The organism is Acidocella sp. C78 (assembly GCF_907164655.1).
This window is the reverse complement of the sequence record NZ_CAJQZK010000072.1, coordinates 55,006-96,816: the sequence shown is the minus strand read 5'-3', so window position 1 is coordinate 96,816 and position 41,811 is coordinate 55,006. Positions and strand designations below refer to the sequence as shown.

Genomic DNA, 41,811 nt, shown 5'->3' with positions numbered 1-41,811 from the left:
CGCGCCATTCCGCCGGGGAGAAGACCGGCCAGGTCTCGGGGACGAACAGCCCGCCATCCTCGGCGAGTCCGGCGAGCAGGACGCCGTCGAAATCGCGGGACGGGCCGCACCGCGGGTGGAGACGTAGCGCATCGGCAGGTCGTTCCTGGAAAAGCGTCAGCGTGCGGCGCCGCGCGGGCGGCGCCGCTGCGGATCAGGCGTTGGCGGCCGGCTGGCCCTCGGCCTCGGCGCGGCGGGCCTGCCAGAGGCCGACGAAATCGACCGGGCCGAGCATCACCGGCGGGAAGCCGCCATCGCGCGTGACATCGGCGAGGATGTTGCGGGCGAAGGGGAAGAGCAGGCGCGGGCATTCGACCAGCAGCACCGGCTCGATCTGGTTTTCCGGGATGCCGGTGAGGGTGAACACGCCGGCATAGGAGAGGTCGGCGATGAAGACGGTCATTTCCTTGCCGGCCTCGGCGCCGTTGCCGGATTCGGCGGGGGCGGGATGGGTCGCCTCGGCGCGGGTGGTCAGGGTGACCTCGAAGACGTCGGCATCGTCCTGCAGGCGCTGGACCTGGACGTCGAGGTTGATGTTCACGTTCGGGGCCTGGCGGAGAAGCGTGTAGATCGAGGGCGCACCGGGCACCTCGAAGGACAGATCCTTGGTGTACTGGATGTTGAGGGTAAGCGGTGCGATCTGCGATTCAGACATGGGGGATGGCTCCGTTTGAATTGTGGCCCGCCTAGCACAGGGGCGCGTTTGGTGCCAGCATGCCCGGACGAGGAGTATGGACCATGGACAGGAGCGTGTTCATCGATGGCGAGGCCGGCACCACCGGCCTGCAGATCGTGGAGCGGTTGCGGCATCTGCCGGGGGTGACGCTGCGCAGCATCGACCCCGCGCGGCGCCGCGACCCGGCGGCGCGGCGGGCGATGATGGAAGCGGTCGATCTCGTGGTGCTGTGCCTGCCGGACGAGGCGGCGCGCGAGGCGGCTTCGCTGGTCGAGGGCATGGGCAGCGCGGCGCCGCGGCTGCTCGACGCCAGCACCGCGCACCGGGTCGCGCCCGGCTGGACCTATGGCTTCGCCGAACTGGCCCCCGGGCAGGCGGCGGCGATCGCGGCGGCGCCGCGCGTCGCCAATCCCGGCTGCTACGCCACCGGCGCGATCGCGCTGCTGCGCCCGCTGGTCGATGCCGGGATCGTGCCGGAGGATCATCCGGTCGCGATCAACGCGGTGTCGGGCTATTCGGGGGGCGGCAAGGCGATGATCGCCGATCATGAACGTGAGGGCGGGCCGGCTTTCGAGCTGTATGCGCTGTCGCTCAACCACAAGCACCTGCCGGAGATCGCGGCCCATGCCGGGCTCGCGCGGCGGCCGATCTTCGTGCCCTCGGTCGGGCATTTCCGCCAGGGGATGCTGGTGTCGATCCCGCTGCATCTCGACGCCCTGCCCGGCCGGCCGACGGCGCGGGAGATCGGCTCGGCGCTGATGGAGCGCTATGACGGCGGCGGGCAGGTGGTGGTGCGCCGCACCCCGTGCGAGCAGCGCGTGCAGGCGGCGGTGGCCGAGGGATCGGACCTGATGGAGGTGTTCGTGTTCGAGAACGAGGCGGAGAGCCAGGCGGTGCTGGTGGCGCGGCTCGACAATCTCGGCAAGGGCGCCGCGGGGGCGGCGGTGCAGAATATCGGCCTGATGCTCGGGCTGGAGGCGCGGCAGGCGGCGGCACACGCCCGGGCCTGAGCGGCGATGGCCGCGCTTGACCCGTCGCGGCGATAGCCGCGCTTGAGCCGTCGCGGCGATGGCCGCGCTTGACCCGTCACGGCGGGCCGCCCACCATGGGCGCCGAGAGGAGGGCATTCCCATGCGACTGTTCATCGCCCTCGACCTGCCCTGGGAGATCAGGCAGACGCTGGCCGGCTTCGCCTTCAACCTGCCGGGGGCGCGCTGGGTGCCGGCGCAGAACATGCACATCACGCTGCGCTTCATCGGCGAGACCGGGCGGATCGAGGCGGAGGAGATCGACCATGCGCTCGCGGCGATCCGCGCGCCGGGATTTCCGCTCACCCTGGCCGGCGCCGGCTGGTTCGAGAAGGGGGGACGGGCGACGTCGCTCTGGATCGGGGTGGAGCGCAGCGCCGCGTTGCTGCATTTGCAGACCAAGATCGAGACCGCGCTGCGGCGGATCGGGCTGGCGCCGGAGCGGCGGCGCTACGCCCCGCACGTGACGCTGGCGCGGATGGACCTGCCGGTGGGGCCGCGCTTCGCCGAATTCGTCCAGAGCCACAATCTCTATCGCTCGCCGCCGATCGGGGTGGAGCACATGACGCTGTTCAGCTCGCAGCTCAGCGACGACCACCCGGCCTATACGGCGGAGGTGGAATATCCGCTCGGCGCCGTGGCGGCGGGGGCGGAGCCGGTTTGGGACGAGAGGGAGCCCGACGGGCGGGACGAGGACGCGCGGTAGAGCACGCGATATCGACAAAGACGCTCTCGGGCGCGGCGTTGCCCCGCACGGCCCGGATCGGGCGATCCGGACCGTTCGGGGTTGGGCGGGTGCCCGGTTACTTCATCGTGGGCATCACGAATTCGGCGCCGGCGCGGATGCCGGTGGCCAGCGGGTCGTGATGGTCTTGAGCTTGGTGTAGAAGCGCACGCCTTCCGGCCCGTGCATGTGGTGGTCGCCGAACAGCGAGGCCTTCCAGCCGCCGAAGGAGTGGAACGCCATCGGCACCGGGATGGGCACGTTGATGCCGACCATGCCGACCTGGATGCGGTGGGCGAATTCGCGGGCCGAATCACCGTCGCGGGTGAAGATCGAGGTGCCGTTGCCGAATTCATGGGCGTTGATCATGCCCGCCGCCTCGTCGAAGCTGCCGGCGCGGACCACCGAGAGGACCGGACCGAAGATTTCCTCGCGGTAGATCTTCATCTCCGGGGTGACGCGGTCGAACAGGGTGCCGCCGATGAAGAAGCCGTTCTCGTAGCCCTGGCGGCGGAAATCGCGCCCATCGACGACGAGTTCGGCGCCGGCGGCGACACCCTCGTCGATATAGCCGCGCACCTTGTCGAGATGCTGGCGGGTGACGAGCGGGCCCATTTCGGCCTCGGGATCGGTGCCCGGGCCGATGCGCAGGTCGCGCACGCGGGGGCGAGGCGCTCGACCAGCGCGTTGGCGGTGGCCTCGCCGACCGGGACGGCGACCGAAATCGCCATGCAGCGCTCGCCGGCGGAGCCATAGGCGGCACCCATCAGCGCATCGACCGCCTGGTCCATGTCGGCGTCCGGCATGATGATCATGTGGTTCTTTGCCCCGCCCAGCGCCTGCGCGCGCTTGCCGTGGCGGGCGGCGGTCTCGTAGATGTAGCGGGCGATCGGGGTGGAGCCGACGAAGCTGACGGCGGCGATGTCGGGGTGGGTCAGCAGCGCGTCAACCGCGGTCTTGTCGCCATGCACGACGCTGAACACGCCATCCGGCAGGCCGGCTTCCTTCAGCCATTGCGCGAGCAGCAGGGCGGCCGAGGGGTCGCGCTCGGAGGGCTTGAGGATGAAGCAGTTGCCGCAGGCCAGCGCGACGGGGAACATCCACATCGGCACCATCGCGGGGAAATTGAACGGGGTGATGCCGGCGACGACGCCGAGCGGCTGGCGGATGGAGTGGCTGTCGATCCGGGTGCCGACATTCTCGGTGACCTCGCCCTTGAGCAGCATCGGGGCGGCGGTGGCGAACTCGACCACCTCGATGCCGCGCTGCACCTCGCCCTTCGCATCCGAGATCACCTTGCCGTGCTCGGCGGAGATGACCGCGGCGAGATCGTCGATGCGCTCCTCAAGGATGTGCAGGAAGCGGTTGAGGATGCGCGCGCGGCGCAGCGGGGTGGTTTTGGACCAGCCGGGAAACGCCCTGGCGGCGGCGGCGATGGCGGACGCGATCTCGGCCTCGGAGGCGAGCGGAACCTGGGCGGCGACCTCGCCGGTGGCGGGGTTGTAGACCGGCGCGGTGCGGCCGCTCTGGCCCGGCACGAGGCGGCCCTCGATGAAATGCTGGATCTCGGTCGGCATGGGATGGTCCTCCGGTTGATTTGATGGCGAGGGTGTTTTCGCGCTTCGAATTCCGCATATCAACGCGCAGGATTGCGGCATCGATGTGCATGAAATAACGTCCGGCGCCATGAACTGGGACCGGATCAGGATTTTCCTCGCGATCGCGCGGCAGGGCCAGATTCTCGGCGCGGCGCGGCAGCTCAGGCTCAACCACGCGACGGTGGGGCGGCAGCTTTCGGCGCTGGAGGCGGAGCTGGGGGCGACGCTGTTCGAGCGGCATACCGGCGGCTGCACGCTGACCGGGGCGGGCGAGGCGCTGCTGGTCGCCGCCGAGCGGGCGGAGTCGGAGTTCCTGCGCGTCGGCACCGCGCTGGCGGGAACAGCGGAGACGGTTTCGGGCGTGGTGCGCGTCGGCGCGCCGGACGGGCTCGGCAATTATTTCCTCGCCCGCGAGCTGGGCGCGCTGGCGGCGCTGCACCCGGAACTGACGATCCAGCTGGTGCCGCTGCCGCGCACCTTTTCGCTGTCGCGGCGGGAGGCGGACCTGGTGATCACGCTGGAGCGGCCGGTTCAGGGGCGGCTCGTGGTGCGCAAGCTCGCGGACTATACGCTCAGCGTCTATGCCGCCGCATCCTATCTCGCGCGCTGCGCGCCGATCCTGCGGCAGGAGGACCTCGCCGGGCATCTGTTCGTCACCCATGTCGAGGAGCTGGCCTACAGCCCGGCGCTCGACTACGCGGCGACGCTGGGGCGGATCATGCAGCGGCATTTCGAGTGCGGCAGCGTGGTCGGCCAGATGGAGGCGGTGCGGGCGGGGCATGGCATCGGCATCCTGCACGACTACGCCGCCGCCGGGTTTCCCGAGCTGCGACGGCTGGTGCCGGAGCTGCGCTTCACCCGCAGCTACTGGCTGATCGCCCATCCCGATACCTACCGGACGCGGCGGGTGAGCGAGGTGGCGCGGCATATCGGCGCGCGGCTCGCGGCGGCGCGCGCGGAACTGGTGTCGCCCTGATCCGGCGCAAGAGCGCGGACCGATACAGTTCGCGCATGAATGTTATGGACAACCAGCATGTTCATCGAAGCGTCACAAAGGCCCATCTGCATCTCCGTAAGCCGGCTGCTCCCTGCCGGCGGAAACCGACGGAACGGCCGATGAGCCGTCCGCGACATGGAGAAGAGCAATGACAAAGACGATGAAGATCATGGCGGCGGTTGCAGGTTTGACGCTGATGACGGCGGGCAGCGCGATGGCTGGCCAGATGCAGGTGAACGGGCAGCCGATCGCCTCCGAGGCCTCGCACAACAGCACCGTGACGTTCGGCACCAGCGCGACCGCCGGCACCCCGGCCGGCACCCAGACGCCGGTGACGACCTCGCCGGGCTTCACCCCGTTCGCGGGTAACTGACGCCCCGTCCCGGCCCGTCCAGGGCCGGGAGACCGACGAAAGGCGGACGTGGCCGGGGCCACGCCCGCCTTTTTCGTGTGTGGGGCGCGCGCGTTGATCGGGATCAATGCGGGCGTGCTGCGGGGCTCGCAGGATCGGCGTCACGACATGCCACCCTGAAGGAGCCGCAAGGTGCCGAAACCGCCGCCGCGAACCGCCCGCCTCGCTTTTGCGGCGGTGCTGCTGGCTGCCGCCCTTGCCACCCTGCTGCTCCGCCTCGACCGGCGGCGGCGCGACACCGCGCTGGTGTTTTACGGCAATGTCGATATCCGCGAGACGATGCCGGCCTTCGAGGTGAGCGGGCGGGTGAGCCGGCTGCTGGTGCAGGAGGGCGACCGGGTGCGGCGGGGCGAGGCGCTCGCCACGCTCGACGGCCGGAGCTACGCGGCGGCGCTGGCGCAGGCCGAAGCGGCGATGGCCAGCCGGGCGGCGACGCTGGCGCGGCTGCTCGCCGGCTCCCGCAAGGAGGAGATCGCCCAGGCCAGGGCGACGATGGACGCGCTGAAGGCGCAGGCGGACAACGATGACAGGGTGTATCGCCGGCTGGCGGCGCTGAGCCGCAAGCGCGCCGCGAGCGTGCAGGACCGCGACAATGCGCTGGCCGCGTTCCGTACGGCGCGGGACCAGTATCGGGCCGCGGTGCAGACCTATATTCTCGCGGTGAAGGGGCCGCGCGCCGAGGACATCGCCGCCGCCCGCGCCGGGCTGCGGGAGGCGCGCGCCGCCGTCGTTCTCGCGCGGCGCAACCTTGACGAGACCAGGCTGCATGCGCCGGCGGACGGCGTGATCGAGGATCGTATCCTGGAGCCGGGCGACATGGCCTCGCCGGCCACGCCCGTCTTCACCATCGCCCTGCCCTCCCCGCTCTGGGTGCGCGCCTATGTGCCCGAAACGGCACTCGGGCGGCTGCGCCCCGGCATGGCGGCCACCGTGAGCACCGACAGTTTTCCGGGCACGCGCTATCGCGGCTGGGTCGGGTTCATCTCGCCCACCGCCGAGTTCACGCCGCGGACGATCGAAAGCCCGGACCTGCGGACGGCGCTGGTCTATCGCATCCGGGTGTTCGTCTGCGATCCGCGCGGGCAGTTGCGGCTGGGCATGCCGGCGACGGTGCGGATCGGGCCGGCGGCGCCCGATGCCGGCGCGGCCGGCTGCGGGGGCGGGGATGACGGCGGAGACTGACGGGGCGGCGCTGCGCCTCGACCGGGTCTGCCGGCGGTTCAGCGCCGGCGGGCGGGAAATCGCGGCGGTGGAGGAGGTCAGCGCCGTGGTCGCGCAAGGCGGGATCACCGGGCTGATCGGCGCCGATGGCGCGGGCAAGACCACGCTGATGCGGCTGATCGCCGGGCTGCTGCGGCCGGATCGCGGCGCGATCGAGGTGCTCGGCATCGATGTGCGGCGCGATCCGCTCGCGGTGCAGGGGCGCATCGGCTACATGCCGCAGCGCTTCGGGCTGTACGAGGAGCTGACGGTTCGGGAGAATCTCGACCTCTACGCCGATCTGCACGGGGTTGCGCCGGCGGCGCGGGCGGCGCGCTATGCCGGGCTGATGGCGATGACCGGGCTCGAACCCTTCACCGCGCGGCGGGCGGGGCGGCTTTCGGGCGGGATGAAGCAGAAGCTCGGCCTGGCCTGCACGCTGGTGCAGCCGCCGCGCCTGCTGCTGCTCGACGAGCCGACCGTGGGCGTCGATCCGGTCTCGCGGCGGGAATTGTGGGAGATCATCGACCGGCTGACCACGGACGAGGGGGTGACGGTGCTGTTCAGCACCGCCTATCTCGACGAGGCGGCGCGCTGCCGCGACGTGTTGCTGCTGCATGAGGGGCGGCTGCTGGCGCAGGGGAAGCCGGCGCGCTTCACCGCGCCGATGGCGGGGCGGACCTTTCGCGTCGCCGCGCCCGAGAGCGGGCGGCGGCGGCTGCAGGCGCGGCTCGCCGCGGCACCGGGGGTGATCGACACCGTGATCGAGGGGCGGTTCGTGCGGGTGGTGAGCGAAGCCGCCCCCTGGACGCCGCCGCCGGGGATCGAGGCGGTGGCGGTGGCGCCGCGCTTCGAGGACGGGTTCGTCGACGAACTGCTTCGCCTGCGCGGGGGGGCGGCAACGCCTTCGGCCACCTCCCCTGCCCCGCCGACGCCGCCCCCAGAGCCAGCGAAGACCGTCATCGCAGTGGAGCGGCTGACGCGGCGGTTCGGCGATTTCACCGCGGTCGATGCCGTGAGTTTCGAGGTGCGGCGGGGCGAGATTTTCGGCCTGCTTGGGGCCAACGGGGCGGGAAAATCGACCACGTTCCGCATGTTGTGCGGCCTGCTGCCGGCGAGCGGCGGGCGGCTCGACGTCGCCGGCTACGATCTGCGGCGCGCGCGGGCGGCGGCGCGCGGGCGGATTGGCTACATGGCGCAGAAATTCTCGCTCTATGGCGACCTCACCGTGGCGCAGAACCTGGCGTTCTTCGCCAGCGCCTATGGGCTGCGCGGCGGGCGGCGGGCGGCGCGGATCGGCTGGGCGCTGGCGGAATTCGGGCTTGGCGGGATGCGCGAGGCCGCCGCGCGCGACCTCGCGCTCGGCTATCGCCAGCGCCTCGCTCTTGCCGCGGCGCTGATGCACGCGCCGGACATCCTGTTTCTCGACGAGCCGACCTCGGGCGTCGATCCGCTGGCGCGGCGGGAGTTCTGGCGGCGGATCGGCGCGCTGGCGGAGGACGGGGTGACGGTGCTGGTCACCACCCATTTCATGGAAGAGGCCGAGTATTGCGACCGGCTGGTGATCATGGCGCAGGGGCGGATTCTGGCCGAAGGCGCGCCGGGCGAGATCCGCGCCGGGGCGGCGGATGCGGCGCGGCCCGACCCGACGATGGAGGACGCGTTTGTCGCCGTGATCGGGGCCGCGAGTGGGGCCGTAGCCGCGGAGACGGTCGCATGAACGGCGCGGCGTGGCGGCGGGTGCGCGGGCTGATGCACAAGGAGGCGGTGCAAATTTGGCGCGATCCGTCGGCGCTGGCCATCGCCTTCCTGCTGCCGGCGATCCTGCTCTGGCTGTTCGGCTATGGCGTGACGCTGGATGCGCGGCGGGTGCCGCTCGGCATTGTGGTGGAGCGGCCGGGCGCGCTGGCGGCGAGCTTCACCGCCGGGTTCGACCGCTCGCGCTATTTCGCGCCGCATCGCTACCTGAGCGGGCGGGACGCGGAGCAGGCGATGGCGGCGGGCAAGGCGAGCGGCATCGTCTGGCTGCGCGCCGATTTCGGGCGGCAGGCGCGCACGGCGCGGGGCGCGCCGGTCGGCGTCGTCATTGACGGGGTCGATGCCAACACCGCGCGGCTGGTCGAGGGCTATGTCCAGCAGGTGTGGGCCGGATGGGTCGCGGCGGCGGCGGCGCGGCAGGGCGAGCGCGACGCCTTGCCGCTCGACATCCGCCCGCGCGTGCGGTTCAACCCCTCGGTCAACAGCCGGCATTATCTGATCCCCGGCCTGATCGCGCTGATCATGACGCTGACCGGCGCGCTGCTGACCGCCCTCGTCATCGCCCGCGAATGGGAGCGCGGGACGATGGAGGCGCTGATGGTCACACCGGTGACGCTGCGCGACATCCTGATCGCCAAGCTGGTGCCGTATTTCGCGCTCGGCATGGGCGGGATGTTCGGCTCGGTCGGCATCGCGGTGTTCCTGTTCGGCGTCCCGCTGCGCGGCTCGATGCTGGTGCTCAGCTTCTGCGCCGCGCTGTTCATGCTCGCCGCCCTCGGCATGGGGCTGCTGATCTCGACGGTGGCGCGCAACCAGTTCGTCGCCGGGCAGCTCGCGCTGATCACCACCTTCCTGCCGGCCTTCATCCTGTCCGGCTTCGTGTTCGACCTGCACAGCACGCCGGGCTTCGTGCAGGCGATTTCGCATGTGGTGGCGGCGCGATATTTCATTGCGATATTGCAATCTGTTTTTCTCGCCGGCGATGTCTGGGCGGTGATCCTGCCGAACGCGGCGGCACTCGCACTGCTCGCGGCGATCTTTCTCGCGCTCGCGCGGGCGCTGTCGCGCAAGCGGCTGGACTAGCCACGCATGGCGCGCATCATCGCCCTCATCGTCAAGGAGTTGCAGGCGATCCTGCGCGACCGCAGGGGACGGGTGGTGCTGTTCGCCGCCCCGCTGATCCAGCTGATGGTGTTCGGCTATGCCGCGACCTTCGACCTCAACCGCGTGCCGGTCGCGATCTATGACCAGGATGGCAGCGAGGCCTCGCGGCAACTGGTGGCGCGGTTTCTCGGCGCGCCCGCCTTCGCGCTGGCGGACACGCTGCGCTCCGACCGCCGGATCGACGCGCTGATCGATTCCCGCGCGGTGCAGATGGTGCTGGTGATCGGCCGGCATTTCACCCGCGATCTGCTGCGCGGGCGGGCGGCGCCGGTGCAGGTGATCGTGGATGGGCGGAATTCCAACACCGCGCTGATCATCGTGGGATATGCGAACACGATTCTCACCCGCTTCGGCGATGACTGGCGGGCGGCGCGCGGCGGGCGGGGGCCGCCGGCGCATCTGGTGATGCGGGCGCGCTACAATCCGGCGCTGCGCTCGCAATGGTTCGTCGTGCCGGGGATCGTGGCGCTGCTCACCCAGGTGGTGACACTCGTGGTGATCGGGCTGTCGGTCGCGCGCGAGCGCGAGGCGGGGACGTTCGACCAGTTGCTGGTGACACCGCTCACACCGCTCGACATCCTGATCGGCAAGAGCGTGCCGGGGCTGCTGATCGGCATGGTGGAGGCGAGCGTGATCGTGCTGGCCGCGGTGTTCTGGTTCCATGTGCCGCTGCGCGGGAGCATCGGCGCGCTTTATGCCGGGCTGCTGCTGTTCGTCACCGCCGTCACCGGGGTGGGGCTGGCGATTTCGGCGGTGTCGGCAACCCAGCAGCAGGCGCTGCTCGGCGCGTTCCTGTTCATGGTGCCCTCGGTCATTCTCTCGGGCTTCGCGACACCGATCGCCAACATGCCGCTCTGGGTCGAGCGGATCACGCTGGTCAATCCGCTGCGCTACATGCTGGTGATCGTGCGCGCCACCTTTCTCGAAGGCGCCGGATTCGCGACGCTCGCCGGCCAGTTCTGGCCGATGGCGGCGATCGGCGCGGTCAATCTCGGCCTCGCCGCCTGGCTGTTCCGCAAGCGGAGCACATGATTTTCCGCCCGCATGATCCAGATCAAGGCGGCCCGGAATTCTAACATGCATTTGAAATACACCTTTTGACGCCGGCCCGACGGCCCCGCGCGGGAGGACCACCAGCGAAGGGATTTCAGATTCATGTTTTGCTTTCAGTGCGAACAGACGATGCGCTCCGAGACGGGGGCTGCCGGTTGCGGCGGGCCGAAAGGCGTGTGCGGCAAGGACGAGGCGACGGCCGATCTGCAGGATGTGCTGATCCATCAGCTCAAGGGCATCGGCCAGTACGCCGTGCGGTTGCAGGCGCTGGGGCGGCGGGATGCCGAGGCGGACAGTTTCGTTCTGTATGCCCTGTTCACCACGCTCACCAACGTGAATTTCAACCGGACCCGCTTCGTCGAGATGATCGCCACGGCGGCGCGGCTGCGCGATCGGCTGCGCGACGCCTATGCCGAGGCGGCGCGCGAGGCCGGGCGGACGCCGGAGGCGCTGGGCGGGCCGGCTTCGTTCGTCCCCGCCGACTCGCTGGTGGGGCTGCTGGCGCAGGCGAATCTCGCCGGCGTGCGCGCCGGGGCGGAGGCGGTGGGCGAGGACGTGATCGGCATGCGCGCGCTGCTGCTCTATGGGCTCAAGGGGGTTGCCGCCTATGCCCATCATGCCGAGGTGCTGGGCGAGACCCGCGCGGCGATCGCCGACGGGGTGGCGAGGGTGCTCGACCTGCTGGCCGGCGAGCCGGTCGATCTCGAGGCGATGCTGGAGGAGGCGCTGGCGCTCGGCCGCGTCAATTTCACCGTGATGGAAGCGCTCGATGCGGCGAATACCGGCGCCTATGGCACGCCGGCGCCGACGCCGGTGCGGATCACGCCGGTCGAGGGCAAGGCGATCCTGGTGTCGGGGCACGATCTGCGCGACCTGCACGCGATTCTGGAGACGACGAGGGATACCGGCATCAACGTCTATACCCATGGCGAGATGCTGCCGGCGCACGGCTATCCGAAGCTGCGCGCCTATCCGCATCTCGCCGGCAATTACGGCACCGCCTGGCAGAACCAGCAGATCGAGTTCGCCGCCTTCCCCGGCCCGATCGTGATGACCTCGAACTGCCTGATCGAGCCGCAGCCGCTGTATCGCAACCGCATCTTCACCGCAGGGCCGGTGGGCTGGCCGGGGCTGCGGCATATCGCCGATGGCGATTTCGCGCCGGTGGTGCAGGCGGCGAAGGCGCTGCCGGGCTTCACCCGCAGCGAGCCGGAGCGGACGGTGACCACCGGCTTCGGGCGCGCGGCCGTGCTGGGGGCGGCGGAGCAGGTGATCGGGGCGGTGAAATCCGGCGCGATCCGGCATTTTTTCCTGATCGGCGGCTGCGACGGCGCGGCGCCGGGGCGCAATTATTACACCGAGTTCGCCGAGCAGGCGCCGGCGGATACGGTGGTGATGACGCTGGGCTGCGGCAAGTACCGGTTCAACACGCATGAGTTCGGCACGATCGGCGGGCTGCCGCGGCTGCTCGATATCGGCCAGTGCAACGACGCCTATTCGGCGCTGGTGATCGCCCAGGCGCTGGCCGGCGCGTTTGGCTGCGGGGTGAACGAGCTGCCGCTGTCGCTGGTGGTTTCGTGGTTCGAGCAGAAGGCGGCGGCGGTATTCCTGACGCTGCTCGCCCTCGGGGTGCGGAATGTGCGGCTCGGGCCGACGCTGCCGGGCTTTCTGACGCCGGCGCTGCTCGACATTCTGGTGACCCGCTTCGGGGTGCGGCCGATCACCTCGGCTTCGGCCGACCTTGCCGACGCGCTGGCGCCGAAGGCGGCGGCCTGAGCTTATCCATGCCGGGGCGCGCACCCGCCGCCCCGGCTCCCGCATCCGAACCTGGACCCGAGCGATGAACGATATCACCCTGCTTACCCGCGACGGCGCGAGTCTCGATGTTGGCTGCCCGCCGGGCGAGACCGTGCTCGCCGCCGCCGAAGCCGCCGGGCTGTTCCTGCCCTCGATGTGCCATGAGGGCAGTTGCGGCCTGTGCCGGGCCGAAATCACGGCGGGCGAATACGATGCGGGCGGGCGGACGGGCGAGACGATCACGCGCGACGTGCTGCTCTGCCAGTGCCGGCCGACCTCGGACATGACGGTGGCGCTGCCTTATGCCGAGGCGGCGATCCTGCGGCACCGCGCGCCGACGCGCGAGGCGGTGATCGAGCGGATCGCGCCGGCGGGGGCGAGCGCGGTTTCGCTCGGCCTGCGCCTGCGCCCCGACGCGGAACGCGGCGAGGCCGCCGATTTCGTGCCCGGGCAATATATGGAGGTGGCGATTCCGGGCACCGATATCCGCCGCGCCTATTCGCTGGCCAACCTGCCGAACTGGGACGGGCGGCTGGAGTTCCTGATCCGGCTCGTGCCGGGCGGGGCGTTCTCGACCTGGCTCGGCACCGTGGCGAAGCCTGGCGACGCGCTCTCGCTGCGCGGCCCGCTCGGGCGGTTCACCCTCGATGAGACGAGTCCGCGGCCGCGCTGCCTCGTCGGCGGGGGCTGCGGCCTCGCGCCCCTGCTCGCGATGCTGCGGCACCTCGCCGAATTTCAGGACATGCAGGAGACGCACCTGATTTTCGGCGCCAATCGCGAGGACGAGTTGTTCGCGACCGCGGAGATCGAGGCGCTTGCCGCGCAACTGCCCGGCCTTACGGTGACCACCGCGATCTGGCATCCGCAGGCGGCGTGGCGCGGGTTTGCCGGCACCGCGGCGGAGGCGCTCGACCGGCTTCTGGCCAGCGCCGCCGGCGCGCCGGACATTTATGTGTGCGGCCCGCCCCGGCTGGTGGAGGCGGTGATCGCGACGGCGCGGCGGCATGGCGTGCCGGAGGCGCAGATTCTCGCCGAGCATGTGCAATTGCGTTGATCCGGCGCGGCGGCAGCGTTAGGGATGGTGAATGCATCTCACAATGTTCACCGATTACGGCCTGCGGACGCTGATCCTGCTGGCGCTGCGGCCGGACGGCCAGGCGTCGATCCCGGAAGTGGCGGCGGCCTACGGCATTTCGGAGAACCATCTGACCAAGGTGGCGCACGCGCTCGGCCAGAGCGGGCTGGTCGAGACCATTCGCGGCCGCAAGGGCGGCATGCGCCTCGGCCGGCCGGCGGCGAAGATCGGGCTCGGCGAGGTGGTGCGGGCGATGGAGCCGAGCCTGGCGCTGGTGACCTGCCAGGAGGGCGGCGCCTGCGCGATCGGCGGATGCTGCGGGTTGCAGGGGGTGATGAACGAGGCGCAGGCGGCGCTGCTGGCGGTGTTCGACCGCTACACGCTGGCGGATGTCGTAACACCCGGGGATGCGAGGCTGCTGGCGCGGCTGGGGCTTGGCGAGCCCGCGCGGTGACGCGCGGAAAGCCATACACGCGGTGACGCGCGGAAAGCCATACGCGCGGTGACGCGCGGAAAGCCATACGCGCGGTGACGCGCGGGAAGCCATACGCGCGGTGACGCGCGGGAAGCCATACGCGCGGTGACGCGCGGAAGGTCATACACGCGGTGTGGCGCATTTCACCCCGCGCGGCGGCGGCGATTGTGAAGCGGGAGCCTCTCCTGTTACGCTAGACGTGACGCCGGCGCGCCGCGCCGGGCGGGGTTTTTGACGGAGCCGGGACAGCAAGATGCCGCAGACAGACCGAGTTTTGACATCACGACGCCAGATGATGGCGGGCGCCGCAGCCCTGGCCGCGGCGGCCGGGGCGCGCGGCCGGCGCTGGCGGCGGGGACGACGGCGCTGCGGGTCGCTTATATTCCGATCCTGCCGATGGCGCAGCTCTTCGTCATCGAGGCGGAGGGCTGGGCGCGGCAGGCGGGGCTGGCGCTGCACGGCACCAGTTTTTCCTCGGGCCCGGCGATGGTGCAGGCGCTGGCCTCCGGGCGGTTCGACGTCGCCTATATCGGGATCGGCCCGGCGATGGTGGCGCAGGCGCATGGCGTCGATCTGCGGATCGTCGCGGCGAATGGCGAGGGGCAGATCGCCCTGCTCGGGCGCGGCAAGCTCGCCGGGATGTGGCCGCACGCCGCCTCCCCCGCCGCCGCCTTCGCCGCCTTCCGCAAGGCGACCGGGCGCAAGGCGCGGATCGGCAGCCTGCCCCGCGGCTCGGTGCCTGATACGGTGCTGCGCTACTGGCTCAACGAGGTCGCGCATGTGCCGCGGGATGCGGTCGAGGTGATGGGGTTCGGCGCCAGCGCGTTGCAGCAGGCGCTGCTCTCGGGGTCGCTCGACGCCGCATCGACGCTGGAGCCGACCCTGACGATCGTGCAGGAGCGCGAGCCCGATGCGCGGATTCTGGCGCGCGGCGATGCGATGTTCCCCGGCCAGCCAGGGGCGGTGCTGGCGGTGACGCAGCGCCTCGCGCATGAAAACCCGGCCGCGGTGCAGGCCATGGTCGATCTGCATGTGCGGGCGACGCGCTTCCTGCGCACGCATCCGCACCGCGCCGCCGCCGATCTGGCCAAGACGCTCGGCAAGGGGCTGATTCCGGAGGCGACGCTGCTGCGGGCGGTGCAATCGCCCTCGCTCAACCCGATCGCCGATCCGCGCCGGATCATCGCGGCGACGGAAAAGCTCAACGCCTATCAGGCGAAGATCGACCATATCGGGAAGGTCGCGGATGTGGGGGCGATGTTCGACGCCTCGTTCTACATGCACGCGGTGAAATCGGCCGGATGAGGCCGGTCACGCCACGCCGGCCGGCGCTGCTCTCGGCGGCAGGACTCGCGGTTTTCCTCGGCGCCTGGGAGGCGGCGGTGCGCGGCGGGGTGCTGCCGGCGAATTTCGTGCCGGCGCCGAGTGCCATTCCGCAGGCGCTGATCGGCGAGATTCGCAATGGCAACTGGTTCACCGCGATCGGCGAAAGCCTCGGGCATTACCTGATCGGTGTCGGCCTTGGCAGCCTGCTCGGCATCGTCACCGGGGCGGCGGTGGCGCTGCTGCCGCGCTTCGCCGCGGCGCAAGCCTGGGTCGCCCGGCTGCTGCGGCCGATTCCGCCGCTGGCGTGGATACCCTTCACGCTGATCTGGTTCGGCCCCAGCCAGGCGGCGGCGGCGTTCATCATCGGCGTCGGCGTGTTCTGGCTGAACTATTTCGCGACGTGGTCCGCCGTCGAGGCGGTCGATGAGGGGCTGGTGGAACTCGCGGCGGCGTTCGGCCAGGGTGGGTTCGCCCGCCGGCTCGTCAAGGTGATCCTGCCGGCGGCGCTGCCGGGGATGCTTTCGGGCGTGCGCTCGGGGCTCGGCCAGGGCTGGATGGCGGTGGTGGCGGCGGAGCTGTTCGGGATTCCGGGGATCGGCCAGCGGATGAACGAGGCGGCCGGGGTGCTCGCGACCAATGTTCTGGTGCTGTACATGCTGACGATCGCGCTGCTCTACGGCATGACCGACCTGGCGTTCGAGCGGGTGACGCGGCGGTTTCTGGCGTGGACGCGGGCATGAGCGGCGCGAGGGAGCCGATCGTCGAGCTGAGCGGCCTTGCCTTCGGCCATCCGGGCGATGCGAGCGGACGCAACGTGCTGGAGGGGCTCGATCTGAGCCTGAAGCGGGGCGGGTTCACCGCGATTGTCGGGCCGTCCGGCGTGGGCAAGTCCACCCTGTTGCGGGTGGTGGCGGGGCTGGTCGCGGCAAGGCGCGGCGAGGTGCGGCTGCTGGCCCGCCCGGCGCCCGACCGCAGGACGGCGGCGCTGGTGTTTCAGGACGCGCGGCTGATGCCGTGGCGGCGGGTGCTCGGCAATGTCGAGTTCGGGCTGGAGGGGCTGGCGCTGGACGCGGCGGCGCGGCGGCGGCGGGCCGAGGCGGCGCTCGCGCTCGTTGGCCTCGCGGATGCGGCGGGGCGCTGGCCGGGGCAGCTTTCCGGCGGCCAGCGGCAGCGCGTGGGCATTGCCCGCGCCCTCGCCGTTTCGGCCGACCTGCTGCTGATGGACGAGCCGTTCAGCGCGCTCGACGCGATCACAAGGCAGGCGTTGCAGGACGAGCTGCTGCGGATCTGGCGGGAGACCGGGACCACGATCCTGTTCGTGACGCATGACCTGGACGAGGCGACCTATCTGGCCGAGCGGGTGGTGCTGCTGGCCGGCAGCCCGGCGCGGATCGCGCGGGATGTGGCGATCCGCACGCCGCATCCGCGCGCGCGCAACGGGCTCGATGGCTATGTGAGCGATCTGCGCCGGGCCCTCGGGGAGACGTTCATCGGGGGCGCGGGCATCTGAGCGGTATCCGGCCGGATGGCATCATCCGGCCGGGAATTAGCGTGGTTCAGAAGGGGATTTCGTCGTCGAGATCGCTGGCGCGGCCGGAATCCCAGCCGCCGCCGCGCGCGGGGCTGGAGGCGGGCGAAGCGACCGGGGCGCGCGGCGCGGGGCGGGGCATGTCATCGCCGCCGCTGGCGCCGGCACCGGCGCGGTCGAGCAGGACCAGCTCGGCGCCGATCCGGCCGAGCATCACCTCGGTCGTGTATTTCTCCTGGCCCGACTGGTCGGTCCATTTGCGGGTTTGCAGCTTGCCTTCGAGATAGATCTTGGAGCCCTTGCGCAGATAACGCTCCGCCACATCGGCCAACCGGTCGTTCATGATGACGACGCGGTGCCACTCGGTGCGCTCCTGGCGCTCGCCGCTCGCCTTGTCGTTCCAGGTTTCCGAGGTGGCCACGGCGAGATTGACGATCTTCATGCCGGATTGCGTCGTCCGCGTTTCGGGATCGCGCCCGAGATTGCCGACCAGGATTACCTTGTTCACACTACCCGCCATTGTCCAACCTTTCCGCTCCGAGACCGCGCCACGGCGTTCTGCCGCGGCGGACCATCGTATCAACACGGCTTGGCGATGCTGTCCAGCCATCCGCCCGGACCCGCAATGCGGGCCGGGCGCCGGGCTCAGTGATCGAAGGCCGCGTGATCCACCTTGCCATGGAAGACGCGGTAGGCGAAGGCGTTGTAGGCGATGATGACGGGGATCATCACCACCGCGCCGGCCAGCAGGAATTCCTGCGAGCCGACGGGGGAAGCGGCCTGCCAGATGGTCACGCCAGGCGGGATGATGTTCGGGAACAGCGAGAAGCCGAGGCCGAGAAAGCTGACCAGGAACAGGCCGAGCGCGCAGAGGAAGGCGGTGCTGTCATGCACCGCGGCGCCGCGGCGCAGGGCGCGGAACAGGAAGAAGGCGAGTGCTGCCACCGCGAGCGGGGCGAGGCCGGTGACGGCGAGGCCGGGCCAGGTGAACCAGCGCACGGCGTAGGCGTGGTCGAGCAGCGGGGTCCAGACGCTGACGGCGAGGATGCAGGCGAGCATGCCGAGGGCGAGCCGGGCGGTTTCGTGACGCATCCGCAGTTGCAGCCCGCCTTCGGTGCGCCAGACCAGCCAGGCGGCGCCGAGCAGCGCGTAGCCGCAGACCACGGCGAGGCCGGTGAACAGCGAGAAGGCGGAGACCCAGGCGAAGGGCCCGCCGGCGAACTGGCCGCCGGCGACCTTCGTGCCGTGCAGCACGGCGCCGAGGATCGCGCCCTGGCAGAAGGCGGCGATGACCGAGCCGAACCAGAACCCGTAATCCCAGTTGAGCCGGTGCCGCTCGGTATGCGCGCGGAAGCGGAACTCGAAGGCGACGCCGCGCAGGATCAGGCCGATCAGCATGGTGATCACCAGCGGATAGACCGCCGGCAGGATCACGCTGTAGGCCTCGGGGAAGGCGCCGTAGAGGCCGGAGCCGCCGAGCACGAGCCAGGTTTCGTTGCCATCCCAGACCGGGGCGATGGAGTTCACCATCACGTCGCGCTCGGTGCGGCCGCGCTCGGCCGCGAACAGGATGCCGACGCCGAGATCGAACCCGTCGAGCACGACATAGGCGAAGATCACGAAGGCCATGATGCAGCCCCAGATGATCGGCAATGTGTGGGCGTTGAGCATGGCGCCTACTCCGCCGGGCTGGGGGTTGCGGCGGGATCGTGCAGGCGGTGCGGGCCGTGGCTGCGCAGCGGCTTGTCGTCGCGCAGCGGCGGTTCGCCGATACTCGGCTCCTGCGCCATCAGGCCGAGCACGTAGCGGATGCCGACGCCGAAGACGAGCGTGTAGAGCACGATGATGACGCCGAAGGACCAGACGATCTCGCCCAGGGTGAGCGGCGAGACGCTCTGCACGGTGCGCAGCACGCCATAGACCGTCCAGGGCTGGCGGCCGGTTTCGGTGACCACCCAGCCGGCGATGATGGTGAGGAAGCCGGCCGGACCCATCGCCACCGCGAAGCGCTTGAACCAGGCGTTTTCATAGAGCCGTCCGCCGCGGCGCAGGGCCAGCGCGCCGAGGGCGAGGACCAGCATCAGCGACCACAGCCCGACCATGACCCGGAAGCCCCAGAAGGTGGGGATCAGCACCGGCCAGTCGGATTTCGGGAAGGCATCCAGCCCCTGCACCACGCCGTGCAGGTCGTGGGTGATGATGAGCGAGCCGAGATCGGGGATTTTGACGTCATACAGCAGACGGCCGAGGCTGCGGCTGGGCCAGCCGAAGAGGTGCAGCGCCTGGCCGGCGCGGGTGTGGAAGTCGCCCTCCATCGCGGCGAGTTTCAGCGGCTGGTCGGTCATCGTGGCGCGGCCGGCTTCATCGCCGACGAAGCCCTGCACCGGCACGGCGATGGTCAGCAGCCACATCGCCATCGAGAACATCAGCCGGCTGACCGGGTTCTTCGGGTTGCGCAGCAGGTGGAACGCGCCGACCGCGCCGACGGCGAGCGCCGTCGCGATGAAGGCGGCGAGCACCATGTGCAGCCACATATAGGGGAAGGTCGGGTTGAAGATGATGGCGAGCCAGTTCTTCGGCACGAAATCGCCGTTCGGGGCGATGGCGTAGCCGCGGGGCGTCTGCATCCAGGAATTCGCGGCGAGAATCCACGAGGCCGAGATCAGCGTGCCGATCGAGACCAGGGCGGTCGCCGCGAAATGCAGTTTCGGGCCGACGCGCGACATGCCGAACAGCATGATGCCGAGGAAGCCGGCCTCGAGGAAGAAGGCCGTCATCGTCTCCCAGGCGAGGAGCGGCCCGAGGATCGGCCCGACCTTTTCCGAGTAGCCCGCCCAGTTGGCGCCGACCTCGTAGGCCATCACCAGGCCGGAGACGACGCCGATCGCGAAGATGACGGCGAAAATCTTCAGCCAGTAGCGGTAGGCATCGAGATAGACCGGGCGGCCGCTGACCAGCCACATCAGTTCGAGCACCGTCAGATAGGCGGCGAGCCCGATCGAGAAGGCCGGGAACATGATGTGAAACGCGATGGTGAAACCGAACTGGGCGCGTGCGAGCACGAGCGCCAGCCCGCCGGCATGCATGCTTGTCATTCTCTGTCCGTATCGTTGTTGTCGTTGGCGTCGGCGCCGGCGAGGGCGTCGGCTTCGGTGGTCTCGGGCCGGGAGCGGCCGGCCTTGCCGCGCCCGAGCAGCGGCAGGCGGTTCTTCAGTTCCAGCAGCGCCACGACGCGGCCGCCGAGGCGGAGGAGCTGGACCAGATCCTTGTTGTCGAGCTTCTGCACGTCTTCCGACCAGCGCATCAGCAGCTCGATCAGGTCGTGCATCTCGGCGAGGCGGCGCTGGGCGAGACGGTCCGCCTCGGAGCGGGGCGGCTCCATCAGCAGGTCGCGCAGCACGGTGAGGGTGGGGTCGATCTCGCGGCGGCGGCGCTCTTCGGCCAGGGTGCGGACGATCTGCCAGATGTCGTCCGGGGTCGAGAAATGCTCGCGCCGATCACCCGGCAGGTGTTGCAGCCGCACGAGGCGCCAGGATTGCAGCTCCTTCAACCCCATCGACACGTTCGAGCGCGAGAAGCCGAGGGTTTCGGCGATCTCGTCGGCCGGCAGCGGACGGTCGGACACGTAGAGCAGCGCGTAGATCTGCCCGACCGTGCGGTTGATGCCCCAATGGCTGCCCATCTCGCCGAAATGCAGCACGAAGGCCTCGATGATGGGGGTGAGCGGCATTGCCTGAACTTTCAGAAATTTCTGAAATCCAAGTAGCCAGCGACGCGGCCATGTCAACCCGGCGGCGGGCGCTCACGACAGGACGTGATCGACCGGCAACAGCGGCGGCGGCAGTTCGGCGGCGCCGAGGGCTTCGAGCACCGCGATCTCGATCGTTCGCGCGAAAGCATTGAGCGGCAAGGCATTTTGCGAGAGGGCGAACGGCTCCTCAAGCTCGTCGCCCAGCGCGTCGAGGCCGAAAAACGCATAGCCGAGGATCACCGTGACGATGGGTGTGGCGAGGCCGAGCGTTTGCACGAAGCCGAAGGGCAGGAAGATGCAGAACAGCCATGCGGTGCGGTGCAGCAGCAGGGAATAGGTGAAGGGTGTGGGCGTCGAGCGCAGGCGTTCGCAGGCGGCCTGGATGCCGGTCATCGCGGCGATGCGCTCGGCGAGGATGCGGTAGAGCATGTCGCTCAGCCGCCCGGCGGCGACGAGGCCGGCAAGCTCGGCGGAGAGACGGCGCAGCGCCGCATCCGGCCGGTTGCGCTGGCCGGCGATCCAGGCGCGCTCGGCCGGGGCGAGCCAGTCCTGCCAATCCGCCCCCGAACTCCCGCGCAGATGGTCGCGCAGCAGGTGGGCGAAGGCGGCGATGCGGCCGCCGAGGCGCTGGGCGAGCGCCGGATCATCCGGCAGGAGCGCGGTGATTTCGCGGATCAGGGCGCGCGACTCGGCGATCAGCAGCCCCCATTGCTGCCGCCCTTCCCACCAGCGGTCGTAACAGGCGCTGTTGCGGAAGCCGAGAAAGATCGACAGGCCGAGGCCGAGCAGGGTGAAGGGCACGGTGGCCAGCGGCCAGTCCGGCAGCTTGTGCGTGGCGTGGACGAGGGTGACGCCGAGGGAGAGCAGCAAGAGCGCCAGCAGCCTGGGGGCGACGCGCTGCAGGATCGAGCCGCGCAGCGTGGTCAGCAGGGTCAGCGTGGTGGCACGGTCGCGCACGATCATGGCTTGTCTTTCGCGGGCATGTTTGTCTCGGGTGGGGCGGGCGGGCCGGGTCAGCCGGCCTCGGCATCCCAATAAGGCGGGCGGCCGAATTTCGCCTCGATGAAGTCGAGGAAGGCGCGCACCTTGGGGGAAATGCGGGCATGCGGCGGATAGATGCCATAGATGCCGCCGGGGCGGGTCGAGATCATCGCGAACCAGTCGGGCAGCAGGCGGACCAGCCGGCCGCGGGCGATATCCTCGCCGACCAGCCAGACCGGCAGCAGGGCGATGCCGACGCCGGCCAGCGCGGCATCGAGCAGCGCCTCGGAATCGTCGGAGCGGAGGATGCCGGCGATCGGCACCTCCTCCTCCGGCTCGCCCGCCTCGGCGCCGCGACGGAAGAACCAGCGGTCGGTCGGTTGCAGCGTGTAGATCAGCGCGTTGTGGCGCAGCAGGTCGCGCGGGGCGGCGAGCGGCGGGGCGGCGGCGAGGTAGGACGGGCTCGCGCAGACGACGCGGCGATGACCGGCGAGCTTGCGGGCGATGAGTGTCGAGTCGATCAGCGGGCCGATGCGGATGGCGAGGTCGGCGCCGCTGGCCAGCAGGTCCATCCGCACATCGGTGAAGGAGAGTTCGAGCCTGAGGCCGGGATAGAGCTTCAGGAAGTCGGGGATGAAGGGCACGACATGGCGGCGGCCGAAGGCGCCGGGCAGGTTGAGCCGCAGCAGGCCCTGCGGCCGCGCCTGCAACGCCGCGACCGAATCGCGCGCCTCGTCGAGATTGCGGAGGATGGCCTGCACCTGGGCGTAGAACTGCTCGCCCGGCTCGGTGAGGTGGAGGCGGCGGGTCGAGCGATGGAACAGGGCGACGCCGAGATCGGCCTCAAGCCCGGCGACGGCGCGCGAGACGGTCGAGACTTTCGCGCCCTGCGCCTCGGCCGCCTTCGAGAAACTGCCAAGCTCGACCGCGCGGCCGAACAGGCGCAAGGCTCCCAGGTAATCCACGTTGCAACCTCCGGCGCGGGGCGACGCCCTGCAGCAGACGCCGATCAGGCGTGATGTCGGCCTTGCGCCGCCGCGCCGCAAGAGGGGCTGCGCGCCCTGCCCCGCGCTGCACAAATGTTTTGCCGCCAGAGGGGTTGCGGCGCGAGGCGCGCGGGCTCACGTGCGAGGCGCGCAGGGCGTCCCGGGCCGGCGCGACCAGACCACGGCATCACCCGCGCGGATGTAAACATCCGGCGCGGTAACGTTGCCTTAATGAACACCATCATAGAGACCAGGGCCGGTCCGGGTGGACCGGATGGCGCTCTAGCGGAGATGCAGCCCATGACCACGCGACGTCGCATCGTGCCCGATCACAACCTGAAGGGCATCCGGCCCTATGGCGCGCCCGCCGGCGGCTGGGGCGCGCTGCGCGCCACCGCCAAGGCGATCCGCACCCAGATGGATGCCGGCGACGCCGCCCGCCTGCTGCTGCGCACCAACAAGCCCACCGGGTTCGACTGCCCCGGCTGCGCCTGGCCGGACAAGGAACATACCTCGACCTTCCAGTTCTGCGAGAACGGCGCCAAGGCGGTGACCTGGGAAGCGACGCGCAAGCGCGTCGGCCCCGATTTCTTCGCCGCCCATACGGTGAGCGAGCTGCTCGGCTGGTCGGACCACGCGCTGGAGGATGCCGGGCGGCTGACCCACCCGCTGGCCTATGATCACGCGAGCGACACCTATCGCGAGATCGGCTGGGACGACGCCTTCGCCCGCATCGGCGCGGTGCTGCGCGCCCTGCCCGACCCCAACATGGTGGAGTTCTACACCTCCGGCCGCGCCTCGAACGAGGCGGCGTTTCTCTATCAGTTGTTCGCCCGCGAATATGGCACCAACAATTTCCCCGACTGCTCGAACATGTGCCACGAGGCGACCAGCGTGGGGCTGCCGCAGTCGATCGGGTTCGGCAAGGGCACCGTCTCGCTCGATGATTTCGACCATTGCGACCTGATCATCGCGATGGGGCACAACCCCGGCACCAACCATCCGCGGATGATGGGCACGCTGCACGAGGTGGCGCGGCGCGGGGTGCCGATCATCGTGTTCAACCCGATGCGCGAGCGGGCGCTGGAGCGCTTCGCCGATCCGCAGAACGCGGTGGAGATGGCGACGATGGGGGCGACGCCGATCGCCTCGACCTATCTCAAGGTGCGGGTCGGCGGCGATGCCGCCGCACTCTCGGGCATCATGAAGGCGCTGCTCGAACGCGACGCCGAGGCGGGGCCGGAGGCCGGCATCATCGACCGCGACTTCATCGCAGCACACACCAACGGGTTCGAGGACCTCGCCGCCGACCTGCGCGCGACGCCGTGGGACCGGATCGAGGCGGCGAGCGGGCTGTCGCGCGCCGACCTCGCCACCGTGGCGGAGCATTACGCGCGGGCGAAATCGACCATCGTCACCTATGGCATGGGCATCACCCAGCACTCGACCGGCACGCAGAATGTGCGGCAGATCGCCAACCTGCTGCTGCTGCGCGGCAATTTCGGCCGGCCGGGCGCGGGGATCTGCCCGCTGCGGGGGCATTCCAACGTGCAGGGCGACCGCACCGTGGGGATTACCGAGAAGCCGGGCGAGGCGATGCTGGAGCGGATCGCGCAGCGCTTCGGCTTCACCCCGCCGCGCGCCCACGGGCATGACGCGGTCGCGGCGATGGAGGCGATGCTGCGCGGCGACTCCCGCGCGCTGCTGGCCCTCGGCGGCAATCTCGCCATCGCCATGCCGGACACGGAGAATTGCGCGGCGGCGATGCGGCGGCTCGATCTGGCGGTGCATGTCGCCACCAAGCTCAACCGCTCGCACCTGCTGATCGGCCGGGAATCGATCATCTTGCCCTGCCTCGGCCGGACCGAGGAGGACATCCAGGAGAGCGGGCCGCAGGCGATCACCGTCGAGGATTCGATGTCGATGGTGCATGCCTCGGCCGGCAGGCTCGCGCCGGCCTCGCCGCTGCTGCGCTCGGAGCCGGCGATCGTCGCCGGGATGGCGATGGCCACCCTGCCCCGCAGCACCGTGCCGTGGCGCGAGATGGTGGCCGATTACAGCCTGATCCGCGACGCGATCGAGGCGGTGTTCCCCGATTTCGCCGATTTCAACGCGCGGGTGGCCGTGCCGGGCGGCTTCCGCCTGCCGATCCCGCCGGCCGAGCGGGTGTGGCGCACCGAATCGGGCCGCGCCGAGTTCATGCCGCCGGGCGGCGCCGGCGCGGAACAGGGGACCCTGCTGCTGACCACGATCCGCAGCCATGACCAGTACAACACCACGATCTACGGGATGGATGACCGCTATCGCGGCGTGTTCGGCCGGCGCGACGTCGTGTTCATGAACCGCGCTGACATGGAGCGGCTCGGCATCGAGCATGGCGGGCGCATCGACGTTGCCCATGCCGAGGACGGGGCGCATCGCCTCGCCGGGTTCACCGCCATCGAATACGACATCGCGGAAGGCTCGGTCGCGGCTTATTACCCTGAGGCCAACGTGCTGATGCCGCTGGCCCGACATGACCGGCAGAGCGGCACGCCGACTTACAAATCGGTGCCGGTGACGGTGGCGCCGGGCGCGGCCGGGGCATAGAGCATCATCCGATCAGATGGTGTTCGTCTGATCGGATAAAGATGCTCTGATTATAAATATCATAGAGCATCATCCGATCAGATGGTGTTCGTCTGATCGGATGCGTCTCTCGACTCAACCGCGGTTCGGATAGGCGCGGCTGCGCGCGGCGAGGGTTTCGATCGTCGCGGTATCGGGCGCGTCGTCGGGGATTTCGGCGACCTTGCGGGCCAGCACCCAGGTGCCGACAAAACCGTGATGGCGGGTCAGTTCCATGTCGGCAAGGCCGCGGCCGGGGAACAGCCGCACCAGGTTCGCCGGGTTGCGCATGCCGACATCGACGATCTCGAAGCCGCGCGCCGGGCCGAACAGGATGCGCATCGCCTCGTCCGAATAGCGCCAGAAATCGTTCGGCGTCTCGTGCAGCGGGAAGGTGTGGTGGGTGATGTGGAAGGTCAGGCCGCCCTGGCTGAGCGCGCGGTTGATTTCGGCGGCGACGCGCCAGGGCTCGGCGATGTGTTCCATCACCGCGATCGAGAAGATCCCCTCGAAGGCGGCCCTGCCGGTGGCGGCGGAGAGGGTGTGCGCATCCGCCACCAGGTCGACGCCGGGGGCGGGGTGGATGTCGCAGCCGACATAATGGCAGTCGGGCGCGAATTCGCCGATCCGCGCATAGCTCTCGGGGCCGACGATGCGGGCGCCGATTTCCAGCACCCGGCCGCGCCGCTGGCGCATTTCGTCGATGAAGGGCTGGATCACGCGGCGCGACGGCGGCGGCGGCAGCAGCGGCGGCGGCGCGAGCGGGAGGGAGATTGTGCCGGCATCGGTCTCGATGTCGAGGCAGGCGGGCTGGAAGGGCGGGGTTTCGAGATAGAGGGCGAAGCCGCTATCGGCGATGTCGGGGTAGTGGGACTGCACATCCGGGCGGGGCGCGGGCGGCACCGGATCGGTCCGGCGGTCGCCCACGCGAAGGGAGAGCGCGCGCACCTTCACCGCGTGGGCGTGAACCCAGCCGCAGACATGGACGCCATAGGCGTCGCACCAGAAATGCTCGACCGCGTGGACGAGCGGGAGGGATGGCGCGGGCGGCGGGCGCAGGGTGGCAAGCTCGGATTCCAGTGCCGCGACGCGGTTGTGCAGCGCGCCCTCGCGCGCGGCGATGCGCGCCAGCGGCGGCAGGCGCAGCAATGTTTGCTTCCAGGCCGGCAGCATCAGGCGACCTTGCGGCGGCGACCGGGGGTTCGCGCCGCCGGCTTCGGCAGCAGGGGCGCGAGGAAGCGGGCGGTGTGCGAGCGGGCGACGCCCACGACATCCTCGGGCGTGCCGGCGGCGACGATCTCGCCGCCGCCATCGCCGCCCTCGGGGCCGAGATCGATGATCCAGTCGGCGGTCTTGATGACCTCCAGATTGTGCTCGATGACGATCACGGTGTTGCCGGCATCGACCAGCGCATGGAGGACCTCCAGCAGTTTCCTGACATCCTCAAAGTGCAGTCCTGTTGTCGGCTCGTCAAGAATATAGAGGGTGCGGCCGGTGGCGCGGCGGGCGAGTTCCTTGGCGAGCTTGATGCGCTGCGCCTCGCCGCCGGAAAGGGTGGTCGCGGCCTGGCCGAGCTTGATGTAGCCGAGGCCGACCTTGCCGAGCAGTTCGAGCCGGTCGCGGATGCGGGGCTGGGCGGAGAAATAGCCCATCGCCTCGTCGACATTCATGTCGAGCACATCGGCGATCGACTTGTCGCGGAAGCGGATTTCCAGCGTTTCGCGATTGTAACGTTTTCCCTTGCAGGTGTCGCAGGTGACGAAGACGTCGGGCAGGAAGTGCATCTCGATCTTGAGCACGCCGTCGCCCTGGCAGGCCTCGCAGCGGCCGCCCTTGACGTTGAAGGAGAATCGGCCGGATTTGTAGCCGCGGGCGCGGCTTTCGGGCAGTTCGGCGAACCAGTCGCGGATCGGGGCGAAGAGATCGGTGTAGGTCGCCGGGTTGGAGCGCGGGGTGCGGCCGATCGGCGACTGGTCGATCTCGATGATCTTGTCGAGCAGGTCGAGCCCGTCGAGCCGGTCGAACGGCGCGGGCACCTGGCCCGAGCCCATCAGGCGGCGGGAGACGGCCTTGTAGAGCGTGTCGATCACCAGGGTGGACTTGCCGCCGCCGGAGACGCCGGTGATGGCGGTGAACACGCCGAGGGGGAATTCGCCGGTGACGGTCTTGAGATTGTTGCCGCGCGCGCCGACGAGTTTGAGCATCCGCGCGGGATCGACCGGCCGGCGCCGCGCGGGCACCGCGATGGCGCGGCGGCCGGAGAGATAGTCGCCGGTGAGCGAGCGGGGATTGGCCGCGATGTCCGCCACCGTGCCCTCGGCGATCAGTTCGCCGCCATGCACGCCGGCGCGCGGGCCGATATCGATCACGTGATCGGCGCTGCGGATCGCGTCCTCGTCATGCTCGACGACGAGGACCGTGTTGCCGAGATCGCGCAACCGGCGGAGCGTGCCCAATAACCGCTCGTTATCGCGCTGGTGCAGGCCGATCGAGGGTTCGTCGAGAACATAGAGCACGCCGGTCAGGCCGGAGCCGATCTGGCTGGCGAGGCGGATGCGCTGGCTCTCGCCGCCCGAGAGCGTGGCCGAGCCGCGGGCAAGCGAAAGATAGTCGAGCCCGACATCGACGAGGAATTGCAGCCGCTCGTTGATCTCGCGGAGGATGCGGCGGGCGATGTCCTGGCGCTGCGGGGTCAGCGTGTCGAGCACGGTGGCGAACCAGTCGCGCGCGTCGCGGATCGAGAGATCCGAGGCCTCGGCGATGTTTTTCGTGGCGATGCGGACGGCCAGCGCCTCGTCGCGCAGGCGCGCGCCGTGGCAGCGCCGGCAGGGCCGCTCGGCCTGGTAGCGCGCCAGCTCCTCGCGCACCCAGACGCTGTCGGTCTCGCGCATGCGGCGTTCGAGGTTGCGCACCACCCCCTCGAACGGGCGGGAGACGGCGTAGGCGCGCACGCCATCCTTGTAGGAGAATTCGATTTCGGTGGCACCGGCGCCGAACAGGATCGCCTCGCGCACGGTTTCGGGCAGCTCTTCCCAGGGCGTGGTCAGCTTCACCCGGAAATGCTTCGCGAGGCTGGCCAGCGTCTGTTCGTAGTAAGGCGACTGCGCGTTGGCCCAGGGGGCGATGGCCTGCCCGGCGAGGGGGCGGCGCTCGTCGGGCACGATCAGCGCGGGGTCGAACACGGTTTCGGTGCCGAGGCCGGCGCATTCGGGGCAGGCGCCGTGCGGCGAGTTGAAGCTGAACAGGCGCGGCTCGATCTCCTCGATGGTGAAGCCGGAGACCGGGCAGGCGAAGCGGGCGGAGAACACCGTGCGCTCCCCGGTGTCGGCGGTCTCGGCATAGGCGATGCCATCCGAGAGGGCGAGCGCGGTTTCGAAGGAATCGGCGAGGCGCTGTTCCGCGCCCTCGCGCACGACGATGCGGTCCACCACCGCCTCGATCTCGTGCTTGATCTTCTTGTTGAGCGCCGGCACCTCGGCGATTTCGTGGAGCTTGCCGTCGACCTTCACGCGGGTGAAGCCGCGGCGCTGCAATTCGGCGAGTTCCTTGCGGTATTCGCCCTTGCGGTCGCGCACCACCGGGGCGAGCAGCAGCAGGCGGGTGCCGGGCGGCATCGCCATCACCCGGTCGACCATCTGGCTCACCGTCTGCGCCTCGATCGGCAGGCCGGTGGCCGGCGAATAGGGCACGCCGGCGCGGGCCCAGAGCAGGCGCATGTAGTCGTGGATTTCGGTGACGGTGCCGACGGTGGAGCGCGGGTTGCGCGAGGTGGTTTTCTGCTCGATCGAGATCGCCGGGGAAAGTCCCTCGATACTGTCGACATCCGGCTTGCCCATCAGTTCGAGGAACTGCCGCGCATAGGCGGACAGGCTCTCGACATAGCGGCGCTGGCCCTCGGCGTAGATCGTGTCGAAGGCGAGCGAGGATTTGCCGGAGCCGGACAGGCCGGTGATCACGGTGAGCTGGTCACGCGGGATGCGGACGTCGATATTCTTGAGATTGTGCTCGCGCGCACCGCGCACGGTGATGTAGCCCGACCCTGCCATGAACCGCCTCTGAGACCCCGTTTGTGTTGCCGGATATGGCCCCGCCGGCGCGGGCTGGAAAGAGGCGATCGATCAGGATGACGCCCCGCGCGCGGCGCGCTGGGCGAGGCCGAGCAGCGTCTGCCGGGCGATCAGCTCGGGCATCGCGCCGGTGCGCTTGCAATCGGCCTCGGCGCGCAGGACGCGCTCGATCGCGGCCATGATGGCGGGCTCGCGCCAGCGGGCGGCGGCGGCGAGGGCGGCCGGCTGGCGCTTGAAGAAGACCGGCGGGCGGCGGGCGGCGAGCGCATCGCGCGGGCTGGCGCCGCGGCCGATCGCCTCGGCGACGAGGCGCAGCGCCGCAAGCTCGGAGAGCAGCACCCGCATCACCGCGACCGGCGCGGCCCCTTCCTCGAGGGCGAGGCCGATCGCATGGTCGGCGGCGGCGATGTTGCCGGCGAGCGCCGCATCGATCGCATCCTGCATCGAGGCTGAGCCCTGATCGTCCAGCACCGCCTCGACCGCGGCGAGATCGACCGCGCCGCCCGGCCCGGCATAGAGGGCGAGCCGCTCGGCGGCGTCGCGCAGCGCGCCGGTTTCGCCGCCGAGCCGGCTGGCGGCGAGCGCCAGCGCCTCGCGGCCGATGCCCACACCGGCGGCGCGCAAGGCGGCTTCCAGCGCCGGGCCGCGCGCCGCCCCCTCCGGCGGGTAGCAGGCGATGGCGGCGGCTTCGGGGTGTTTTTCGGCGAGCGCGCGCAGCTTCGAGCGGGCGGCGAGATCGGCCGCCATGCCGATCACCAGCGCATCCCCCCTGCCCTCCAGCGCCGCCTCGACGATCGGGGCCTGACGGTCGGCCGCATCGCGCAGCAGCACCACGCGGCGGCCGCCGCCGAAAGCCTGCGCTCCGGCCTCTTCGGGCAGGCGCTCGGCGGTGTCGGCATCGAGTTCGGTGAGGCGGAACGGATCGTCGAGCGCGCCGGCGACACGTTTCGCAAGGCGCCGCGCCCGCTCGGCGACGAGCGAGGTGTCGGGACCATAGACGAGGACGAAGCGCGCCGCACCGGGATCGGCCAGAAACCGCTCGACGTTGCGGGCGTCGATCTTCAAGCGCCTAGCCCCGGTCGGGGTGATTGCGGAAATAGGCGGCGAGCTGTTCGGTGATCTGCCGGGCGAGGCGCTGGGCGAAGTGGTGGCGCAGCACGCCCTGGTCGAGGGTGGCGGCGAAGTTCTGGTTGTCGATGATGTTGAGCGCGTCCATCGCCTGGGCGGAGCCGCGGGCGATCACCCTGGCGCGGTTGCCTTCCGCCGTCAGCACCCAGCGCGCCGAGGCGATATAGCGGTTGCGGGTGTTGGAGCTGTCGGGCTGGACGCCGATCGGCTGGCCGTACCAACCGCCATAGCTGACCTTGAGGTGGTAGCGGTAGAAGCCGGGCGCGCCGGCGCGCTGGAGATCGGCCTCCAGCGCCTGACGGAGGAGCTGGCCCTGGCGGTCCGGCAGGAGGCCGACATCGATCTGGTCGAGCTGGGCGGAGACCGCGGCGCCGGCGGGGCCGCCGCCGTAGAGCGGGCGGAAGCCGCAGCCGGCGAGCGCGAGCAGCCCGGCGAAGGCCAGGATTTTAGGGCCGGACGACAAAGTTCACGATCCGGTCGGGCACGTGGATGCGCTTGACGATGGTCGCGCCCGCCAGCAGTTGCGCGATTCGCGGCTCGGCCAGCGCCTGCGCGATGGCGGTTTCGGCATCCGCCCCCGGCGGCAGCTCGATCGTGCCGCGCAGCTTGCCCATGATCTGCACCGCCAGCGTCACCGAATCGCGCTTGAGCAGGTCGGGGTCGGCCACCGGCCAGGGCTGGTTGACGACCAGCCCGGCCTCCGGCGCGACCAGCGCGTTCGCCTCCTCGGCGACATGCGGGATGATCGGGGCGGCGAGGCGGATCAGCGCCGACATCGCCTCGCGCCGCGCCGCCGCAAGGCCGGGGGCGGTGCGGCCCTCGGACTCGGCGATGGCGTTGGCCAGCTCGTAGAGCCGGGCGATGGCGACGTTGAAGGCGAAGCCGTCGATCGCCTCGGTCACCGCGGCGATGGTGCGATGCGTCGCCTGGCGCAGCGTGCGGGCCGCGCCCTCGGCGCGTTCCAGCGCCACGTCGTCCGCCCGGTCGGCGGCGACGCTGCGGGCGAGGCGATACAGACGCTGGACATAGCGGAACGCACCCTGGGCGCCGGCCTCGGTCCATTCCACGTCGCGCTCGGGCGGATTGTCCGACAGGACGAACCAGCGCGCGGTGTCGGCGCCGAAACGGGCGATGACGGCCGAGGGATCGACCGTGTTGCGCTTCGATTTCGACATTTTTTCGATCGGGCCGACAATGACCTTGCGGCCATCGAGCGTCGTCGCGTGGTCGGCGTGGCGGATCACCTCCTCGGGGTAGAGCCACTTGCCGTCTTCGGTGCGGTAGCTCTCATGCGTCAGCATGCCCTGGGTGAACAGGCCGGCGAAGGGCTCGGCGACGCCGACCTGGCCGAGCCGGTGCATCGCCCGGGTGAAGAAGCGGGCGTAGAGCAGGTGCAGGATCGCGTGCTCGATGCCGCCGATATAGTGATCGACCGGCATCCAGTGCGAGGTCGCCGCCGGATCGGCCGGCACGGGCGCGTGCGGCGCGCAGAAGCGGGCGAAATACCACGAGGAATCGACGAATGTGTCGAACGTGTCGGTCTCGCGCTGGGCGGCGGCGCCGCATTGCGGGCAGGCGACGTGTTTCCAGCTCGGGTGATGGTCGAGCGCGTTGCCCGGCCGGTCGAACGGGAGATCCTCCGGCAGGCGCACCGGCAGGTGCTTTTCCGGCACGGGAACGGTGCCGCAGACCTCGCAATGGATCATCGGGATCGGGCAGCCCCAGGCGCGCTGGCGGGAGACGCCCCAGTCGCGCAGGCGCCAGTTGACCACGCCCTTGCCGGCGCCGCGCGCCTCAAGCTCGGCGATGGCGCGGGATTTCGCCGCCGTGACGGCGAGACCGTCGAGAAAGCCGGAATTGACGATCGCGCCATCGCCGGTGAAGGCGACATCGCCCACCGCCATGCCGGGATCATCCTTGGGTGCTACGACGACGGTAACGTCCAGCCCGTATTTGCGGGCGAAATCGAGGTCGCGCTGGTCGTGCGCGGGGCAGCCGAAAATCGCCCCGGTGCCGTAATCCATCAGCACGAAATTCGCGATCCAGACCGGGTGGGTGCGCGCGGGGTCGAACGGGTGGACGACGCGCAGGCCGGTATCGAAGCCGCGCTTCTCGGCCGCCTCGATCGCGGCTTCGGAGGTGCCCGCACTCTGGCAGGCGGCGATGAAGGCGGCGGCCTCGGGATTGGTGGCGGCGATGGCGGCGGCGAGCGGATGATCCGGCGCGAGGGCGACGAAGCTCATGCCGAACAGCGTGTCCGGCCGGGTGGAGTAGACCGGCACGCTCTCGATCCCGGCGCAGGGTTCCGTCAGGCGGATCGAGAATTCCGCGCCTTCGGAGCGGCCGATCCAGTTGCGCTGCATGGTGCGCACCCGCTCGGGCCAGTTCTCCAGCGTGTCGAGCCCGGCGAGCAGGTCGTCCGCGAAGTCGGTGATGCGGAAGAACCATTGGCGCAGCTTGCGCTTTTCCACCAGCGCGCCGGATTTCCAGCCCCGCCCGTCGATCACCTGCTCATTGGCGAGGACGGTCATGTCCACCGGGTCCCAGTTCACCGCCGATTCGCGGCGATAGGCGAGGCCGGCGCGCCAGAGATCGAGGAACAGCTTCTGCTGGTGGCCGTAATATTCAGGGTCGCAGGTGGCGAATTCGCGCGACCAGTCGACCGAGAGGCCGACGCGCTTGAGATCGGCCTTCATCGCCGCGATGTTGTCGCGGGTCCATTTGGCGGGATCGACATTGCGCTCGCGCGCCGCGTTCTCGGCCGGCAGGCCGAACGCGTCCCACCCCATCGGGTGGAGAACGTCGTAGCCCTGGGCGCGGCGGGCGCGGGCGATCACGTCGCCGATCGCGTAGTTGCGGACATGGCCCATGTGGATTTTCCCCGACGGATAGGGGAACATTTCCAGCACGTAGCATTTGCGTCGGCCGCCCTGCGGGGCGTCGGCGGTGGTGAAGCTGTTCCGCGCCTCCCATTCGGCCTGCCAGCGCGCCTCGGCGGCGGAAAAATCGTAGGCGCCGGACTCGTGCGTGGTCTGGTCCATCGATCAGCCGTTCAGCTGGCCGGCGGCCTTGAGCTGGGCGGCGCGGGCGAGGATGCGGTCCTCGATGCCGCTGGCGACCGCCGGGTCCACCGGCTGATCGACCCAGGCGCCGCCGCTGCGGCCCTGCTCGAACACCGAGACCTTGAGGTTGTTGGCGGCGAGGGTGGTGCCGAGCACGTAGGCGGTGACCTTGAAGCGCTGGCCGGTGGTGCCGGGCGGGGAATACCAGTCGGAGATGATGACGCCGGCGAAGGGATCGGCCGAGGCGAGCGGCATGAAGCTCAGCGTGTCGAGCGAGGCGCGCCAGAGATAGGCATTGACCGCAACACCGGTCTGCCCGGCCGGGCTCTTGCCGCCGAGGCTGAACAGCGAGCCGAGGCCGCCGCCATTGCCGCTCGACGCCATTGCCTGGGGCACCCGGTAGGACTGCATGCTCGGCAGGTTGGGCTGCTGCGCGTTGCTGCACGCCACGAGCGCCAGGGCGGAGGCCAGCGACGCGGCTTTCAGGGCGGTCCGCAGGAAATGGTTCGGGCAGGTCATGTCTGGAAAGCGCACATTCGTCTCCGCAGTTCGGACCGGAGGATCCGGCCGGCAACGATGGTCTTTAACCCTGCGGCGCGGCCGCGCCAAGGGCTGGGCGGCGCTGGGGGCCGGGCAAAAGAAAAGGGCGGCGGATCGCTCCGCCGCCCCATCTGAACACCTTGCGGGTCAGATTACCACTTCAGAGCGGCACCGAGGCTGATCGCCTGGGACTGCACGTTGTTCTTCAGAGCCGTCGTGCTGTTCGACGCGAAGGTGTAGCCAGCCTGGTGACGGTGACCATAGAGGTAGGTCGCATACAGGCCGAGGTTCTTGCTGAGCGCGTAGTTGGCGCCGACGGCAACACCGTAGTCGGTCTCGGTGCGGCCGAGGCCGGAGCCCATCGTGTAGGCGCCAGCGGACTGGTTGTTGAAGTAGTAGGCGCCGACCGTGTAGGGGCCCATGTCGTAGATGCCAGTCACTTCATAGAAGGTCAGGTCGCGCTGGCCGGCCATCAGGAAGTGCATGCCGTTGTTGACCTGGCCGGACTTCGCGTTCACGCCGAGGGTGAAGCCGGCATACTTGACCTGGCCGGACAGTTCGTTGATGCCCATCGACTTGTAGTTCAAGCCGAGACCGGTGCTGTTGCCGATCGGCGCGGCGTGCAGGTAGTCATACGCGAGGGTGACGCCGACGCCGTTGAACTCGCCGGAGTATTCGATGCCGCCGGTGACGGTGTTCTTGCGGCGGGAAGCATCGCCAGCAGCGCTCGCCAGCGTGGCGCAGTTGGTGCTGCCGATGGCGCAAATCTCGCCCTGCTTGAAGCCGTTCGAGTTCGGCTCATAGTCGAAGCCGGCCTGGAAGCCCGCCATCTTCGGCGAGATATAGACGATCTTGTTGGTGGTGTAGAGCGCGCCGGTCGAGGTGAAGAGGCCCGAGGGAGCGTCCGGCGAGGGAACGGCGGCGCCGACGCCACCATCGGAGTTCCACAGGTTGCCGTCACCGAAATTGTAGTATTCGCCGGTGGAGAGCAGCCACCAGATGCCGTCGGTCTGGCCGAAGCGGACGAAGCCGGTCTGCGGCGTGCCAACATAGGCGAAGGCGCGACGGATCGCGAGGCCGGTCAGGCTGCCGCTGGCGCTGTTCTCGACGATACCGGTGCCGGCATTGCTGTAGGCCGTGCGCAGCTCGATGTGCGCGCCGTACTGGATGCCGTTCTCGGTGGTGCCGTCGAAGCCCGGATACAGGCGGATGAAGCCGGACATGCCGACCGGGTTCAGCTTGGTGCCGCCCTGGACGCTGTCGCCGGAGGCGCCGATCATGTTGATCTGGTCGTTGATCAGGCCGTTGAGATAGACGTGGATCGAGCCCGGGGCCGGAGCCTTGGCAGCCTGGGCGTGGGCGGCGCCGGACGCCGCGACCATCAAGCCGAGCGACGCGGCAGACGCCAGAAGATACTTGCGCATTCAAACCTCCATTGTGCCGGCGAAACCGGCGTGAACCCTGCGCCGCCTGTGCCGTATCAGAAACCGGGATTGATCGCGGCCGGGCAGCGGACAAGCGGATAAAAGGCATTTCAGTCTCAGGAAGCAACATGCGCGCGGCCGGAGCCGGGCTATTTAGGTGCGCTGTTGTATCAAGGCCACAGTGTATGGCGCTGAATTGCCAGCGCTCCGATGGCGCCCCCGCCGGCGCAGGAGGGGCCGAGCGCGCGCAGACGGCGGCCGCACACGCCGCCGAGCGCGATCACCGGCAGCCCCGCCCCGCGGGCCAGCGCCGCCCAGCGCACCGGGCCGAGGGCGGGCGCGCCGGGATGGCTCGCGGTGGGAAAGGCCGGCGAAAGAAACACCAGATCGGCGCCGGCGCGGCGGGCGCGGACAAGCTCCGCCCGGTCATGCGCGGAGGCGGTAATCCAGCCGCCGCCGGGGGATCGGGGGGCGGCGGGGAGCGCGCGCGCGCCGCGGCGCAGATGCACCCCGGCATGCAGGCGCGCGGCGAGGCCGGGCGCTGCGGCGACCACCAGCGCGATCCGCCGCGCGCGGCAGAGCCGGGCGATGGCGACGGCGCGCGCCGCCACGGGTTCATCGCGCAGCACCACGCCGGACAGGCCGGGCGGGAGCGCCGCGATCGCGGCCAGCGGGTCGGGCAGGCGGGCGGGGTCGGTGAACAGCCACAGCGTGGGGTGGCGGGCGCGGCGGCGGCGCTTGACCGCCCGCGTCGCCGCGATCAGTTGTTCATCCATGAGCGAATTCAGCCCCGAGACGATCAGGCCCGCCCTCGACTCGATCCGCGCGCGGATCGCCCGCGCCGCGCAGGGACGCGCGGTGACGCTGATCGCGGTGTCGAAGACCAAGCCGGTCGCGGCGATCGAGGCGGCACTCGGCGCCGGGCAACTCGTGTTCGGCGAGAACCGGGTGCAGGAGGCGGCGGCGAAGTTCCCACTGCTGCGCCCGGCGCATCCGGGCCTCGAACTGCACCTGATCGGGCCGTTGCAGACCAACAAGGCGCGCGAGGCGGTGGAGTTGTTCGACTGCATCGATTCGCTCGACCGGCCGAAGCTGGCGGATGCGCTGGAGGCGGCGGCGGCGCGCGCCGGACGGATGCCGCGGCTGCTGGTGCAGGTGAATGTCGGCGACGAGACGCAGAAGGCCGGAGTGAGCATGGCCGAGGCGGATGGCTTCATCCGCGCGATGCGCGCCCGGTTCGGCGAGCGCCTGCACGGGCTGATGGCGATTCCCCCGCTCGGCGCCGATCCCGCGCCCTATTTCCGCACCCTCGTCGCCATGGCCGACACGCACGGGCTGGCGGTGCGCTCGATCGGCATGTCCGACGATTTCGAGACCGCGATCGCCTGCGGGGCGACCGAGGTGCGGGTCGGCTCGGCGCTGTTCGGCGCGCGCCACGCGCCTCAATAGCCCGCGGCGAAATCGACCAGCGTGGGCGGGACGCGCCCGGCGGCGAGTGTGCGCAGCGACGCGAAGAAGCTGGCCAGCGTCGCCGCGTTGTAGCGGGCCGGATCGTCCGACGAGATATGCGGCGTCATGATCAGGTTGGGCGTGTCCCAGACCGGATCGTCCGGCGGGACCGGCTCGGTGGCGAAGACGTCGAGCACCGCGCCGGCGATGGCGCCATCGCGCAGCGCGGCGCAGAGCGCGGGCTGATCGAGCAGCGCGCCGCGGCCCATGTTGATCACCCCGGCATGCGCGGGCAGCAGCGCCAGCCGCCGCGCATCGAGCAGGTTGCGCGTCGCCGCGGTGAGCGGACAGGCGAGGAGCAGGAAATCGGTGTGGGGCAGGATCAGGTCGAGATCGGCGACCGGCCTGGTCGCGTCGCAATCGGGATGCGGGGCGGCGCCGTTGCGGACACCGGTGACATGGATGCCGAATTGCCGCGCCCGGCGCGCCGCGCCGCCGCCGAGCCCGCCGACGCCGACGATCGTCGCGCGCATGCCGGCCACCGTGCCGGAGGCGCGGCGCTGCCAGCGATGGGCGCGCTGGTCGGTCGCGAAGGCGGGCATGTGGGTCGCCAGCATCAGCATCGCCATGATCGCGAACTCGCCGGCGCGGTCGGCGTGCACGCCGCGATTGTTCAGCAGCATCACCCCCTCGGGGATCATGTCGAACGGGGCGAGCGGGTCGACGCCGGCGGAGGTGGACTGGATCAGGCGCAGCTTTGGCGCGATCGAGAGATCGAGCCGGCGGATGGCGGCAGGGGTGGCGATCAGCGCCTCGATCCCGGGGGCGGCGGCGGCGAAATCGGCCTCGGTCTCGCCCACGGTCAGGGTGTGGCCCGCGCCGATGTCGCCGGCGAGGGCGGCGGCCTCGTGAAATTCGGGCGCCGTCAGCTTGAGATAGGGGCTGTCGGCGAATTCCTGGATGTGGATGTGCATGCTTACCCCGGCTGGTGAAATCCGAAATGCAGGAGAAGGAAGATCAGCCCGCCGGCGAGGAAGCCGACCAGCGTGCCGTTGACGCGGATATATTGCAGGTCCTTGCCGACGCGCAGTTCGAGCCGTTCGGTGATCGTCGCGGCGTCCCAGTTGCCGATGACGCGGCCGATGAAGCCGGCGATCTCGGCCTGCGCGCCGGGCATGAGGCGGGTGACGACCATGCCCGCGCCGGCGGAGATGCGCGCGCGCATCGTGGGGTCCTCGGCGAGCAGGGCGCCGAAATTGGCGAGGGCGCCGGCGATCAGAAGCTGCGCGTGGCCGCCCGGCCGTGCGGCGTCCGCCGCGATCGCCGCGCGAAGCCGCGCCCACAGATCCGCCCCCCAGGCGCGCACGCTCTCATGCCCGACCACGCCGCGCAGGGCGGCGCCGAGTTCGGCGGCGCGGGCGGGATCATCGGTGAGGCGGACGATCTCGCGGCGGACCCATTCATCGAAGGCGGCGCGCAGCTCGGAGCCATCGGGGTCGACGCGCTCCAGCTCGGTGTTGAGCGCGGTGACGACGCGCGCGGCGATATTCGCGCCGACCGCCCAGCCGACCAGCGCGCCGCCCTGCTCGCGCACGCGCTCGCGCACCGCCTGTTTCAGCTCGGCCTCGCGGCTTTGCAGCAGCAGGCGGAGCTGGCCGAGGATGAAGCTGAACACCTCCTGATGGCGTCCGCTCTCGACCAGCGAGGCGAGCGCGCGGGCGACGAGGCGGCCGGCGGTCGGCCCGCCCGCCATGCGCGGCAGCAGGCGGCCGAGCACCCGCCGCGCGCGGCCATCCTCGACCGAATCGAGCAGGCGCGGCAGTGCCCCGGCGATGGCTTCCGCCAACGGCGCCGACATCGCCGGATCGGCGAGGAAGCGGCCGAGCAGGGCCGGAATGTCGAGCCCGGCGAGAAACCGCGTCACGTCGGCGCCGGTGAAGACATGGGTGGCGACGAAGCGGCCCAGCGCGGCGCCGAGCCGCTCCTTCTGCGCCGGCAGGATGGCGGTGTGCGGAATCGGCAGGCCGAGCGGGTGGCGGAACAGCGCGGTGACGGCGAACCAGTCGGCGAGGCCGCCGATCAGCCCGGCCTTGGCGGCATCGCGCAGGAACAGGGCGGCGGGGCCGGGCTTCAGCGCGTATCCCGCCGCCATCAGCGCCGCCATCAGCGCGAGCAGGCCGGTCGCGAAGGCGCGGTGCCGGAACAGCGAGCGGCGGAGTGCGGCGTCGGGGTCGGGTGTGGTCATGGCGCTGGTGTGGCCCGATCCGCCGCGGCGGGCAACCCGTGCGCCACGGCGCGGGATCAGCCCAGCAGGCGCAGGAGCACGAGGCCGGACGCGGCGAAACCGGCGCTGGCGAGGAAGGTCGCCGCCGGGCCGGCGACGCTCCAGGCGAGGCCGGCGATCAGGCTCGCGGCCAGCAGGGCGAGACCGCCGGCGAGGTGGAACACGCCGAACGCCGTGCCGCGCGCGGCCGCGGGTGCGGCATCGGAGACCAGCGCCGAGAGCACGCCCTGGGTCAGCCCCATATGCAGGCCGAACAGGGCGATGCCGAGCAGGCCGACCACGAGGCCGGGGGCGAAGGCGAGGCAGAGATCGGCGAGGATGAGCACGCCGAACCCGGCGGCGAGCACGCCCCGCCGATCCAGCCGGTCGGCCAGGCGGCCGGCCGGATAGGCGGCGAGGCCGTAGACCACGTTCATCACCACCAGCACCGCCGGGGTGAGCGCCAGCGGCAGGCCGAGGCTGCGGGCGCGCAGGACGAGGAACGCCTCGCCGAAGCGGGCGAGCGTGAGCACCGCGCCGGCCAGCACGACGGCGCGAAAGTGCGGGCCGAGGGCGGCGAATTCGCGGGCGCGCAGCGGCAGGCGGGCGGGCGGGCGATCCGGCTTCGGCGGCGGTTCGCGCACCGCGACCGCGAGCAGAAGCACGGCGGCGAGGCCGAAGGGCAGCGCCAGCCAGAAGACGAGGCGGATATTGTCGCCGCTCGCCGCCATCAGCGCGATCGCGAGCAGCGGGCCGGCGAAGGCGCCGACCGTATCGAGCGACTGGCGCAGGCCGAACGCCGCCCCGCTCATGCCGGGCGGCGCGAGGTCGCCCACCAGCGCATCGCGCGGGGCGCCGCGCACGCCCTTGCCGATCCGGTCGAACACGCGCGCGCCCAGCACCACGCCCGCCACCGGCGCCAGCGCGAAGACCGGCTTCGACAGCGCGCCCATCGCATAGCCGGCGATGGCCAGCGGCTTGCGCCGGCCGAGCCGGTCACTCAGCCAGCCGGAGAACATCTTGACGATCGAGGCCGTGCCCTCGCCCAGCCCCTCGACCAGCCCGACCATTTCGGTGCCGGCGCCGAGCGTGACGACGAGGAAGACCGGCAGCAGCGCGTGGACCATCTCGGACGAGATGTCCATCAGCAGGCTGACGCAGCCGAGCGCCCAGATGGCGCGCGGCAGGCGCGGGCGCGCAAGGCCCGATTCGGCCGGGGCGCTCATGCCGCCCGCGCGTCAGTCGAGGCGTCGTGCCGCCCGCGCGGGCGCCGCCAGGCCCAATCCGTCATCGCCGGTCCTCCTGATCCGCAGGTAGGACGATCTGCGGGACGATGCCAAGCCCGGCCCTGGTCAGCCCGGCCGGCTCAGCCGGCGGCGGCGCGGGGACGGGCCGGGAAGGCCAGCACCGGGCGGCCGCTGGTGAAGGCGCCGACGCGCTCGATGATCGCGGCGGCGTCGATGCCGTTGGCGCGGTAGAGATCGGCGATGGTGCCGGTCTGGCCGAAGCGCTCGACGCCGAGCGGCAGCACCGCATGGCCGGCGACGCCGCCGAGCCAGGACAGGGTGGCGGGATGGCCGTCGATCACCGTGACGATGCGGCAGCCGCGCGGGAGCGGGGCGAGCAGGCGCTCGGCGAGCGAACTCGCCGCCGCGCCGCGGCAGCGCGCGCGCTGGGACGCGCTCCAACCGGCGTGCAGGCGGTCGGCCGAGGTGATGGCGAGCACGCCGATATCGCGCCGGCTTTCCGCCAGCGCCCCGGCGGCGCGGATCGCCTCCGGCGCCACCACCCCCTGATAGGCGATGACGAGTTCGGCGTTCGGCCCCGGCTCGCGCAGCCAGTAGGCGCCGTCGGTCGCGCCCTGCCGCCAGGCGGCGCCGCGCCGGCCCGGCTGCTCGACCGGGTTGGTGGACAGGCGCAGATAGACCGAGCCGCCCGCCGCATCGGCAAGGCCAGTGGCCGGATCGGTCATCTCGCCGCCGTCGCGCTGGAGATGCTCGAACGCCCATTCCATGATGACGGCCAGCTCGTCGGCGAAGGCCGGCTCGAAGGCGGCGAGGCCGGGCTGGGTCATGCCGATCGCGGGCGTGCCGATCGACTGGTGCGCGCCGCCCTCGGGGGCGAGGGTGACGCCGGAGGGCGTGCCGACCAGCAGGAAGCGGGCATCCTGGTAGCAGGCGTAGTTCAGCGCATCGAGCCCGCGGGCGATGAACGGATCGTAGACGGTGCCGATGGGGATGAGGCGGCGGCCGAACAGCGAACGGGCGAGGCCGGCGGCGGCGAGCAGCAGCATCAGGTTGGTCTCGGCGATGCCGAGTTCGAGATGCTGGCCCTCGGGCGCGAAATCCCAACGCGCGGTCGAGGGGATTTTCTCGGCGCGGAACAGGTCCGCCATCGCCTCGCGGGCGAACAGGCGGCGGCGGTTCACCCAGGGGCCGAGCGAGGTGGTGCCGGTGACGTCGGGCGAGGTGGTGAGAATGCGCGACGCGAGCGCACTGTCGCCGCGGGCGAGATCATCAAGGATGCGGCCGAACGCGGCCTGGGTGGAGATCTCGCGCTCGCCGGGTGCGGCAAGGGGGGGGACCGGCAGGTGCGCATCATCGTGCCGGCGGCGGCCGGCGGCGAAGAAGGGCACCGCGTCGAGCCAGGCGCGGAAGCCTTCCACGTCCGCGACCGCGGCGAAACGCTCCCATTCCTCGCCCG

35 protein-coding genes and 2 pseudogenes (1 of these 37 only partly in view) are annotated in these 41,811 nt (G+C 70.7%); 16 read left to right on the top strand and 21 right to left on the bottom strand.

Translation table 11 applies throughout. The annotated features are described in order from the left end of the window. Nucleotides 1–132: pseudogene (locus ACIDOCELLA78_RS88500) on the bottom strand (hypothetical protein); the annotation flags it as partial. 61 nt (nt 133–193) lie between these two features. After that, nucleotides 194–694 carry a protein-export chaperone SecB gene (secB, locus tag ACIDOCELLA78_RS88495; protein WP_201728619.1) on the bottom strand — a complete coding sequence of 167 codons (501 nt, stop codon included), beginning with the start codon at nt 692–694 and terminating at the stop codon, nt 194–196. 83 nt (nt 695–777) lie between these two features. Between secB and argC the strand changes: the two genes are divergently transcribed. Together argC and thpR are read left to right on the top strand one after the other, a co-directional pair. Further along, a complete protein-coding gene (gene argC, locus ACIDOCELLA78_RS88490; RefSeq protein WP_201728618.1) occupies nt 778–1,725 on the top strand; it encodes an N-acetyl-gamma-glutamyl-phosphate reductase in 948 nt (315 codons plus the stop codon). A gap of 121 nt (nt 1,726–1,846) precedes the next feature. After that, a complete protein-coding gene (gene thpR / locus ACIDOCELLA78_RS88485) occupies nt 1,847–2,449 on the top strand; it encodes an RNA 2',3'-cyclic phosphodiesterase (protein WP_201728617.1) in 603 nt (200 codons plus the stop codon). 97 nt (nt 2,450–2,546) lie between these two features. On the opposite strand, the pseudogene ACIDOCELLA78_RS88480 reads toward thpR, so the two are convergent. Beyond that, a pseudogene (locus tag ACIDOCELLA78_RS88480) lies at nt 2,547–4,044 on the bottom strand (CoA-acylating methylmalonate-semialdehyde dehydrogenase). Between the two features lie 109 nt (nt 4,045–4,153). Between ACIDOCELLA78_RS88480 and ACIDOCELLA78_RS88475 the strand changes: the two are divergent. From ACIDOCELLA78_RS88475 to ACIDOCELLA78_RS88420, 12 genes are all read left to right on the top strand, one after another. Next, nucleotides 4,154–5,041, top strand: coding sequence for a LysR family transcriptional regulator (locus tag ACIDOCELLA78_RS88475; protein WP_201728626.1), 888 nt, complete (start codon nt 4,154–4,156; stop codon nt 5,039–5,041). Between the two features lie 169 nt (nt 5,042–5,210). Then, complete coding sequence (locus ACIDOCELLA78_RS88470) at nt 5,211–5,435, top strand: hypothetical protein (RefSeq protein ID WP_201728616.1); 225 nt, start codon at nt 5,211–5,213, stop codon at nt 5,433–5,435. Nucleotides 5,436–5,606: 171 nt separating this feature from the next. Continuing rightward, nucleotides 5,607–6,656, top strand: a complete 1,050-nt coding sequence (locus tag ACIDOCELLA78_RS88465) for an efflux RND transporter periplasmic adaptor subunit (protein ID WP_201728615.1) — start codon at nt 5,607–5,609, stop codon at nt 6,654–6,656. After that, the gene (locus tag ACIDOCELLA78_RS88460) at nt 6,610–8,394 is read left to right on the top strand and encodes an ATP-binding cassette domain-containing protein (RefSeq protein ID WP_374223250.1); all 1,785 of its coding nucleotides are present in this window, start codon (nt 6,610–6,612) and stop codon (nt 8,392–8,394) included. The genes ACIDOCELLA78_RS88465 and ACIDOCELLA78_RS88460 overlap by 47 nt, the downstream gene beginning before the upstream one ends. After that, the gene (locus tag ACIDOCELLA78_RS88455; protein ID WP_201728614.1) at nt 8,391–9,515 is read left to right on the top strand and encodes an ABC transporter permease; all 1,125 of its coding nucleotides are present in this window, start codon (nt 8,391–8,393) and stop codon (nt 9,513–9,515) included. The genes ACIDOCELLA78_RS88460 and ACIDOCELLA78_RS88455 overlap by 4 nt, the downstream gene beginning before the upstream one ends. A 6-nt stretch (nt 9,516–9,521) precedes the next feature. Then, complete coding sequence (locus ACIDOCELLA78_RS88450) at nt 9,522–10,628, top strand: ABC transporter permease (protein ID WP_201728613.1); 1,107 nt, start codon at nt 9,522–9,524, stop codon at nt 10,626–10,628. Between the two features lie 123 nt (nt 10,629–10,751). Next, nucleotides 10,752–12,425 carry a hydroxylamine reductase gene (hcp, locus tag ACIDOCELLA78_RS88445; RefSeq protein WP_201728612.1) on the top strand — a complete coding sequence of 558 codons (1,674 nt, stop codon included), beginning with the start codon at nt 10,752–10,754 and terminating at the stop codon, nt 12,423–12,425. Nucleotides 12,426–12,489: 64 nt separating this feature from the next. Beyond that, the gene (locus ACIDOCELLA78_RS88440; protein ID WP_201728611.1) at nt 12,490–13,500 is read left to right on the top strand and encodes a 2Fe-2S iron-sulfur cluster binding domain-containing protein; all 1,011 of its coding nucleotides are present in this window, start codon (nt 12,490–12,492) and stop codon (nt 13,498–13,500) included. Between the two features lie 31 nt (nt 13,501–13,531). Next, nucleotides 13,532–13,975, top strand: coding sequence for an Rrf2 family transcriptional regulator (locus tag ACIDOCELLA78_RS88435; RefSeq protein WP_201728610.1), 444 nt, complete (start codon nt 13,532–13,534; stop codon nt 13,973–13,975). 252 nt (nt 13,976–14,227) lie between these two features. Beyond that, nucleotides 14,228–15,301 carry an ABC transporter substrate-binding protein gene (locus tag ACIDOCELLA78_RS88430; protein ID WP_201728609.1) on the top strand — a complete coding sequence of 358 codons (1,074 nt, stop codon included), beginning with the start codon at nt 14,228–14,230 and terminating at the stop codon, nt 15,299–15,301. Continuing rightward, nucleotides 15,298–16,062 carry an ABC transporter permease gene (locus ACIDOCELLA78_RS88425; protein WP_201728608.1) on the top strand — a complete coding sequence of 255 codons (765 nt, stop codon included), beginning with the start codon at nt 15,298–15,300 and terminating at the stop codon, nt 16,060–16,062. Before ACIDOCELLA78_RS88430 ends, ACIDOCELLA78_RS88425 begins: the two co-directional genes overlap by 4 nt. Beyond that, nucleotides 16,059–16,832, top strand: coding sequence for an ABC transporter ATP-binding protein (locus tag ACIDOCELLA78_RS88420; protein WP_201728607.1), 774 nt, complete (start codon nt 16,059–16,061; stop codon nt 16,830–16,832). Before ACIDOCELLA78_RS88425 ends, ACIDOCELLA78_RS88420 begins: the two co-directional genes overlap by 4 nt. A 46-nt stretch (nt 16,833–16,878) precedes the next feature. On the opposite strand, the gene ssb is transcribed toward ACIDOCELLA78_RS88420, so the two are convergent. The 6 genes from ssb to ACIDOCELLA78_RS88390 all read right to left on the bottom strand — a co-directional run bounded on the left by ssb (nt 16,879) and on the right by ACIDOCELLA78_RS88390 (nt 22,547). Further along, nucleotides 16,879–17,370: a single-stranded DNA-binding protein gene (gene ssb / locus ACIDOCELLA78_RS88415; RefSeq protein ID WP_201728606.1), complete on the bottom strand. Its 492-nt coding sequence runs from the start codon at nt 17,368–17,370 to the stop codon at nt 16,879–16,881. A 125-nt stretch (nt 17,371–17,495) separates the two neighbouring features. Next, nucleotides 17,496–18,521 (bottom strand): cytochrome d ubiquinol oxidase subunit II, encoded by a 1,026-nt coding sequence (gene cydB / locus ACIDOCELLA78_RS88410; RefSeq protein WP_201728605.1) that lies wholly within the window; start codon nt 18,519–18,521, stop codon nt 17,496–17,498. Nucleotides 18,522–18,526: 5 nt separating this feature from the next. Further along, on the bottom strand, nt 18,527–19,945 hold the full coding sequence (locus ACIDOCELLA78_RS88405; protein ID WP_201728604.1) for a cytochrome ubiquinol oxidase subunit I: 1,419 nt from the start codon (nt 19,943–19,945) through the stop codon (nt 18,527–18,529). Continuing rightward, nucleotides 19,942–20,580, bottom strand: a complete 639-nt coding sequence (locus tag ACIDOCELLA78_RS88400; protein WP_201728603.1) for a GbsR/MarR family transcriptional regulator — start codon at nt 20,578–20,580, stop codon at nt 19,942–19,944. The genes ACIDOCELLA78_RS88405 and ACIDOCELLA78_RS88400 overlap by 4 nt, the downstream gene beginning before the upstream one ends. Before the next feature lie 72 nt (nt 20,581–20,652). After that, nucleotides 20,653–21,564 carry a bestrophin family protein gene (locus ACIDOCELLA78_RS88395; RefSeq protein WP_201728602.1) on the bottom strand — a complete coding sequence of 304 codons (912 nt, stop codon included), beginning with the start codon at nt 21,562–21,564 and terminating at the stop codon, nt 20,653–20,655. Nucleotides 21,565–21,614: 50 nt separating this feature from the next. Then, nucleotides 21,615–22,547: a LysR family transcriptional regulator gene (locus ACIDOCELLA78_RS88390; RefSeq protein WP_201728601.1), complete on the bottom strand. Its 933-nt coding sequence runs from the start codon at nt 22,545–22,547 to the stop codon at nt 21,615–21,617. 321 nt (nt 22,548–22,868) lie between these two features. Between ACIDOCELLA78_RS88390 and ACIDOCELLA78_RS88385 the strand changes: the two genes are divergently transcribed. Further along, nucleotides 22,869–25,157, top strand: a complete 2,289-nt coding sequence (locus ACIDOCELLA78_RS88385) for an FdhF/YdeP family oxidoreductase (RefSeq protein WP_249675749.1) — start codon at nt 22,869–22,871, stop codon at nt 25,155–25,157. 114 nt (nt 25,158–25,271) lie between these two features. Here the strand turns inward: ACIDOCELLA78_RS88385 and ACIDOCELLA78_RS88380 are convergent, their stop codons facing one another. From ACIDOCELLA78_RS88380 to ACIDOCELLA78_RS88345, 8 genes are all read right to left on the bottom strand, one after another. Beyond that, complete coding sequence (locus ACIDOCELLA78_RS88380; RefSeq protein ID WP_201728600.1) at nt 25,272–26,348, bottom strand: bifunctional 2-polyprenyl-6-hydroxyphenol methylase/3-demethylubiquinol 3-O-methyltransferase UbiG; 1,077 nt, start codon at nt 26,346–26,348, stop codon at nt 25,272–25,274. Further along, the gene (gene uvrA, locus ACIDOCELLA78_RS88375; RefSeq protein WP_201728599.1) at nt 26,348–29,221 is read right to left on the bottom strand and encodes an excinuclease ABC subunit UvrA; all 2,874 of its coding nucleotides are present in this window, start codon (nt 29,219–29,221) and stop codon (nt 26,348–26,350) included. The genes ACIDOCELLA78_RS88380 and uvrA overlap by 1 nt, the downstream gene beginning before the upstream one ends. 72 nt (nt 29,222–29,293) lie before the next feature. After that, nucleotides 29,294–30,307: a DNA polymerase III subunit delta gene (holA, locus tag ACIDOCELLA78_RS88370; RefSeq protein WP_201728598.1), complete on the bottom strand. Its 1,014-nt coding sequence runs from the start codon at nt 30,305–30,307 to the stop codon at nt 29,294–29,296. Between the two features lie 4 nt (nt 30,308–30,311). Further along, nucleotides 30,312–30,833 (bottom strand): hypothetical protein, encoded by a 522-nt coding sequence (locus tag ACIDOCELLA78_RS88365; RefSeq protein WP_201728597.1) that lies wholly within the window; start codon nt 30,831–30,833, stop codon nt 30,312–30,314. Beyond that, nucleotides 30,817–33,411: a leucine--tRNA ligase gene (gene leuS / locus ACIDOCELLA78_RS88360; protein ID WP_201728596.1), complete on the bottom strand. Its 2,595-nt coding sequence runs from the start codon at nt 33,409–33,411 to the stop codon at nt 30,817–30,819. Before leuS ends, ACIDOCELLA78_RS88365 begins: the two co-directional genes overlap by 17 nt. 3 nt (nt 33,412–33,414) lie before the next feature. Then, nucleotides 33,415–33,951 carry a DUF3576 domain-containing protein gene (locus tag ACIDOCELLA78_RS88355; protein ID WP_374223249.1) on the bottom strand — a complete coding sequence of 179 codons (537 nt, stop codon included), beginning with the start codon at nt 33,949–33,951 and terminating at the stop codon, nt 33,415–33,417. 173 nt (nt 33,952–34,124) lie between these two features. Continuing rightward, entirely contained in the window at nt 34,125–35,396 is a 1,272-nt protein-coding gene (locus ACIDOCELLA78_RS88350) for a porin (protein ID WP_201728594.1), read from the bottom strand. Between the two features lie 170 nt (nt 35,397–35,566). Then, complete coding sequence (locus ACIDOCELLA78_RS88345; RefSeq protein WP_201728593.1) at nt 35,567–36,172, bottom strand: thiamine phosphate synthase; 606 nt, start codon at nt 36,170–36,172, stop codon at nt 35,567–35,569. On the opposite strand from ACIDOCELLA78_RS88345, the gene ACIDOCELLA78_RS88340 reads away from it, so the two are divergent. Next, nucleotides 36,171–36,845: a YggS family pyridoxal phosphate-dependent enzyme gene (locus ACIDOCELLA78_RS88340; protein ID WP_201728592.1), complete on the top strand. Its 675-nt coding sequence runs from the start codon at nt 36,171–36,173 to the stop codon at nt 36,843–36,845. The genes ACIDOCELLA78_RS88345 and ACIDOCELLA78_RS88340 overlap by 2 nt on opposite strands. Here ACIDOCELLA78_RS88340 and ACIDOCELLA78_RS88335 read toward each other — a convergent pair. The 4 genes from ACIDOCELLA78_RS88335 to ACIDOCELLA78_RS88320 all read right to left on the bottom strand — a co-directional run. Further along, nucleotides 36,839–37,819, bottom strand: a complete 981-nt coding sequence (locus ACIDOCELLA78_RS88335; RefSeq protein WP_201728591.1) for an NAD(P)-dependent oxidoreductase — start codon at nt 37,817–37,819, stop codon at nt 36,839–36,841. The two genes, ACIDOCELLA78_RS88340 and ACIDOCELLA78_RS88335, sit on opposite strands and share 7 nt — an antisense overlap. A 2-nt stretch (nt 37,820–37,821) precedes the next feature. Continuing rightward, entirely contained in the window at nt 37,822–39,090 is a 1,269-nt protein-coding gene (locus tag ACIDOCELLA78_RS88330) for a DUF445 domain-containing protein (RefSeq protein ID WP_201728590.1), read from the bottom strand. A 56-nt stretch (nt 39,091–39,146) separates the two neighbouring features. Then, complete coding sequence (locus ACIDOCELLA78_RS88325) at nt 39,147–40,334, bottom strand: MFS transporter (RefSeq protein ID WP_201728589.1); 1,188 nt, start codon at nt 40,332–40,334, stop codon at nt 39,147–39,149. A gap of 140 nt (nt 40,335–40,474) precedes the next feature. Beyond that, nucleotides 40,475–41,811 carry the 3' portion of a transketolase gene (locus tag ACIDOCELLA78_RS88320; protein WP_201728588.1) on the bottom strand. 1,048 nt of this gene lie beyond the right edge of the window, so the window shows 1,337 of its 2,385 coding nt (coding positions 1,049–2,385); its start codon lies beyond the right edge, outside the window; it ends in the stop codon at nt 40,475–40,477.

What these genes read in the sequence shown, in the direction of transcription:
- ssb (WP_201728606.1), bottom strand. Translation starts at nt 17,370, where the DNA reads ATGGCGGGTAGTGTGAACAAGGTAATCCTGGTCGGCAATCTCGGGCGC.
- ACIDOCELLA78_RS88345 (WP_201728593.1), bottom strand. Translation starts at nt 36,172, where the DNA reads ATGGATGAACAACTGATCGCGGCGACGCGGGCGGTCAAGCGCCGCCGC.
- ACIDOCELLA78_RS88420 (WP_201728607.1), top strand. Translation starts at nt 16,059, where the DNA reads ATGAGCGGCGCGAGGGAGCCGATCGTCGAGCTGAGCGGCCTTGCCTTC.
- ACIDOCELLA78_RS88470 (WP_201728616.1), top strand. Translation starts at nt 5,211, where the DNA reads ATGACAAAGACGATGAAGATCATGGCGGCGGTTGCAGGTTTGACGCTG.
- secB (WP_201728619.1), bottom strand. Translation starts at nt 694, where the DNA reads ATGTCTGAATCGCAGATCGCACCGCTTACCCTCAACATCCAGTACACC.
- ACIDOCELLA78_RS88340 (WP_201728592.1), top strand. Translation starts at nt 36,171, where the DNA reads ATGAGCGAATTCAGCCCCGAGACGATCAGGCCCGCCCTCGACTCGATC.
- ACIDOCELLA78_RS88435 (WP_201728610.1), top strand. Translation starts at nt 13,532, where the DNA reads ATGCATCTCACAATGTTCACCGATTACGGCCTGCGGACGCTGATCCTG.
- ACIDOCELLA78_RS88400 (WP_201728603.1), bottom strand. Translation starts at nt 20,580, where the DNA reads ATGCCGCTCACCCCCATCATCGAGGCCTTCGTGCTGCATTTCGGCGAG.
- ACIDOCELLA78_RS88450 (WP_201728613.1), top strand. Translation starts at nt 9,522, where the DNA reads ATGGCGCGCATCATCGCCCTCATCGTCAAGGAGTTGCAGGCGATCCTG.
- ACIDOCELLA78_RS88425 (WP_201728608.1), top strand. Translation starts at nt 15,298, where the DNA reads ATGAGGCCGGTCACGCCACGCCGGCCGGCGCTGCTCTCGGCGGCAGGA.
- thpR (WP_201728617.1), top strand. Translation starts at nt 1,847, where the DNA reads ATGCGACTGTTCATCGCCCTCGACCTGCCCTGGGAGATCAGGCAGACG.
- ACIDOCELLA78_RS88460 (WP_374223250.1), top strand. Translation starts at nt 6,610, where the DNA reads ATGCCGGCGCGGCCGGCTGCGGGGGCGGGGATGACGGCGGAGACTGAC.
- ACIDOCELLA78_RS88350 (WP_201728594.1), bottom strand. Translation starts at nt 35,396, where the DNA reads ATGCGCAAGTATCTTCTGGCGTCTGCCGCGTCGCTCGGCTTGATGGTC.
- uvrA (WP_201728599.1), bottom strand. Translation starts at nt 29,221, where the DNA reads ATGGCAGGGTCGGGCTACATCACCGTGCGCGGTGCGCGCGAGCACAAT.
- ACIDOCELLA78_RS88380 (WP_201728600.1), bottom strand. Translation starts at nt 26,348, where the DNA reads ATGCTGCCGGCCTGGAAGCAAACATTGCTGCGCCTGCCGCCGCTGGCG.
- ACIDOCELLA78_RS88475 (WP_201728626.1), top strand. Translation starts at nt 4,154, where the DNA reads ATGAACTGGGACCGGATCAGGATTTTCCTCGCGATCGCGCGGCAGGGC.
- ACIDOCELLA78_RS88355 (WP_374223249.1), bottom strand. Translation starts at nt 33,951, where the DNA reads ATGACCTGCCCGAACCATTTCCTGCGGACCGCCCTGAAAGCCGCGTCG.
- ACIDOCELLA78_RS88440 (WP_201728611.1), top strand. Translation starts at nt 12,490, where the DNA reads ATGAACGATATCACCCTGCTTACCCGCGACGGCGCGAGTCTCGATGTT.
- hcp (WP_201728612.1), top strand. Translation starts at nt 10,752, where the DNA reads ATGTTTTGCTTTCAGTGCGAACAGACGATGCGCTCCGAGACGGGGGCT.
- leuS (WP_201728596.1), bottom strand. Translation starts at nt 33,411, where the DNA reads ATGGACCAGACCACGCACGAGTCCGGCGCCTACGATTTTTCCGCCGCC.
- ACIDOCELLA78_RS88335 (WP_201728591.1), bottom strand. Translation starts at nt 37,819, where the DNA reads ATGCACATCCACATCCAGGAATTCGCCGACAGCCCCTATCTCAAGCTG.
- ACIDOCELLA78_RS88395 (WP_201728602.1), bottom strand. Translation starts at nt 21,564, where the DNA reads ATGATCGTGCGCGACCGTGCCACCACGCTGACCCTGCTGACCACGCTG.
- ACIDOCELLA78_RS88455 (WP_201728614.1), top strand. Translation starts at nt 8,391, where the DNA reads ATGAACGGCGCGGCGTGGCGGCGGGTGCGCGGGCTGATGCACAAGGAG.
- cydB (WP_201728605.1), bottom strand. Translation starts at nt 18,521, where the DNA reads ATGCTCAACGCCCACACATTGCCGATCATCTGGGGCTGCATCATGGCC.
- ACIDOCELLA78_RS88325 (WP_201728589.1), bottom strand. Translation starts at nt 40,334, where the DNA reads ATGAGCGCCCCGGCCGAATCGGGCCTTGCGCGCCCGCGCCTGCCGCGC.
- ACIDOCELLA78_RS88405 (WP_201728604.1), bottom strand. Translation starts at nt 19,945, where the DNA reads ATGACAAGCATGCATGCCGGCGGGCTGGCGCTCGTGCTCGCACGCGCC.
- argC (WP_201728618.1), top strand. Translation starts at nt 778, where the DNA reads ATGGACAGGAGCGTGTTCATCGATGGCGAGGCCGGCACCACCGGCCTG.
- ACIDOCELLA78_RS88330 (WP_201728590.1), bottom strand. Translation starts at nt 39,090, where the DNA reads ATGACCACACCCGACCCCGACGCCGCACTCCGCCGCTCGCTGTTCCGG.
- ACIDOCELLA78_RS88385 (WP_249675749.1), top strand. Translation starts at nt 22,869, where the DNA reads ATGACCACGCGACGTCGCATCGTGCCCGATCACAACCTGAAGGGCATC.